Origin of the sequence: Roseitranquillus sediminis (assembly GCF_016918935.1) — a bacterium.
GTDB lineage: Bacteria > Pseudomonadota > Alphaproteobacteria > Rhodobacterales > Rhodobacteraceae > Roseitranquillus > Roseitranquillus sediminis.
Genome location: NZ_JAFFOB010000005.1, coordinates 220823 through 276116, shown reverse-complemented (window position 1 = coordinate 276116; position 55294 = coordinate 220823). Strand labels below are relative to the sequence as shown.

The window sequence follows — 55294 nt, the reverse complement described above, 5'->3', positions numbered from 1 at the left end:
GACGCGCCGCGCCTCCTCCGACGGGTCCGACGCCGGCGGCGGACTGATGAGCGTGATGCGCGGCGGGCGGGTGTTCGAGAAGGTCGGCGTCAACGTCTCGACCGTCTACGGCACGCTCGGCGAGCGGGCGCAGGCGGCGATGGCGGCGCGCAAGGGGCTGCCTGGCATGACCGAGGACCCGCGCTTCTGGGCGTCGGGCATCAGCCTCGTCGCGCACATGGAGAATCCGATGATGCCGGCGGTTCACATGAACACGCGGATGTTCTGGACGCCGCACGCCTGGTGGTTCGGCGGCGGGTCCGACCTCAACCCCTGCATCGAGTTCCCCGACGACACGGCCCACTTCCACGCCACGCTCAAGGCGGCGTGCGATCCGCACGGCACGGACCTCTACCCGCGCTTCAAGGCATGGGCGGACGAGTACTTCTACATCCCCCACCGTGGTCGCGCCCGCGGCGTCGGCGGCATCTTCTACGACGACCTGGACCGCGGCGACTGGGAGGCGGACTTCGCCTTCACCCAGGACGTGGGCCGCGCCTTCCTGCCCGCGGTCCTGCCGATCTGGAACGCCCGCCGCGAAATGGACTGGTCGGAAGAGGATCGCGACCGGCAGCTAATCCACCGCGGGCTCTATGCCGAGTACAACCTCGTCTACGACCGAGGCACCAAGTTCGGCCTCGAGACCGGTCACGACGCCAATGCCGTCCTGATGAGCCTGCCGCCGCTCGCCAAGTGGTTCTGAGGTGTTGCGGGCAGCCGTGGCAGCCGCAGACGCGGAACCTGATGCGTTGAATCCTTCTTGATCGACAGAGCCGGCGTGTCCGGCAGATTGAGAGACCGGAGGAACTGATGGCAGATCCAGGACCCGCGACCGCCCATGACGAACGTGCCCGCAGCACGCCGGGGCTGGTCCAGGACGTGATTTCCCAGATCAGCATGCTCGTGCGCAGCGAAGTCGACCTCGCCCGCGCCGAGATGCAGGAAAACGTGAACAGGGCGGCGACGGCGGTCGGACTTCTCGTCGGCGCGCTGATCCTTTTGCTGACGGCGCTGAACGTGCTCGCGGCGGCGATCGTCGCGGGCCTCGCCGAGCTCGGCCTGGGCGCCGGATGGGCGGCGCTGGTCGTGGGACTGGCTCTGGCGCTCATTGCGGTGATCATGCTGCGCAAGGGGCAGAACGACCTCAAGGCCTCCAGCCTTGCGCCGACGCGGACGGCGAAGAACCTGAAGCGTGACGCCTATGCCGTAAAGGAGGCAACCGATGGCCACTGAGCGATCCTCACGCGATATCGAGCGCGAGCTGGAAGAGGAGCGTGCGGCGCTCCAAAATACGTTGGACGAGATCCTGAACCGACTGACGTTCGAGGAAGCCTGGAACCGGGCGGGCCAGTACATGCGCTCGAACGGCGGCGACTTCGGTCAGACGCTGGGCCGCGCGATTCGCGAGAAGCCGATTGCGGTGGCGCTGATCGGCATCGGCGTGGCGTGGCTGGCGTTCGGTCCGTCGCAGGCGCGGCCGTATGCACCCGCGACGCGTCGCCTGCCGCCACCGGATGGCTACCGCGACACCGCGCGAGGTGCGGTGGACGACGGACGGGGCGGCATCGGCGATACGCGGCGCGACGCCTTCTCGGGCGCGCCGCGGTCAGGCTCGGCCCCGCCGACCCCCGCCACCGGCGCGCCCGGAGCCTCGGGACCGAGCGGGCCGATCCCCGACGTCGGCCGGCCGACTTCCGAGACTGCTCACACGGCCGGAGCGGGCACTGCGGGAAGCGTCCCCCCGCGGAGCACCACGGCCACCGGATCAGGCGCGACCTCCGCACCCGCAAGCAGCACGTCCGGCGACTCGACGTGGAAGCCGGCAGCCGGCGGAAGCGGCACTCGTGACCAGGGAACCCCCGGCGGCGGAACCACTGTCTCCTCCGACACCGGGCCACGGACGCCGGACCCGAAGAACCCCGAGCGCAAGGTCTGAACAAGGCGCGGGCGTCGAGGAGCGGCGCCCGCGTCAGCCGCGCACGGTCTCGATCATCCTCGCCACGTTATCCGGGTCGGCGTCAGGCGTGATGCCATGCCCCAGGTTGAAGATGTGCGGCCCTCCGGCGAAGGCGCGGACGATCCGCCGTGTCGACGCGACCAGTTCCGGTCCGCCGGTCACGAGGAGGCGCGGGTCGAGATTGCCCTGCACGCACACCCGGCTTTTCGATGGGTTCTGCACGTGCGTGGCTGCCCAGTCAGGCTCTACCGCGCTGTCGAGCGCCACGCAGTCCGCCCCGGTCGCCTGAGCAAACCCCTCGTAGCGCGCACCCGCCTCGCGCGGGAAGGCGATGACCGGCACGCCCGGATGGCGCGCGTTGAGCGCAGCAATGATATACCGCGCAGGCTCCAGCGCATAGCGTTCGAAGGCCGCGCCCTGCAGCGACCCCGCCCAGCTGTCGAAGAGCTTGACCACCTCGGCGCCCGCCTCGATCTGGCGGGAGAGGTACTCCACCGTCGCCTCGGTGAGCCGCTCGATCAGCGCCTCGAGGACCTCCGGCTGCTCGGCCATCAGCGCATGGGCCGGACCCTGGTCCGGGGTGCCGCGCCCCGCGATCATGTAGGTCGCCACCGTCCAGGGCGCGCCTGCGAAGCCGATCAGCGCCGTCTCAGGCGGCAGCGTCTCGCGAAGGATCCGCACCGTCTCGTAGATCGGTGACAGCGTTTCGTGCACGTCGCTCGCCGGGCGCAGCCGTGCAAAGTCCTCCGGCCCCGTGACGGTGGAGAGCCGCGGCCCTTCGCCCTGCACGAACCACAGGTCCGCGCCCAGCGCCTGCGGCACCAGCAGGATATCGGCGAAGAGGATGGCAGCGTCGAAGCCATAGCGCCGGATCGGCTGCAGCGTCACCTCGGCCGCGAGTTCGGGGTTGTAGCAGAGCGACAGGAAGTCGCCCGCCTTCGCCCGCGTCGCCCGGTACTCCGGCAGGTAGCGCCCCGCCTGGCGCATCATCCAGACCGGCGGAACCGGCAACGTCTCGCCGGCGAGGGCGCGCAGAAGCAGCTTTGTTTCCATCGGCGGTTGGTCACGCGGGCCGCCCGCCTTGTCAAGTTGTCTCCAGACCTCGGCGAGGCTAGACGGTGGCCATGCAGCCGCTCCCCACCCCCGAAAGACCGTTCCGCATCGGCACCCGCGGCTCGCCGCTGGCGCTGGCGCAGGCGAACGAGACGCGCGAGCGCCTGGCGCTGGCGCACGACCTGCCGTTCGAGGCGTTTTCCATCGTCACGATCAAGACGACGGGCGACCGCGTGATCGACCGCCCGCTCAAGGAGATCGGCGGCAAGGGCCTCTTCACCAAGGAGATCGAGGAGGCGCTGATCGGCGGCGAGATCGACGTGGCGGTCCATTCGATGAAGGACATGCCGGTCGAGCAGCCGAGGGGTCTGACGCTCGGCATCTACCTGCCGCGGGAGGACGTGCGGGACGCCTTCGTCTCGCCCGGCCGCGGCCTGCTGCGCGACCTGCCGCAGGGGGCCGTGGTGGGCACCTCGTCGCTTCGGCGCAAGTCGCAGCTCCTTCACCGCCGGCCGGACGTGACGGTGGTGGAGTTCCGCGGCAATGTGCAGACGCGCCTGAGAAAGCTGCACGACGGTGTCGCGGCGGCCACGTTCCTCGCCATGGCCGGCCTGAACCGGCTCCGCGCCGAGGACGTGCCGCGGACCGAGATCGAGCCGGAGGAGATGCTGCCCGCCATCGCGCAGGGCGCCATCGGCGTCGAGCGGCGCGGCGACGACTCGCGGGCTGCCGGCCTGCTGGAGCCGCTGCACGACGCGGAGACGGGCCTGCGCCTTGCAGCGGAGCGCTCGTTCCTCGCCGCGCTCGACGGGTCGTGCGAGACGCCGATCGCGGGGCTGGCTGAACTCGACGGCGGCCGCCTCAGGCTGCGCGGCGAGATCCTGCGCACGGACGGGTCGGAGGCGCTGGCCGACGAGACTGAGGGGCCCGCCGAGGATGGCGCCGCGATGGGTCGCGCGCTGGCGGCGGAGCTACTGTCCCGCGCCGGCCCCGGCTTCTTCGACTGGCGCTGAGCTTTCGGTTCGGTCGATCAGCTCCAGCACGGACGGCCCCAACGCCTCGACGATCAGCTCCACGCCGGCCGCGTTGGGATGCAGCCCGTCCGGCTGCATGTAGGCCTGCATCGCGGTGTCGCGGTCGCCGGAGGCCTCCAGCGGGGCGAAGAAGCTCTCGACCAGCAGCGTGCCGTACTCTTCCGACAGGTCGACATAGAGTCTGTCGAACGCCGCCTTGTAGTCCGCGCCGTAGTTGCCCGGCGCTTCGACGCCCACCAGCAGTACCTCGACCTCGGCGGCCTCGGCCGCCCCAAGGATGCCGTCGATGTTGTCGCGACTCACCGCCGGGTCGATCCCGCGCAAGATGTCGTTGCCGCCGAGCGCCACGATCATCGCGTCGACCTCGTCCGTCAGCGTCCATTCGACGCGGGAGAGGCCCCCCGCCGTCGTGTCGCCCGAGACGCCCGCATTCAGCACCCGCGCCTCTGCGCCGCGCGCGTCGAGCCATTCCTGCAGTTGCGGCACCAGGCCCTGCTCCTGCGGCAGGCCGTAGCCCTGCGTCAGGCTGTCGCCCAGCGCGGCAATCACCGTCTCGGCCTGTGCCGCGCCGGCGAGCACCGCGACCAATCCGGCGTTGCGGGTGTTGCGTAGGAGACCATATGCCTTGGGAACCTCAGCGGAGCGCCGGATGACCGACACGATCCTTTCCCTCAGCGATGCGCGGCTCAGCCTCGACGGCAACGCGGGCCGCGTCGAGATCCTGCGCGGCATCGACCTTGACGTGGCGCGGGGGGAGACGGTGGCGCTGGTGGGTCCTTCGGGCTCGGGCAAGTCGTCGCTCCTCATGCTCATGGGCGGGCTCGAGCGCGCCACCGGCGGGTCGGTCATGGCGCTGGGGCGCGACCTGACGGCGCTGGGCGAGGACGAGCTGGCCCGGTTCAGACGCAACCATATGGGCATCGTCTTCCAGTCCTTCCACCTGATCCCGACGATGACGGCGCTCGAGAACGTCGCGACTCCGCTGGAGCTGGCGGGGAAGCCGGACGCCTTCGAGCGGGCCGAGGAGGAGCTGAGGCTCATGGGCCTCGCCGATCGGGCGGCGCATTACCCGGCGCAGCTATCGGGGGGCGAGCAGCAGCGCGTCGCGCTCGCCCGCGCCGCGGCGCCGCGGCCCGACATCCTGCTCGCCGACGAGCCGACGGGCAACCTCGACGAGACGACGGGCGAGACGATCATGGACCTGCTCTTCGGCCTGCACGAGCGTGGCGCGACGCTGGTGCTGGTCACGCACGCCCGCGAGCTGGCCGAGCGCTGCGGCCGCGTGGTGCGGATGCGCGACGGCCGCGTCGAACCCGAGCTGGCGCGGGCGGCGGAGTGAGCGTCCTCGACTGCGCCGCGCCGCGACGGCGGGACCTGCGGCTGCCGGTCGCGCTGCGCATCGCCTTGCGCGAGCTGAGGGGCGGGGTGCGCGGCTTCCGCGTGTTTCTCGCCTGCCTCGCGCTGGGCGTGGCCGCCATCGCCGCCGTGGGCACGGTGCGCGAGAGCATCGAACGCGGGCTGGAACGCGAGGCCGCGACGATCCTGGGCGGCGACGCGCAGGTGGAGCTCACCTACCGCTTTGCAGAGCCGCAGGAGCGGCAGTGGCTGGAGGCGCAGGGCGCTGTCTCCGAAGTGGTCGAGTTCCGCTCGATGGCGGTGGCGGGCGAGGACCGGGCGCTGACGCAGGTCAAGGGCGTCGACGCCGCCTACCCTCTGCTGGGCGCGGTCGTGCTCGACCCGCCGATGCCGCTTGCCGAGGCGCTCGACGGGGCCGCGGGTCGGCCCGGCGCCGTTGTTGACCGCGTGCTGGTGGACCGGCTGGGCTTGGACCCCGGCGATACCGTCCGTCTGGGCGAGACGGACTTCTTGCTGAGCGCGGTGCTCGAGCGAGAGCCGGACACCGCGACCCAAGGCTTCAGTCTCGGGCCTACCACCATAGTCCGGACGGAGGCGCTTGCGGACTCGGGCCTCCTGCAGCCCGGCTCGCTCTTCGAGACCGAGTATCGCCTGCGCCTGCCGCCGGAGACCGACCTCGACGCACTCCGGGCCGAAGCCGAAGCGGCGATGAACGAAGGCGCGAGCTGGCGCGACCGGCGGAACGGCGCGCGCGGCATCACCCGCTTCGTCGAGCGGCTGGGCGCGTTCCTTGTCCTCACCGGCCTCGCCGGGCTCGCGGTCGGCGGCGTCGGCGTGTCGGCCGCGGTGCGGGCCTATCTCGACGAGAAGGTGCCGACGATCGCGACGCTGAAGAGCCTCGGGGCGGAGCGGCGCACGATCTTCCTCAGCTATTTCCTGCAGATCGGCGCGCTGACGCTGGTCGGGGTGACGCTGGGCCTAATCCTCGGTGTCGCGCTGCCGCTAGCCTTCGCGCCGCTGATCGAGGCGCGGCTGCCGCTGCCCGCCTCGTTCGCCGTGCATCTCGGCCCGCTCGCAGAAGCGGCGCTCTACGGCATCCTCGCCGCGCTCCTCTTCACGCTCTGGCCGCTTGCGCGGACGGAGGACGTGCGCGCGGCCGCCCTTTTTCGCGACATCGGCCACATGGCCGGTCGTCCGCGCGCGATCTGGATCGCGGCGACAGCGGCGACGCTGGCGCTGCTGGTCGGATTGGCGGCCTTCCTGTCTGGTCTGATGACGCTGACGCTCTGGAGCGCGGCCGGCCTTGTCGGAGCGTTCGCGGTTCTGGTTGCCGCGGCATCGGGCGTGCGCCGGCTCGCGGCACGTCTGGCCCGGGCGCACGCGCTTCGCGGCCGCACAGTGGCGCGGCTGGCGCTGGGCTCGGTCGGCGGGCCGGGGGCCGAGACTGCGTCTGTAGTGCTGTCGCTGGGTCTCGGCCTCTCGGTGCTGGCGGCGGTGGGCCAGATCGACAGCAACCTGCGCTCGGCCATCGAGCGCGACCTGCCGGAGCGTGCGCCGAGCTTCTTCGTCGTCGACATTCAGCCCGACCAGATCGACGGCTTCCTGGAGCGACTGGAGACCGACCCGGCAGTCGAAGACGTGGAGACGGCGCCGATGCTGCGCGGCGTCGTCACGCAGATCAACGGCCGCCCGGCACGCGAGGTTGCCGACCATTGGGTCATCCGTGGCGACCGTGGGGTCACCTACTCGGCCCGCCCGCCGAGCGACGCGGCGCTGACGGCGGGTGCATGGTGGTCCGAGGACTATGACGGCCCGCCTCAGGTCAGCTTCGCGGCAGAGGAGGCCGCGGAGATCGGGCTGGAACTGGGCGACACGATCACGGTCAACATCCTCGGGCGCGAGATCATGGCGGAGATCACCTCATTCCGCGAGGTCGACTTCTCCAGCGCCGGCATCGGCTTCGTCATTTCAATGAATCCCGCCGCCATCGAGGGGGCGCCGCACACCTACATTTCGACAATCTATTCGGGCGAGGAGGCGGAGGCGGCGATCCTGCGCGATCTGTCTACGAGCTATCCGAACATCACGCTGATCTCCGTTCGCGAGGCGATCGACCGGGTGGCCGAGGTTCTGGCGGGCATCGCAGCGGCCGTCACCTATGGCGCCGGCGCCACGCTGCTCACCGGCGGTATCGTCCTGATCGGCGCGGCGGCGGCGGGCGAGCGGGCGCGTACCTACGAGGCGGCGGTGCTCAAGACGCTCGGCGCCTCGCGCGCGGCGATCCTCGCCAACTTCGCGCTGCGCTCGGCCATCCTAGGCGCGGCGGCGGGCCTCGTCGCGATCTTTGCCGGCGGACTGGCGGGTTGGGGGGTCACCACCTTCGTGATGGAGACGGACTACCGGTTTGAGCCGGTGTCGGCACTAGCCATCGTGCTCGGCGGGATCATGGCGACGCTGGTTGCCGGGCTCGCCTTCGCCTGGCGCCCGCTCGCCGCGCGGCCGGCGCAGATCCTCCGGGCGCGGGAGTGACGGCTCAGCGGTCCTTGCGGGTGCCGATCCCTGCCGCACGCGCCTCGTCGTTGAGGCCTTCCCACCAGTCGGCGTAGCGCGTGGTCCAGGGGGCGCGGCCGGTTTCGTCCGGCGCATCGTCGTCCCACCAGACCGGGCCGCGCTCGCCGAGGCGCCGCTTCGCGGCGTCCACCGCCGCCCGTGCCTCATGCTCTGCTTCGGGGTCCTCCGCCTGTCCCACCGCGCGCCGCGCCTGCATCAGCGCCTTGACCGCGGCCCGGCGCTCGCCCTCGTCGAGGCGCGGGTCGGTCCTGCGCCAGAGGCGGCCGCGGGCGACGAAGTAGCGGCCGTCCGGCGTCTCGGGATAGTCCCGCCGCGGCACGGGCGTTCAGCCGATGGAGGTGCTGGCGATCAGCCGGTCCATGGCGTCGTAGCGCGCGATCGTGCGCGAGGTCTCGGCGCCGAACTTGCGCTTGATCCGGTGGCGCCGCATCGCCCGGTGCAGCGCGTCGGCCGGTCCGAAGCCATAGCGGGGATGTCGCTCGAGCCAAGGCAGGGACCCCTCCCGCGTCTTCGGCTTGAATCCCGGATCGAGGCGCGTGAGGCAGGCGAAGTAGGCGTCGTTAAGCCCGCCCACGAACGGGTCGTCCTGGATCACCCAAGGCTTGTTCGGCCCGGTGAAGTGCAGGATGTAGGGGTCGTAGTGCTCGACGATCTCGCGCCGCAGCCAATTCGAACTGTGCCAGTTCCAGAGCGGGCTCAGCGGCACGATAAGGTCGGCGGCCACGGCGTTCAGCGCCGCCTGGTCCCCCAGCCTGTGTTGGTGCAGCACGTCCGCCTGGTTTGTGGCGAATTCGAGGATGCGCCCGCCGAGACCCTGCGCCACATGCTGGGCGGTCTGCATCAGCAGGACACCTGCCTGGAAGTATTCGCCGCCCTGGCCGCCGAGGTTCTCCACCAGCTCTCGCGAGCGGCGGCGGCGGGCCTTGCGCGGCGCCTTGACCGCGACGAAGTCGGGCGCGGCGGCGATGGCGAAATCGCCGGTCGCGCGGTCGAAGAGGCCCTGCAGGCCGGGCCGCCGCAGATGCACGTCGGTGTCGAGGTAGAGCAGCCGCGCATAGTCCTGCGCCAGAAGCTCGGGCAGGACGTGTCGGTAGAAGGTGCCGACGCTGATCCACGCCTTGGGGTGCACGAAGGCCGGCACCCGCGCCACGTCGATCTCGACGAAGCGCACTGGCAGCTCGCGCCAAGCCTCGGGGATCGCCTGCCAGTCGGGCGTGCAGACGCAGAGGTCGAAGCGCCGCTCCACTTCCAGTTCGTCGATCCGCAGCGCCACGCACACGGCGATGGCGAGGTGGTTCGCGTCGCAGGCCAGAACGACGGCATCGGAATGGCGGGCGGGACCGGAGGTGCGCAGGCTCATGCGCTGCGCCTACACCGTCCCGCCGCGCTTGTCAGCCGCAGACGAGCCGCGGCCATGACTTGACGACGTGGGAAAGGTTGATGCGCAGAAAGCGGCAGCGCGAGGTATCGCCCGACGCCCCTCAGGTGTGGCGGGCGGCCCGTTAATGTATCGCCACGGCTTTCCCGATCGAGATCGCTGGCCGGCCCCAGTACGTGCTGCAAATGGAGTGCGCGATGAATGGCCTGCTGCTCGGCGGCGACCTCAAGTGGCGACCGGTGCCGCCCCCGATCACGACGCTGCCGATCCTCGTCTCCGAGCTCTGGCAGGGCTGGGAGAACCGGCGAATCCGTCTGCGCCGAGGCTTCGTGCCGCCTTCGCCGGCGCCGGCGCGGCCAGCGCGGTGCTGGAGACCGCCATCCTCGCGACGCTTCCGCCCGACGCGCTCCGAATCGTCACCTCGCTCGCGATCTTCGTTTGCATCGTGCACCGGCTCGCGCGGCGACACCCGGCGCTGGCTCTCGATGTCGGCCGCCGAGCAGCGCCCGATCGTCCGGGCGCTGCGCCTCTCGGGACGCCAGCCGCTGGCGGCGCCGCGTCCGGTCGAAAGGCGGCTCAATATCCGGGAGATGCGCAACGCAACCTCAACCCCTTCCCTTGCGGGCCGATACGGATATTGCAGGGACATGAGCATAATTCTCATCACCACCATCGTGGCGTCGCTGTTTCTCGTCATCGGGCTGGCCGAGCCGCTGGCAGCGCGGCTCAGGCTGCCCTACTCGGTGATCCTCGCGCTCATGGGCATCACCATTGGCCTCGGCGCCGCATTCTTCCTCAGAACCGAGCTGACCGACGCGCTGAACCCGGTCGCCTCGGCAATCCTGAACCTGCCGATCCGGTCGAACGTCTTCCTCTACGTCTTCCTGCCGACGCTGCTTTTCCAGGTGACCCTGGGCATGAACCTGCGTCGGATGCTGGACGACTGGGTACCGATCCTGGTGCTGGCGGTGGTGGCCGTCTTTGCCGCCACTTTCGTCATCGGCTACGCTCTCTCGTGGGCCAGCGGCCTGCCGCTCGTCGTCTGCCTGCTAGTCGGCGCCATCGTCTCGACCACCGACCCGTCCGCGGTCGTCACCATATTTCGCTCGACTGCGGCGCCGCCGCGCCTCAGCCGGATCATCGAGGGCGAGAGCCTGCTGAATGACGCGGCCGCCATTGCCCTCTTCGGCGTGTTCATGGGCTTCGTCATGGCGGGCGTGCCGGACCCGACGCTGCAGGGGGCGCTGTCGCGATTCCCAGTGCTGATCCTCGGCGGAGCGCTGGTGGGCTGGGCGCTGGGGCGGATCGCGACGGCGCTGATGGCGTTGCTCGGCAGGTACGAGCTGGCGGTGACGTCGATCTCGGTGGCGCTGCCCTACCTCGCCTACGTCGTCTCCGAGCAGAGCCTCGGCGCCTCGGGCGTGATTGCGGTGGTGTCGGCGGGCCTGACGCTGAACCTGGCGGGGCCTGGCCGGCTGCCGCCCGCCGCCTGGTCGCGCCTGCGCGAGGTCTGGGACCTGCTGGCGCATTGGGCGGGAGCGCTGATCTTCGTGCTGGCCGCGCTGCTGATTCCCCGGCTGCTCGACGGGATCACGCTGCGCGACGTGCTCTGGGTCGGCGTCGTGGTGCTGGCGGCCATCGTGGCGCGGGCGATCATCCTCTTCGGGCTCCTGCCGCTTCTGGCGCGGCTCAGGGTGTCGCCAGACGTCGAGCGGCCGTACCGCGTGGCGATCCTCTGGGGCGGCCTACGCGGCGCGGTGACGCTGGCGCTGGCGCTCGCGGTGACCGAGAGCCTGCGCGTGCCGCCGGAGACGCGGCGCCTCGTCGCAATCCTGGCGACGGGCTTCACCCTCTTCACGCTCATCGTGCAGGGCACCTCGCTCAGGTGGGTCATCGCGCGGCTCGGGCTGGACCGCCTGTCGCCGCTCGACGCGGCGCTGGCGAACCAGGTGGTCGCGGTGGCGCTCCAGACCGTGCGCGAGGACGTGGCGCAGGCGACCGAGGACTACAGCCTGCCGCGCGAGACGGTGCGCTCCGAGGCGAAGCTCTTTGCCGAGCGGCTGGACCAGGCGGTGAAGTCGGCCGAGGACAGTACCGAGATCCTCGACCGCGACCGGATCACGCTGGGCCTCCTGGCGCTGGCGGGGGCCGAGCGGGACATCCTGCTGGAGCGGTTTCGCGAACACGAGATTTCGGCACGGCTAGCCGAGCGTGTCATCACCGACGCTGACCGACTGATCGAGGCCACGCGCGCCGGCGGCCGGACCGGCTATCAGCGGACCGCGCGCGCCAGCCTCGACTTCGGGGCCGCGCTCCGGCTGGCGGTCTTCCTGCACAACCGGCTGCGCCTCTCGCGGCCGCTCGCGCGGCTGACGGCGGACCGCTTCGAGGTCCTGCTGTCGCAGCGGCTGATCCTGCGCGACCTCCACCGATTCCTCGACACCCGCATTCGGCGCATCCACGGCCGGCGGGTCGCCGAGCTGCTGCACGAGCTGCTGACGCGCCGGCAGGAATCGGTGGACCAGGCGCTGGAGGGGCTGCGTCTGCAATTTCCCGGCTACGCCGAGGAGTTGGAGCGGCGCTTCATCCGCCGCACGGCGCTGCGGCTGGAGGAGCGGGAATACGTGGCGCTGCACGCCGACGGGCTGATCGCCGACGAGCCCTTCATGTCGCTGATGCATCAGGTGCAGAGACGCCGCGGAATGACCGAACGGCGACCCAAGCTGGACCTTGCGGTGCGCAAGGTGGCGCTGGTGCGTCAGTTCCCCCTCTTCACCGAATTGGACGAGGGTGCGCTGCGGCGACTGAGCCGGGCGCTGGTCACCAGGTACGCCGCGGCGGGCGACGTGATCCTGCGGCGCGACCGCGCGGCGCGTGCGGTATATTTCATCGCGTCGGGCGCGGTGGAGCTGAGGGCCGCGGGGCAGGCGTGGCGACTAGGTCGCGGCGAAATGTTCGGCCAGATGGCGATCCTGATGCACCGCGCTCGGCGGACCGAGGTGCGCGCGATCACGCCCTGCACGCTCCTAGCGCTCGACGAGCCGCGTTTCCTGCGTCTGCTCGGCCGCAGCCGGGCGCTTCAGGAGGCGGTGCAGGAGAGCGCGGCCAAGCGCGGCATCCAGCTCGACCTGCCCGCGAACCTGCGGGAGCGAGCGGAGCGCTAGCCGCCCGCTCCGACGGCGGAATCAGGTGCTCCGCTCGATCTTCAGGTAGCTGCGCATCCGGTGGCTGAGCTCGCCGGAGCCGCGCGGCAGGCGGCGCAGGACGTTGACCGCATGGTGCGGTCCGCGCACGCGGTTGTCGCGCTCCTGCGTGAGGTAGTGAGGCAGTCGGCCGCTCTGCGGCGAGCGGGGGCGGTCGAGGATGTGGCGTTCCATGTCGGCCCTCTTCCATTGGCGTCACTGGTCGACGTAACCTAGGGTAACGGAGGGCTCATGTCAGCCCTGATGTGTCAACCTTGTGGCGTCATCGCCTTGCGTGCGCGGGCACGTTCCAGGCCGAGTTGGCGCTCGCGCCAGATGATGACGACGCCGGCCAGGATCACGATGCCGGCGCCCCCCAGCATCGTGGCAGTCGGCACCTCGTCGAAGACGACATAGCCGATCGCCAGCGCCAGCAGGATGGACGCGTACTCGAAGGGCGCGACGACCGACGCGTCGGCGTGGCGGTAGGACGAGGTGAGGAGGATCTGGCCGACGCCCCCCAGCAACCCCGCCAACACCAGCATCGCCGCCTGCGCCGGCGTTGGCACAACCCAGCCGAACGGCAGCGTGGTCAGCGCGAGGCACGAGGCGGTGATCGAGAACCAGAAGACGATGGACGAGGTCGTCTCGGTATGCACCAGCTTGCGCACGAAGACCTGCGCCAGCGCCGCACAGATCGCCGCGCCCAGCACCAGCACCGCGCCGAGCGCCTCGGTCGCGTCGAGCTCGCCGCCGCCCAGCGCCGTCAGGCGGGGCGAGAGCACCACCAGCACGCCGACGAGGCCCAGTGCGACGGCGGTGAGGCGATAGAGCCGCACCTGCTCGTTCAGGAACATCGAGGCGAAGATCACCACGAGCAGCGGCGCGGCATAGCCGATGGCCTGCACCTCGGAGAGCGGCAGGAAGGCGAGTCCGGCGAATCCGAGCCCCATCGACAGCGACCCCACGAGGCCGCGCCAGAGGTGGCCGAGCGGGTTGTCCGTCGAGAAGCCGGTCGTGAGCTCATGCCGCGCCGCAAGCCATACCACGATCACCGGCAGTGCAAAGATCGAGCGGAAGAACACCGCCTCGCCCGGCGGGACCGCGCCCGAGACCGCCTTGATGAGCGACGACATCGCCACGAACGTGGCGACCGAGGCGAGCTTCATCGCGATGGCGAGGCCGGTATTCATGATGCTGCCCTAGCGCCCGCCACAGGGGAAGGGAAGGGGCGCCGTCAGCGGCCGAGCGTGGCGCGCAGTCGCTGAAATTTCTCTCCCTGCACAGCCACATGCGCGCGAAGCGCCGCGGCGGCGGTCTCGCTTTCGCCCGCCTCCAGAGCGCGGAGGATGGCGCGATGTTCGTCGAGTGACTGGTCCATGCGCCCGCGCAGATGCAGCTGCAGCCGGCGATAGGCCTTCAGCCGCTTCTGCATCCGAAGCGCCTCGGCCTCGAGGTAGCGGTTCGCCGCATGACGGTAGATCAGCTGGTGGAAGCGCTGGTTCTCGCTGAAGTAGGCGTCGGGGTCGCCGGCTTCGGCGGCGCGCGCGCAGGCTTTGCTGGCGTCGCGCAGGCTGGCGAGGCCCGCCGCCGTGATCCGGCTCGCGGCGAGCCGACCGCAGGCGCCCTCCAACTCGGCCATCAGCTCGAACATCTCCATCAGGTCGACCGCGCCCGGCAGGCGCACGAAGACACCGCGGCGGGGCATCTGCTCGACGAGCCCGCTTGTGCCGAGCTTGTGCAGCGCCTCGCGGACCGGCGTGCGCGAAACACCGAAACGCGCGGCGAGCCGCGCCTCGTCCAGCCGCTCGCCATCCTCGAAGCTTCCGGTCAGGATGAGCTGCTCGAGCTCGTCGGCGATGGCGTCCGCCCGCCGCACATCCATGTCGCGCGCTCCCATGTGTGCAATCCCTCGACGTCTGTATACCAGATCGTTGACTCGGCGCGAACCGATCGCGATGCTGCGACTAGGGGTCGCCGGAACCGCGGCGGCCAAGGAGGGAGGACGACATGCGTATCCATCTTCTGGCCACTGCGGCCATCGCCACGGCCGGCGCGGCCGGCGCCGAGGAGCTGCGGCTCTCGCACCAGTGGTCGACCAACGATATCCGGCACCAGGTCGCGCAGATCGTCGCGGACGAGGTCGCCGCGGCCGACGTGGACCTCGAGATCCAGATATTCCCGTCGGAGTCGCTCTTCACCGCCAACGAACAGTACAATCCGCTGAGCCGGGGTCAGCTCGACATGACCGTGCTGCCGCTCAGCTACGCGGGCGGGCAGCAGCCGGCATACAACCTCACGCTGATGCCCGGCCTCGTGAAGAACCACGACCATGCGGCGCGCCTGAACGAGAGCCCGTTCATGGAGGCGATCGAGGAGAAGATGGCCGAGGACGACGTGATGGTCCTGGTCCACGGCTATCTCGCCGGCGGCTTCGCGGGGACCGAGGAGTGCATCACCCGCCCCGAGCATGTCGAGGGCAAGCAGATCCGCGCGGCCGGGAAGGCTTTCGAGCAGATGCTGGCCGAAGCGGGCGCGTCGATCGCGTCGATGGCGTCGTCCGAGATCTACAACGCGATGCAGACCGGCGTCCTCGACGCCGCGAACACCTCGTCCTCGTCCTTCGTAAGTTACCGCCTCTACGAGCAGGTGGCGTGCTATACGCCAGCCGGCGACGTCGCCCTCTGGTTCATGTACCAGCCGCTCCTGATGAACAAGTCGACCTTCGAGGGGCTGAACGAGGAACAGCAGCAGGCCCTCCTCGACGCGGCGGAGAAGGCGGAGGCTTACTACCTCGAGGAGGCCAAGAAGGAGGACGAGGCCTCGGTCCAAGTGTTCCGGGACGCGGGCGTCGAGATTGGCGAGATGACCGAGGAGGACTTCCAGGCCTGGCAGGAGGTCGCTCAGCGGTCCTCCTACGCCGCGTTCATCGAGGAGGTCCCGGACGGGCAGGAGCTGCTCGACATGGCGCTCGCCGTCGAGTGAGCGTGCGGCCGCCGGTTCCGCCCGAGCGGCAGGGGGCGTCGGTCGCCGAGCCGGCGCACCCGGCGCGCACCGGAGGCAATCCGGTGCTGCGCGCCGTCGCCGCGATTTCGACGGTCGCCGGTTGGATCAGCGCCGCGATGATCGTCGTTGCGGTGGGCGTGACCTGCCAGATGATCTGGGTGCGCTTCGTGCTGAACGGCTCGACCATCTGGCAGACCGAGACGGTCGTCTACCTCGTCATCGGCGCGACGCTGGTGGGCCTGCCCTACGTCCAGCGGCTGCGCGGCCACGTCAACGTCGACCTTGTGCCGATGGCCCTGCCGCGCGGCCTGCGCCGAGCGCTGGCGGTGCTGACGCTGGGGCTGTCGATCGCGGTGATCGGGTCGATGCTCTGGTATGGGTGGGAACTCTGGCATATCGCGTGGGAGCGCAACTGGCGCTCCGGAACGGTGTGGGACGTGCAGCTCTGGATCCCCTACCTCGCGATCCCGGTGGGCCTCGGCCTCTTCCTGCTGCAGCTCGTGGCCGACCTTGTCGCGGTGATCCTCGGGATCGACGCGCCCTTCGGGATCGACGACTGATGGACCCGCTCGTTCTGGGCGCCCTCGTGGCAGTGGTGACGATCGTAGTCTTGTTCTCCGGCGTCTCCGTCGCGGTCGGCCTGCTGATCGTGTCGGCGGGCTTCCTGCTCGTGTTCGACGGCGTGCGGTCGCTGGAGCTGATGCCCGAGATCCTCTTCGGGCATCTCGACAGCTTCGCCCTGTTGGCGATCCCGATGTTCATCATCATGGGCGCCTCCATCGCCTCGACGCGGGCGGGCGCCGACCTCTACGAGGCGCTCGAGCGCTGGCTGACGCGGGTGCCGGGCGGCCTCGTGATCTCGAACCTCGGGGCCTGCGCGCTCTTCGCCGCGATGTCGGGCTCGAGCCCCGCCACCTGCGCCGCGATCGGCAAGATGGGCATCCCGGAGATGCGCCGTCGCGGCTATCCGGACGGGGTGGCGGCAGGCTCCATTGCGGCAGGCGGCACGCTGGGCATCCTGATCCCGCCCTCCGTCACCATGATCGTCTATGGCATCGCGACCGAGACCTCGATCGGGCGACTCTTCCTGGCTGGCGTGCTGCCCGGCTTGATGCTGGTCGCGCTCTTCATGGTCTGGTCGCTCTATTCCACCTGGCGCTCCGGCGATGCCAACGTCCTGAGCGCGACGACCTATTCGTGGCGCGAGCGAGTCGAGATCCTGCCCCGCGTGCTGCCGTTCCTGCTGATCATCCTGGGCGTGCTCTACGCCATGTACGGCGGAATTGCGACGCCCAGCGAGACGGCGGCGGTCGGCGCCCTGCTCTGCCTCGTCATCGCGATGGTGATCTACCGCCTCTGGAGCCCGCGCGCGATCTGGGTGGTGCTGCGCGACTCGACGCGTGAGAGCGTGATGATACTCTTCATCATCGCCGCCGCGGGCGTCTTCAGCTACATGCTGAGCTCGCTCTTCATCACCCAGTCGGTGGCGCAGTGGATCGGCACCCTCGAGGTCAACCGTTGGGTGCTGATGGGGATGATCAACGTCTTCCTGCTGATCGCCGGGTTCTTCCTGCCGCCGGTCGCGGTGATCCTGATGGCGGCGCCGATCCTGCTGCCGATCATCACCAGCGCAGGCTTCGACCCGATCTGGTTCGCCGTGATCCTGACGATCAACATGGAGATCGGCTTGATCACGCCGCCCGTCGGGCTCAATCTCTACGTGATCAACGGCATCGCCCCGGACATCAAGCTCAAGACCATCCTCTGGGGGTCGATGCCCTATGTCGGCTGCATGGTGCTGGGGATCGTGCTGCTCTGCGTATTTCCCGGCATTGCAACCTGGCTGCCGAACGTGGTGATGGGGTACTGATGCCGCGCCTGACCGACCTGCTGCCGCCGCTCTTCCAGCGCCGCTACCACGGCGCCACCGGGCGCGATCCCCGGTCGACCGAGGCGCTGTGCCGCGACCTCCTGTCCTCGCACGGCGAGGTGACGGGGGGCGAGATGGCCCGGCACATCCTCGACCGTTACGCCGAGGCGGACGAGGAGACGCGCCGCGCCTTCTTCGAGCTCCTCGCGGAGTTCGACGTCGATGCGGACGCATTGGCCGAAGCGGTCCGCGACTACGCCGAAGATCGCTCGCGCGGCCGATATCAGGTTCTCGCCCGCGCAGCCGAGCCACAGCGGCAGGAGTTGGCGCGGCGGCTCAACCAGGTGCCGGGCGCGACCGTCCGGCTGGTGCGGATGCGCGCGGACCTCCTGCGGTTCGCCCGGGAGCATCCCGACCTCGAGCGGGTGGACGTGGATTTCCGCCACCTCTTTGCCTCGTGGTTCAACCGGGGTTTCCTGGTGCTGCAGCGCATCACCTGGGAAAGCCCGGCCAACGTGCTGGAGAAGATCATCGCCTACGAGGCGGTGCACGCGATCGGCAGCTGGGCCGACCTGCGCCGCCGGCTCGAGCCGCCCGACCGGCGCTGCTACGCCTTCTTTCACCCCGCGATGCCGACGGAGCCGCTGATCTTCGTCGAGGTGGCGCTCACACGCGGCATCCCCGGCTCGGTCCAGTCGCTGCTGGCCGAGGGGCGGACACCGCTGCCGCCTGGACGGGCCGACACGGCGGTCTTCTACTCGATCTCGAATTGCCAGCCGGGCCTCGCCGGGATCTCGTTCGGCAATTCCCTCATAAAGCAGGTGGTCGAGGACATTTCGCGCGAAGTGCCCGAGATCGGCAACTTCGTCACCCTCTCGCCGATCCCGCGCCTGCGCGCTTGGGCGGAGGAGGAGGAGATCGATCTGCCGGAAGACCCGGACGAGCTTCGCCGCGTCGCCGCGCGCTACCTGCTGACCGCCAAGCGCGGCAACGCGCCCTACGACCCCGTCGCCCGCTTCCACCTCGGCAACGGCGCCCGCGTGCACGAGATCCACGCTGGCGCCGACACGTCCGACGCCGGCATCAGGCAGTCGGGCGGCGCGATGGTGAATTACCTCTACGACCCGGGGCGTATCGCCTCGAACCACGAGGCCTTTGCCGGTGAAGGCCGCGTCATCGCCTCGCGCAGCGTCCAGGGACTTGCCCGCGCTGCCGAAAATCGCCGAGCGCGCCAGAAGGAATCCGAGAAGACATGACGAACCCGCTCTACGACACCCTCTTCGGTCGCCATGCCGGAGCCGATACGCCGTTCCTGCACCTGCCCGACGGCTCGGTCCTGACGCACGACGCGTTCCTGCGCATGGCGGCGCGTTTCGCGCACCTGCTGACCGACCGCGGCCTCCAGCCGCGCGACCGGCTGGCCGTGCAGGTGCCGAAGTCGCCGCAGGCACTGGCGCTTTATGCTGCCTGCGTCCAGGCGGGTATCGTGTTCCTGCCGCTCAACACCGCCTACACACCGTCTGAGGTCGAGTACTTTGTGTCGAACTCGGGCGCGAAGCTGGTGGTCGGCGATCCGACCGCCCCCAAGCTTGCCGACATCGCGCACCAGTACGGGGCGCAGCACATGACACTCGGCGCCGACGGAGACGGCAGCATCGCGAACGCTGCGAAGTCCAAGTCCGAGACCTATCCCACGGTGCCGCGCGCGCGGGACGACCTCGCCGCGTTCCTCTACACCTCGGGCACGACGGGCCGTTCCAAGGGTGCGATGCTGACGCAGGGCAATCTCCTGTCGAACGCCGAGACTTTGGTCGAGCACTGGCGCTTCACGGCGGACGACGTGCTGCTCCACGCGCTGCCCATCTTCCACACCCACGGCCTCTTCACCGCGACGAACACGATCCTGGCGGCCGGCGCGTCGATGATCTTCCTGCCGAAGTTCGAGCCCGACGCGGTGATCGCGGCGTTGCCGAAGGCCACGGCGATGATGGGCGTGCCGACGTTCTACACGCGGCTTCTGGACGACCCACGCTTCGACCGCGAGGCGACGCGGAACATGCGCCTCTTCGTCTCGGGCTCCGCGCCCCTGCTGGCCGAGGTGCATCGGCGCTTCGAGGAGCGGACCGGCCACCGGATCCTCGAGCGTTACGGCATGACCGAGACCAACATGAACACCTCGAACCCCTACGACGGCGAGCGGCGCGCGGGCACGGTGGGCTTCCCGTTACCGGGGGTGGAGCTGAGGATCGTCAAGCCCGACACCACCGAGGAGGTGCCGCAGGGCGAGATCGGGGTGATCGAGGTGCGCGGTCCCAACGTCTTCAAGGGATACTGGCAGATGCCCGAGAAGACGGCGGAGGAGCTGCGCAAGGACGGCTGGTTCATCACCGGCGACCTCGGCCAGATCGACCCCGACGGCTACGTCGTGATCGTGGGCCGCAACAAGGACCTCATCATCTCCGGCGGGTACAACATCTACCCCAAGGAGATCGAGCAGGTCCTCGACGAGCAGCCGGGCGTGCTGGAGAGTGCTGTGATCGGCGCGCCGCACCCGGACTTCGGCGAGACCGTCGTGGCCCTGCTGGTGCCAGACGGCGAAGGACCGGACGTCGAGGCGATCAAGGAAACGCTGCGCGAGCGGCTGGCGAACTACAAGCAGCCGCGCCTGATCGAGACGGTAAGCGAGCTGCCGCGCAACACCATGGGCAAGGTGCAGAAGGCGGCGCTGCGCGAGCGCTACGCCAAGACCTTCGCCTGACCGCCTCTGGCCAAGCGCGCCGTCGCGGGCCATGACGGGGTGATGGAGCCGCGCCCCGAGCAGATCGACGTCCTCGCGCCGAACCTGAAGCGACGCCTGTCGGGCGTGACCGCCACGGTGGTCCGCCTCATCCCCGTGCAGAACAAGCGCCTTGGCGTCTGGGCGACGGGGCCGGGCCTGCCGCCCGGGGTGCCGCACGTGCCCCTCGTCCGCGCCGCGACGCTGCCCGGCGGGCCGCGAGTCTGGCACGCGCGGCGCAACACCGAGATGGTGCTGGGTCTAATCCTGCGAAACGTCCTGCGTCGCGACCTGCGGCTTCTTTTCACCTCGGCGGCGCAGCGGCGGCACACGAGGTTCACGCGCTGGCTGATCGAGCGGATGGACGCGGTGGTGGCGACCTCGCCGCAGGCCGCCGCCTATCTTGAGCGGCCGGCCGAGGTGGTCATGCACGGTGTCGACACCGAGGCATTTCGGCCCGCGCCAGACAAGGCCTCCCTGCGTAACGAACTGGAGCTCGAGCCCGGCACCTGGGTCGGCTGCTTCGGCCGCGTTCGGCACCAGAAGGGAACCGACGTGCTGGTCGAGGCGATGCTGCGCCTGATGCCGGACCGGCCCGACCTGCGCTGCCTGATCGTCGGGCGGCCGGACGATACCGCCTTCCGCGAGGAGCTGCAGCGAAAGGTGGCCGCGGCGGGCCTGGCGGGGCGGCTGCGCTGGGTGGCGCACCTGCCATGGGATGCGCTGACGCGGCATTATGCGGCGATGGACGTCTACGCGGCTCCGCAGCGGTGGGAGGGCTTTGGCCTCACTCCGCTCGAGGCGATGGCCTCGGGCGTGCCGGTGGTGGCGACGACGGTGGGCGCGTTCCCCGCCCTGGTCCGGGATGGCGAGACGGGACGGCTGGTCCCGCCCGACGATCCGGAGGCGTTCACCGACGCGATGAGAGCGCTGGTCGACACGCCGGAGGAGCGGCTGCAGATGGCGCGCGCCGCCCGAGCCCATGTCGAGGCGCGCTTCGGGATCGAGCGCGAGGCCGAGGCGCTGATCGCGGTCTATCGGCGGCTTCTCGGCCGCTGACCCTTTCCCTCAGGCGTCCGATCCGTTAGAGGCCGCGCGACCGCTTCCGGAGGATCAGATGGGCTACAAGGTCGTCGTCGCCGGCGCCACGGGCAACGTGGGGCACGAGATGCTGAACATTCTGGCCGAGCGCCAGTTTCCTGTGGACGAGATCGCCGCGCTCGCCTCGCGCCGCTCGCTGGGAACCGAGGTCAGCTTCGGCGACAGGACGCTGGTGACCAAGGACATCGAGCAGTTCGACTTCACCGGATGGGACATCGCGCTCTTCGCCATCGGCTCCGACGCCACGAAGGAGTACGCGCCGCGCGCGGCCAAGGCGGGCTGCATGGTGATCGACAATTCGTCGCTCTACCGCTACGACCGCGACGTGCCGCTGATCGTGCCCGAGGTGAACCCCGAGGCCGTGGCGGGCTGCACCAAGCGCAACATCATCGCCAACCCCAACTGCTCGACCGCGCAAATGGTCGTGGCGCTGAAGCCGCTGCATGACCGGGCGAAGATCAAGCGCGTTGTGGTCTCGACCTACCAGTCGGTCTCGGGCTCGGGCAAGGAGGCGATGGACGAGCTCTGGGACCAGACCAAGGGCATGTATGTCCCCAGTCAGGAGGTCGCGCCCAAGGTCTACCCCAAGCAGATCGCCTTCAACGTGATCCCGCACATCGACGTCTTCCTCGACGACGGCTCGACCAAGGAAGAGTGGAAGATGGTCGCCGAGACCAAGAAGATCATCGATCCCGCGATCAAGATCACGGCGACCTGCGTGCGCGTCCCGGTCTTCGTCGGCCATTCCGAGGCGGTCAATGTCGAGTTCGAGGAGTTCCTCGATGAGGACGAGGCGCGCGACATCCTGCGCGAGGCGCCGGGGATCATGGTCGTCGACAAGCGCGAGGACGGTGGCTATGTCACGCCGGTCGAGTGCGTGGGCGACTTCGCCACCTTCGTCAGCCGCATCCGGCAGGACTCCACCATCGAGAACGGCCTGAACATCTGGGTCGTCAGCGACAACCTGAGGAAGGGCGCGGCGCTGAACGCGGTGCAGATCGCCGAGCTGGTCGGGCGCGAGGTGCTGAAGAAGGGCTGAGCCCGGCTCAGTCCCGGCGCCGGCGGACCCGCCCGATGCGGAAGCCGCCGGGGGGCAGGGCGGGCAGTCTGCTCATGTCGGGCTGCGCCGCCGGTGTCAGCACGCGGTAGTCGAGGCGAGCGGCCAGCAGGTCGGCGAAGATTTCCATCAGCCGGATCGTGATCCACTCCCCCGGGCAGCGGTGGTGCGTCGCGTATTCAGCGCCGCCCTGCGGGATCATCGTGAACGGGTCGCCGGGCCAGCCGCGGAAGCGCTCGGGCCGGAACGCGCCGCCGTCGATCCACGCCTGCGGATGCCGATTTGTGCCCCAGAGGTCGAGCAGCACCCGGCTGCCGGCGAGGATGCGGGCGCCGTCGAGCGGGACGTCGTCCTCGGCGATGGCCGCGAGCAGCGGGAAGAACGGGTAGGTTCTGCGCACCTCCTGCACGAAGGCGTGGCGGTAGGCGGAATCGTCCGCCACCGCGGGCCTGAGCGTCGGGTGCCGGTGCAGCGCGTGGGCGAGGAACACGACCCAGACCGCCACCGCCACGGTGGGCCGCAGGACGCTCAGCAGCTCGGCCGCCGCGATCTCCCGCGGCAACGGCGCACCGTCGAGGCCGGTCCAGCGCGCCACGATGGCGGCCGGGCTGTCGTGCGGCGGGTCGAGCTGCCCCTGACGCACCGCGTCGATGACGCCGCCAATCCAAGCCTGCGTCTCCTTGCGCGACCTGACGCCGAGCAGGTGGGCCGGGCCGACTGTCCCGGCGAAACGGAACTCGTCGTCCAGCTGGTCCGCACGCGTCGCGACTTCCGCTTCTCCAAGCGGCACGCCCGACCACTCGCATGCTGCGGCTGCAAGAAGGGTACGTGTCTCGCGATAGAGGTCGACGTCGTCGGACCAGGCGGGGATGCGCCCGTCGATCCGGTCGAGCACGAGGCGGTCGAGCGCGTCCATCCGCGCTTCGGACATCATCTCGAGGAACATGGCCTTGCGTCGTCGGTGACGCGCGCCGTCGAGCCCCTGCACCACGCCGGTCGGGCCGAAGAGCACCTGCCGCACCGGGGCCGGTATGGCGCCCTGCCGTCGGAGCGCGGGGTGACGGTAGAAGAGAGCGGCCCCCGCCGGTCCGGTGAGGCAGACGGTCCGGCGACCCATCAGGCGCGTGCGGAAGGCGTCGGAGCCAAGCTCGCTCGCCCGGCGCGAGATGTAGCGGTAGGGATCGCGCAGGAGCGGCACCGTCGCGTCGAAGGCGGGATCGCGCGGAAGCTCGAGCATCGGCTCAGACCGGCTCGAAGGCGTGGCTCTTCGGGTCGTGTTGCAAGAGGCGCCCGTCGCCGATGTCGACCCAGAGACCGTGCAGCGACAGGCGCTCTGCCTCCACCGCCTCGCGCACGAACGGGAACGTCATCAGGTTCTCCAGCGAGACCAGCACCGCCTCGTGCTCGAGTTCCGTCTGGCCGCCGCCGCGCTCGCGCACCCGCTCGTAGCCCGGGCGCAGGATGTCCATCCAGCGGCCGACGAAGCTCGACTGTTCCTCGAGCTCCGGCGCCTCGCCCGAGCACATGGCGTGGCATCCGGCGACGCCGCCGCAGTTCGAGTGCCCCAGCACGATCAGGTGCGAGACCTTGAGTGCCGTGACCGCATACTCCACCGCTGCCGAGGTGCCGTGCTGACCGCCACCGGTCTCGAATGGCGGCACGAGGTTGGCGATGTTGCGGTGGATAAAGAACTCGCCCTGGTCCGCGCCGAAGATCGAGGTGACGTGCACCCGGCTGTCGCAGCAGGCGATCACCATGCCCCGGGGTCGCTGTCCTTCCTCCGCGAGGCGACGATACCAGGCCTTGTTTTCGGCATGCGTTGTCGCGCGCCAGCCGTGATAGCGCTGCACGAAGTACTTCGGAAGCGGCCTTGCCCAGTCCATTGAATCTCCTCTCGGTCCCGCGGTCGCCCTTGCGCTCGATTTGCGCGGCATTGGAAGGACATTGCCAATGGGGATCAAGGATTTGTTGAGCCGGCACGAGGATGTTCCGCACCTGGTGAGGTTGAGCGTAACGGGTGATTTGGTGAACAACGTCAAGCAGCTGCAGGTCTTCGAGACGGTCCGCGTGGACCCGACCTGCATCGAGGATCTGGTGGCGCTGGTCGGGGACCGCGAGGCGGCGCGGCGGGTCGGGACGACCTTCGACGACCTCGGCGACACGCTTGCCGCCATGACGGCGGCATGGCGCGCCGGGGATGCGGAGCGGGTGGTAGCCGAGGCGCGCACCCTGATCGCGCCGACCGGACAGATCGGGCTGAAGGCGATCCAGCGGGTGGCGATCGACGTGGTCCATACCGGCGTTTCCGGCGACGGTGCGGCCTTTGCCGCGACCTTCAGCCGTCTCGTTCGGCTGGCGGAGGAGGCGCTGACCGTCGCCTTTCCTGCGGGCGAACGCGTGCCCGATCCGCTCGACCCCGGCGCCTGACGGAAGCGGCTTGCGAACGCTTGCCACGGGGATAGGGTGACGCGGCACGCCAGACGGATGTCCCGCATGAGCCTGACCTTCGCCACACCCGTACCCGATGCCGAAGAGCGCCCGATCGTCTTTCTCACCCCCGACGAGCTGGCGCCCTGGCTCGAGCACCAGCACGAGGCGACGCAACGCTGGGTGCGCGGCAGCGGGTTCAAGGCGGCGGCGGGCAAGGTGCTGGTTATTCCGGGTGCCAGCGGGTCGCCGGCCTGCGCGCTTGTGGGGCGCGGGGATCCTGCGTCGGGGCGGGAGCGCTTTGTCTTCGCTGCCGCCCGCGCGGCTCTGCCGGCGGGGACTTGGCGGCTGGACCCGATCGAAGATCCCGCGGCGCGCGACGAGGCGGCGCTCGGCTGGCTGCTCGCGGGCTATCGATTCGACCGCTACCGCAAGAGCGAAGACGGACCGGCGGCGGAGCTCGTTGCGCCCGATGGCTGCGACGCGAGGCGGCTGGAGGCGATCGCCGCGGGCGAGGCGCTGACGCGCGATCTCGTCAATACGCCCGCCTCCGACATGGGACCGGCCGAGCTGCAGGCGGCGTGCGAGGCGCTGGCGGCGGAGTTCGGCGCGGGCGTGTCGGTGACGGAGGGCGACGCGCTGGCCGAGGGCTTTCCGCTGATCCACACGGTGGGCCGCGCCGCCGCAGCAGCGCCGCGGCTGATCGAGATCACCCACGGGCAGAGCGGCCCGCGGGTGACTCTGGTCGGCAAGGGCGTCTGCTTCGACACCGGCGGGCTCGACATCAAGCCGGCGGCCTCGATGCTCCTGATGAAGAAGGACATGGGCGGCGCTGCGACGGTTCTTGGCCTGGCGAGGATGATCCTGTCGCTGGCGCTGCCGGTGCGGCTGCGCGTGCTGATCCCCGCGGTCGAGAACGCGATCTCGGGCACGGCCTTCCGGCCCGGCGACATCCTGACATCGCGCAAGGGACTGACGGTCGAGATCAACAACACCGACGCCGAGGGGCGGCTGGTGCTGGCGGATGCGCTGGCGCTTGCGGCGGAGGATCCGCCTGACCTCCTCGTCTCGATGGCGACGCTGACAGGGGCCGCGCGCGTCGCGGTGGGACCGGACCTCGCGCCATTCTATACCGACGATGACGCGGCGGCGTCTGCGCTCGCGGCGGCGGCGGCAGAGGTGCGCGACCCGGTCTGGCGGCTGCCCTTTCACACGCCGTACGAGACAATGATCGAGCCGGGCATCGCCGATCTCGACAATGCGCCGAGGGGCGGGTTCGCGGGATCGATCGTCGCGGCGCTCTTCCTGCGCCGCTTTGCCGGACCGGGGCGCTACATGCACTTCGACATCTATGGCTGGCAGCCCGCGGCGGCGCCGGCGCGGGCAAAGGGTGGCGTCGGGCAGGGGGCGCGCGCGCTTCTGCAGGCGCTCCCGGCGCTGGTCCCGCTCGATCGGGAGAGCTGAGGGGCAGTGGGCGACAGGCGGCTGCTCTTCGCGAACGAGCGGGTCGCGGCGGAGGCTCTGGCCGGGCAGGTGGAGTCCGCGCGCCTCGTTCGGCCGGAGCCGCGGCAGGTCGCCGTCTTTGCCACGTTCCTGCACGCGAGGCCGGACGGGGCGCGCGACCGGCAGATCCTGCTCGGCGACCAGGTCGAGGTCATCGAGGAGCGGGAGGGCTGGAGCTTCGCCCGCGTCGCGAAGGACGGCTACGTAGGCTACGTCGCTACCGCCGACCTCGCGCCTAGAACGAGCGCCACCCATGCGGTGACACGGCGGCATACGCACCTCTATCCTGAGCCCGACCTGAAGCTGCCGCCGGTCGCGCGCCTGCCGTTCGGCGGGCGCGTCGCGGTCGAGGCAGTCGAGGGGCGGTGGGCGCGCACGGCAGGCGGCTTTCTCCCGGACGCCCATCTTCGCCGGATCGACGCGCCGATGACGGACCCCTTGAGCGTGGCGGAGATGTTCCTCGGCACGCCCTATCTCTGGGCGGGGAACACCGGCGACGGGATCGACTGCTCGGGCCTGGTGCAGGTCGCCTGCCTCGCCTGCGGCATCGCCTGCCCGGGTGACAGCGACCAGCAGGAGCAGGCGCTGGGCACGCGCCTGCCAGACGGTGCGCCGCTCCGTCGCGGCGACCTGATCTTCTGGCGCGGCCATGTCGGCTGGTTGGCCGACACGAATCGCCTGCTCCACGCCAACGCGCACGCGATGGCGGTGACCTTCGAACCCCTCGCCGAGGCGCTGGCGCGGATCGAGGCGCAGGGAGACGGCCCCGTGACCTCGCTCCGCCGCCTCGCGACGGGAGACGGCGGGCGGAACTAGACAGCCTCAATCGACGGAGCGGATCAGCTTGCGTTCGAGGACGCGCAGCACGGTTCGCAGGTCGTGCCCGCGCTTGAGGATCTGGCCGTCCATCGCGACGACGGCGTACATGCCTTGTCGGTTGCGCAGGCGGGGCCGCTTCTCGATCCGGTAGATCGGATGCTCGGCGGTGCGGCGGAAGACGGAGAAGATCGCGACGTCGCGCAGGAAGGACATGCCGTAGTCCCGCCATTCGCCTGCCGCCACCATGCGGCCGTAGAGGGTCAGGATCGCGCCCAGTTCGGCGCGGTCGAACGCGACCGTCTCGGGCTCGGGGCGGAACGGGATCGGCGGCGTGACCGTCATCGGGGCGAGAGTGGGCGCTCGGCGGGCGGGAATCAAGCGTACTGTCCGCTTCGGGTGCGCTCCCGCCCGTCGGGGCCCGCATCCGCCGAGACGGATGCGACCCCTCCCGTTGGGCCGGGCGCCGCTCCTGCGGAGCGGCGCGGTTGCGCTGGGCCGGCCGATGACCAGAGCGGGGTCAGGCGAAGCGGCCGTGGCAGAACCAGCCGGGCGAGAGGCCGGCGCCGTGGGCGTAGAAGAGCCAGAGCCGGTCGCCCTCTGCGGTGGTCACTCGCCAGTAGTCGCGCACGCCCGAGCGCCAGTCCGGCTCGTCGAGCCACCATTCGGGGGCGATGCGTTCGGGTCCAGTGGTGGCGCCGGTGGCGTGGAGGCGGCCGCGCCAGCGGAAGGCGCCGGGGACGTCGGGGCAGTCGGGGGCCGTCACTGGCTCGGGGCGCCAGAGGGTCAGCGGGCGCGGGACGGGCGGCTCGGGCCAGCGCTCGGCCGGCTCGGACCAGGCGGCGGCGAGGACGGTGGCGGTCTTCTCGGGGATGTGGCTGTCGGCGGGATGCAGGCGGGTGATCGCCTCGAGCCCGATCCGGGCGCCGAGCCGGCCGACGAGGTCGTCCATCGCCGGGCCGGCGCCGCGACTTTGGGCCATCTCACCGCTGACGGCGTGTCCGCCCTTGTGCTGGACGGGATGCACCGGCTCGGTCACGTGGGCCTCGAGACGGATGGCGTCGATGCCGAAGCCCGCGTCGATGTCGGCGAGCTTCATCGCCAGCAGCGGTCGCAGGCGCTCCGGGTCGGCGGAGGGGCGGGCGAGACCGACCTCGACCCTCTCGACCCCGCGGTCGGCGCGGACGCAGTGCAGCCGCACCCGCCGGGCGCCGCGGCCCTTCTCAGCGAGGCGGCGGCAGAGCTGCGGCAACAGGCGGTCGATCGCGGCGCGGAGGTCGTCCTCGAGCCCGATCGGCTCGGGCAGCGTCAGGCGGACCGCGAAGTGCGCGGGCGGCCGGGCGGGCGACACCGGCTCGGGTTCGACCCCCAGCGCCTGGTCGAGGCGGCGCACGAGGCCGGTGCCGAACCGGCGGGCGAGGGCGGCGCGTGGCTGGCCCGAAAGCTCGTCGATCCGCCGGAGGCCGAGGCGGGCAAGTTCGGTCACTGTCTCGTCCGCGAGCCGCAGCGCGGCCACCGGCAACGGCCCGATGGCGGCGCGGGTCTGCCCCGGAGGGGCGATCGCGCCGTGGCCGGAGAAGCCGGCGGCGCCCCGCTCCCACGGCCGCCGGCGGGCGGCGCGCGAGCGGGTGGCGGGCGATTCGCTGTCGATCGCGTCGCCGGTGCGGGCCGCCTGCGGCCTCCGGCCGGCGAAGCGCGCGAGCGCCCAGGCGGCGCCCACCGTGTCGGCGATGCCAGAGCGGACGGTCAGGCCGAGGCCGGCGCAATCCTCCTCGACCTGGGCCAGCAGGGGCGCTTCGCCGCCGAAGAGATGGGCGCAGCCGGTGAGGTCGACGATGAGGCCGTCCTGCGGCTCCTCGGCGATCCAGGGGGAGAACTTGCCGGCCCAGCGCCGCAGCGCGAAGAGGAAGTCGGCCTCGGCCTCCGGGTCGGCGGGGCGGGTGACGAGGCCGGGACACATCGCCTGGGCGTCGCGCACCGGCTGGCCTGGGCGCAGCCCCTCGGCCTCGGCCGCCTGGGTGAGCGAGACGAGGACAGGGACGTTGCCGCGCTCGGCGACCACGGCAAGGGGACCGTCGCCCAGGCCCCGATGGACTCGCAGGACGCGTTCGGCCCCCAGCCGCGGGAACCACAGCGAGAGGATCCGACGGTGGGACATTGGTGTGGCAGCACCTGATGTTCTGTCAATGTTCTAGTTTCGACGTGGAGCCGAGTCGAGGGGGCGCGGCGGTCTCGGGAGGCGCTGCCTCCGTCGACCGCAGTGCGCGCGGTGAGCCCGGCTCCTGGAAGGTGCAGGCGCCTAGTCCGCGCGCCTCCCCGATGCGGCGTTGTCGCTCCACTCGCGCGCTTCCACCCATGCGCGACCGCAGGCGCGCCAGCGCCTGCGCGGCCCAACGGGATGAGGCGCCATCGGCGCCGAAGACGGGCGGGAGCGCTCCGGGGCCGGCCTGTCAGCCCGACCCGATCAGGATCCCCGCCGCCAGCACCAGCGCTCCGCCGGCGACCACCTGGAGGGTCGCGCGCCAGAACGGCGTCTCCATGAAGCGGTTCTGGATCCAGGCGATCGCCCAGAGCTCGACGAAGACCACGATCACGGCGATCGTCGTGGCGGTCCAAAAGTCCGGGATCAGGTAAGGCAGCGCGTGCCCGAGCCCGCCGATCGTGGTCATGGTCCCGGTGGCGAAGCCGCGCTTGATCGGCGAGCCGCGGCCCGAGATCGCGCCGTCGTCCGACGCGGCCTCGGTGAAGCCCATCGAGATGCCGGCGCCGACCGACGCCGCGAGCCCAACGAGGAACGTGTTCCACGTGTCGCCCGTGGCGAAGGCCGCCGCGAAGATCGGCGCGAGCGTCGAGACCGAGCCGTCCATCAGCCCCGCCAGCCCCGGCTGCACCCATGTCAGCACGAACTGCCGGTGGCGCGTCCGCTCCTCGTGGCCGCGCGCCTCGCCGCCCAGATGCTCTGCCGACAGCGCCTCGGCCTGGTCCGAGTGTCCCGCTTCGGCGGCGGCGAGATCGCCCAGGAGGCGCCGCGTCTCGGCGTCCGTCGCCCGCTCGGTCGCCTGACGGTAGAAGCGCTCGGCGTCCCGCTCCATCAGCTCCGCCTCGTCGCGGATTCGCTCGAGCCCCAGGTTCTCCACCAGCCAGACCGGGCGGCGGGCGTAGTAGCCCGAGACGTGCTCGCGCCGGATCAGCGGGATGACATCGCCGAAGCGCTTCGTGTGCAGGTCGATCAGGCGGCGGCGGTGCTCGTCCTCCTCCAGTGCCATGCCGTCGAACATCGCCGCGGTCGCAGGATAGTCGCCTCTGAGACGTTGCGCGTAGGTCCGGTAGATCCGCGCGTCGTCTTCCTCGGAGGAGATAGCCAGCGCCAGGATATCCTGCTCCGAAAGCTCAGAGAAGCGGCGTCGGCTCATGATGCCCGGAATCATCTCGAAGCGACCTTTCGCGCAGCGGCGGCCTCAGCCTAGCCGCGCCCCGCTTCCCCGCAAGCCTTGAAGATCGAAGGTGGCGCCGCTTAATGTGATATGCTCGCCCGGAGGATACGCCAGCATGGATATGATCGTCGCTCAGACGGCCCGGACGGGTCGCAAGTTCGAGCAGGTGGTCGAGGGTGCGCGGGCCGTCTTCATGCGCGACGGGTTCGAGGGCGCGAGCGTCGACGAGATCGCGCGCGTCAGCCGGGTCTCGAAGGCGACGCTCTACAGCTATTTCGCCGACAAGCGCGCGATGTTCTTCGAGGTCGCGCGCGCCGAGTGTCATCGCCAGGCGGACGAATGCGTCAAGATGATCGGCACGGCGCGCAGCGCCCCCGAGGCTCTTCGCTCGGCCGGACACGACCTGCTACGGTTCCTGACGTCGGAATTCGGCCTCAGCGTGTTCCGCATCTGCGTCGCTGAGAGCGACCGGTTCCCCGAGCTTGGGCAGCAGTTCTACCGCTCGGGTCCGGCGATGGTGCGGGACCGGCTGATCGGCTATTTCGAAAGCGCGATGGCGCGGGGAGAGCTCGTCATCGACGATGTCGAGCTCGCTGCCGACCAGTTCGCCGAGCTCTGCAAGGCAGACATCTTTCCTCGCATCCTGTTCTGCGGCGCCTGCCGTCCCGGAGAGGCCGAGATCGGCCGCGTCGTCGACGGCGCCGTGGAAACCTTCATGGCCCGCTACGGCGCCTCGCGCGCCTGATTCGTCAAGCCTCTGCGCCGCTCTACCCCGCGGGTGCCGCCCGCTACTCTGCGGCGGCCCCTTCCCGACTGTTGCGACAGACCGCGGGCCTCGCTCACCCACGCGCACATCGTGCCGCCCTCGCAGTCGAAGTCCGGCTGCGGCCTGTCCAACGTCACGTCCGGGTGCACCACTGCCGCCGGAGTCGGCCCTTCGGGCTCGAGCAGCGGGTCCGCTCCTGCGAAGGTTCCGCACGGGTGTGATTCGTAGAGCCAAGCGTGGTTCATGTGAAAGCGGGGACCCAGCCCGGCTCGCTTCCATCCCGGCGTCCGCGCCGTGCACCCGTTGGATGGCAGGCGCTGCCCGAACTGCAGATCGGCAGGGTTGATGGACGGGTTCTTGAAGTTCAGTACAGGGCGACGGGATTGCCCGGCTGGAAGTTGTAGCCGGACGCACCGGCTTCCGGGTGCTGCGGTCAAGTACTGCCACGTACTCGACCGTGTCCATCTGGTTGCGGAGGCGCAGGAGTTCCTCCTCCGTTACCCGTCCGTCGTCTTCCAGATCCGCTTAGCCGAGCACTGGGGCAGGTTCGGCTTCCGCCGGGTCGCAGACATGTGCATGCCCGAAACGTTCCGTCGAGGACGGTCCGTGCTCGCTCGCCAGCAGTCGGCGCTTACGATGACTGCGCTGTGCGCGAGAGCTGTCCGCATGGGAACTCTCTCTCAGCTGTGCAGCAGGTCAGCGCCACACGGTGCCGATGAAATCCGATCGTTCCGGGTCTACAGCCGCCGTCACGACATCAGTCGACGCGGCGGACCTCGAGCTGGCCGCCCTGCTTGCGGGTCTCGAAGCGCTTGAGATCCTTCACCAGATCCGAAAGCTTGGTCTTGCCATAGGTGCGCACGTCGAAGGCCGGATCGTCGGCTGTGATGTACTGGCCGAGAGGCCCGAGCGGGTACCACTCGTCGTCGGCGCCGATCTTGTCCATCGCCTTGAGGATCAGGGGAATTGCCTCGGTCGGCGGCTGCTTTTTCGAGAGTTGTCGTGGGGCACCGGCGCGGGTCGGCTCTTCCTCGACGATGTTCTCGAGCGTCACGAAGCGGTTGCAGACGTTCTGCAGCGACTTCGGCGTCTTTTCCTCGCCGATGCCGATGACGTCGAGCCCCGACTCCCTGATCCGGCTGGCGAGGCGGGTGAAATCGCTGTCGGACGAGACGAGGACGAATCCGTCGAACCGCCCGGAGTGCAGGATGTCCATGGCGTCGATGACGAGGCCTATGTCGCTGGCGTTCTTGCCCTTGGTATTCGCCGTCTCCTGGTGTGCCACAAGGCCGAGGTCGAGGATCCGGTCGGCCCACGCGTTCAGCCCCTGTCGCGACCAGTCCGCGTAGACCCGCCTCAGCGCCGGCTCGCCGAACGAGGTGATTTCCTTCATGATCGCGCCGGCATACTTCGCCGGGATGTTGTCGGCGTCGATCAGGACGGCATAGAGCGGGCGTTCGCGTCGATCTGCTGGCATGGGCCGCCTATATTCCCTCGCCGCCGCGGGCGCCAGCCTCCTCGGCTGACCCTGCGCGGCCCGAACGCGCATTTCGCCCGCCGCGGCGTCGTGCTAGGCGGACCGTCGTGTGGGCCATCTTCCTGCAGACGCTGCCGTTCTTTGGCCTGATCGGTGCCGGCTACGGCGCGGGTCGCAGTGGGTTCTTCCCCGAGGAGGCGACGGCCTGGCTGACGCGCTTCGTCTTCTACTTCGCGCTGTCGGCGATGCTGTTCCGCTTCTCGGCGAACCTCAGCCTGGCGCAGGTTCTCGACTGGCAACTGGTGCTGGCCTACCTCGCCGGGACTGCGTCGGTCTACCTGCTGGCGACGCTTGTGGCGGCGCTGCGCCGCCGCCCGGTGGCCGAGGCGGCGGTCGAGGCGCAGTGCGCGGTGATCGGCAATGTGGGCTTCCTCGGCATCCCGATGCTGGCGCTCCTGCTGGGCGAGCGGGCGATCGGGCCGCTGATGCTGGTGCTGGCGGTGGATCTCATCGTCTTCGGCAGCCTGATCGTGATCCTCGTCACCGGCTCGCGCGGCGGGCGGTTCAGGCCCGCCATCGTCGGCAACGTGCTGCTGGGGCTCCTGAAGAATCCGATGATCGTCTCGATCGCCGCCGGACTCGCGTGGTCGGCGCTGAGGCTGCCGGTGCCGGGCCCGCTGCAGCAGTTCCTGGTGCTGCTCGGCTCTGCGGCGACGCCCGGCGCGCTCTTTGCCATCGGCGCATCGCTGGCTTCGAAGTCGGCCGAGCGGCTGTCGGTCGCGCTATGGCTCTCGTCGGCGAAGCTGCTCCTGCACCCGGCGGCGGTGGCGATCTCGGCGGTCTGGCTAGCGGTCGAGCCATTCGCCGCGGGGGTGATGGTGGCTTGCGCCGCGTTGCCCGTCGCGGGAAACGTCTACATCCTGGCGCAGCATTACATGGTGGCGCCGCAGCGGGCGTCGGCCGCGATCCTCGTCTCGACCGCGCTCAGCGTGGTGACGGTCGCGGCCTGGATCGCATGGATCGGAACATGAGGGAGAGCGGTATGGAGACGGTGGCGCAGATGAGGTGCTTCGGCGGCATGCAGGGGGTCCATACCCACCGGTCGAAGGTCTGCGGCTGCGACATGACCTTCGGCCTCTTCCTGCCGGAGGAGGCGGAGACGGGCCCGGTCCCGCTGCTCTGGTACCTCTCCGGCCTGACGTGCACGCACGAGAACGCCATGACCAAGGCTGGGGCGCAGGGCTGGGCGGCGGAGCACGGGATCGCGCTCGTCTTTCCCGACACCTCGCCTCGGGGCGCGGACGTGGCGGACGACGATGCCTTCGACCTCGGGCAGGGCGCCGGCTTCTACGTCGATGCCACGCGCGAGCCGTGGGCGCCGCATTTCGCCATGTGGAGCTATCTCACGGAGGAACTGCCGCGCCTCCTCTTGAACGCGTTCCCGCTGGACGAGGAGCGGCAGGCGATCACCGGCCATTCCATGGGCGGGCACGGCGCGCTGATCGTCGCGATGCGGAACCCGGAGCGGTTCCGCAGCGTCAGCGCCTTCGCCCCCATCGCCGAGCCGACGCGCTCCGAGTGGGGCCGCAAGCAGTTCGCGGCCTACCTGGGTGAGGACGAGGCGGCGTGGCAGGCGCACGACGCGACCGCCCTGATGCGCGACCGGGGCTTTCCGGGTCCGGTGCTGATCGACCAGGGGACCGATGACCAGTTCCTCGACCGGCTGCGCCCGGAGGCGCTGGCCCACGCGATGGCCGAGCGGCGCCAGGAAGGCGCATTCCGCCTGCAGCGCGGCTACGACCACAGCTACTTCTTCATGGCGAGCCTGATGGCGGAGCACGTGGCCTTTCACGCGGAGGCGCTTTGGCGATGATCCTGGTCGACGCCGACGCCTGCCCGGTCAAGGCCGAGGTGGAACGGGTCGCGACGCGGCACGGGGTCGAGGTCAAGATGGTCTCGAACGGCGGCCTGCGTCCCTCTGACAACCCGCTTGTCGAGATGGTCTTCGTGGCCGAGGGGCCGGACGAGGCCGACAAGTGGATCGCCGAGCGCGCCGCGCCCGGCACCATTGTCGTCACGGCCGACATCCCGCTCGCGGCGCGGGCGGTCGAGAACGGGGCGCGGGTGCTCAAGCCGGACGGGCAGGAGCTGACGGCGAGGAACATCGGAAACGTGCTGGCGACGCGCGATTTGATGTCGGACCTACGCGCGGCGGACCCGTTCCGGCAGGGCGGCGGGCGGACATTCTCCCGCGCCGACCGTTCGCGATTCCTCGAGGCGCTGGAGCGGCTGGTGAGGGCGGTCTCGTGATCGACGTGGTGGTCTTCGACATCGGCAACGTTCTGGTCGAGTGGCAGCCTGAGCGCTACTACGACGGCCGCATCGGTGCCGAGCGGCGGTCGCGTATGTTCGCCGAGGTCGACCTGCACGGCATGAACGACCGCGTCGATCGAGGCGAGGCCTTTCGCGCGGAGGTGCACGCGCTGGCCGAGGCGCATCCCGAGTGGCGGGAGGAGATCCTGGAGTGGCATGACAACTGGGCCGAGCTCGCCGCGCCGCTGATCCCGCACTCGGTGGCGCTGCTCCGCGCGTTGAGGTCCAAGGGCGTGCCGGTCTGGGCGCTGTCGAACTTCGGCGTCGAGACCTTCGCCATGGCGGAGACGCTCTACCCGGTGCTGGGCGAGTTCGACCGCCGCTTCATCTCCGGCCACCTGAAAATGGCCAAGCCCGACATGGGCATCTTCGAGGAGGTCGAGCGCGAGGGCGGGGTGCCGCCGGAGCGGCTGTTCCTGACCGACGACCGCGAGGACAACATCGCCGTCGCCCGCACGCGCGGCTGGCAGACGCACCGCTTCGATGGGCCGGAGGGGCTGGCCGAGCGGCTCGTCGCCGAAGGCCTGCTGACCGAGGACGAGGCGCGCGCGCCGTGACCCTGGTGGTGCCGGCCGAGGCCGAGGCGCGGCTCGACTGGCTCGACCTCGTGGCGGCTCTGGAGCGGGGGCACGCGCGGCCACGGGCGGCGCTGGCCGACACCTTCCTGCGGCGCGGCGAGGACACGCTGCTGACGCGCTCGGCTATGATCGACGGACTCGGCGCGGCGGCGAAGGTGGCGACGATCTTCCCCGGCAACCCGGCGCGCCGGGCTGGCGAGCGTCAACGGGGCGGTCGCGCTGCTCTCGGACGCGGACGGGACGCTTGAGGCGCTCGTTGACTTCGACCTCGTGACCCGGTGGAAGACGGCAGCCGACAGCCTGCTCGCCGCGCTCCGCCTGGCGCCGCCCCACCCGCGCCGGATTCTGATCGTCGGCGCGGGCAACATCGCCGCCACGCTGCGGCGGGCCTACGCGGCGGGTTTCCCGGATGCGCGGTTCGCGATCTGGAACCGGACGCCCGAGGCGGCGGAGCGGCTGGCGGCGGCGCATCCGGGCACTGAGGTGGCACGCGACCTCGAGGCCGCGGTAGGTGCCGCCGACATCGTCACCTGCGCCACCATGTCCGCCGCGCCGCTGATCCGGGGCGCATGGCTGCGACCGGGCCAGCACCTTGACCTGATCGGCGCGTTCCGAGCCGACATGCGCGAGGCCGACGACGAGGCGCTGCGCCGGGCCCGCATCTTCGTCGACAGCCGCGAGACGGTGCTCGACCATATCGGCGAGCTCCGCGACCCGCTGGCGCGCGGTTTGATCGCCCGAGGTGACATCATCGCCGACTTCTACGACCTGCCCGCGTTCCGCCATGCGCCGGATGACCTGACGCTCCTCAAGAACGGAGGCGGCGCGCATCTCGACCTGATGACGGCACGCTACATCCTCGGCGCCTGGCGGGGCTAGGCGGGCAGGCCGCGCGGCTCCAGCGGGCGCTCGCGCACGGGCAGGTGAACGATGGCCGAGAAGGCGCCGACGCCGACGCCGACCCACCAGACGAGCGTGTAGTCGCCTTGGAGGTCGTAGAGCCAGCCGCCGAGCCATACGCCGAGGAACGAGCCGATCTGGTGGCTGAGGAACACGATGGAATAGAGCGTGCCCATGTAGCGCAGACCGTAGATGTGCGCGACGAGGCCCGAGGTCAGCGGCACCGTCGCCAGCCACAGCGCCCCCATCGCCACCGAAAAGACGATGACGCTGGTCGGCGTGATCGGCATCAGGATGAAGAGCGCGGCGATGATCGTCCGGCCGGCGTAGATGCCGGCAAGCAGGTACTTCCTGGTGAAGCGCTTGCCGAGCCAGCCGGCGGTCAGGGTGCCGGCGATGTTCGCCAGCCCGATCAGCGAGATCGAGAGCGCACCGAGCGCCGACGTCGTTGTCACTCCAAGCGAGGCCAGCGTGCCCGACGGGTCGATTGCGCCGCACATCTCGGTGACGAAGGCCGGGAAGTGCGCGGTGATGAAGCCGAGCTGATAGCCGCACGAGAAAAAGCCGAGGAAGATCATCGTGTAGGACGGATCCCGCAGGGCGCGGCCCAGGATCTCGCCCATGCTCGCCTCCGGCCCCACGGGAACCGGGCGAGCGGGTGCCCGCATCATCGGCAGCATGAGGAGCGAGGCGAGGATCACCCCGGCGAAGACCAGGAACACGGCCTGCCACGACAGGAAGCCCAGCAGCCATTCGGCCGCGGGCGCGCCGACCACCTGCCCGGCGGACCCGGCCGCGGTGGCGATGGCGAGCGCCATGGAGCGGTTGTCGTCGCTCGCCGCCCGGCCGACCACGGCGAGGATGACGCCGAAGCCGGTGCCGGCGACGCCGAAGCCCACCATGATCTCCAGCAGCTGATGCGCCTCGGGCGTCACGGCCATCGAGGACAGGATCAGACCGGCCGCGTAGGTCAGCGCGCCCGCGACGATGGCCTTGCGGTCGCCGAAGCGCTCGGCGAAGGCGGCGAAGATCGGCTGTCCGATGCCCCAGGCGAGATTCTGGATCGCGATCGCCAGGCTGAACTCGGCCCGCGGCCAGCCGAACTCTTCGCCGATGGGGATCTGGAAGACGCCGAACGAGGCGCGGACGGCAAAGCTGAGCAGGATCACGACGCAGCCGGCCAACAGGACGGGCGTGACGAGCGGTGTTCGCGCCATGGGTGCTCTCCTTTGAGCCGGACGTTCTCTCCGGCGCGCGCGCGGCGTCAAGCGAATGTTCGAGCGTTTTGGCATCACGGATCGTCATGGCTGCGGCTTCCGTACAGCCCGAAGAACAAGTAGTCGGAGGCGGATGGGCAGAAGCGTGCACGACCTCTACGACGCGCGGGTGGCGCAGGGCCTGGCCGACGACCCGGCGCAGCGGGCGGTGCTGGACCGGCTGGAGAAGCTGCGCGAGTGGATCGAGACGGCGCCGCCGCGGCGGTCGTGGTTCCGCCGGCCGCCGGACCCGCCGCGCGGCCTCTACCTCTGGGGTGGAGTCGGGCGCGGCAAGTCGATGCTGATGGACCTGCTGCACGAGGCGGCGGGCGGCACGGCGACGCGGCGCGTCCACTTCCACGCCTTCATGCAGGAGGTGCAGGCGGCTCTGCACGAGGCGCGCAAGACCGGCGTCGACGACGCCATCGCGCCCGTCGCCGCCGACATTGCCGAAGGGCTGCGCCTCCTGCTCTTTGACGAGATGCAGATCACCGACATCGCCGACGCGATGATCGTGGGCCGCCTCTTCCAGCGCCTGTTCGACGCCGGTGTCGTCGCGGTCGCGACATCGAACCGGCCGCCGCGGGATCTCTACAAGGACGGGCTCAACCGCCAGCTTTTCGTGCCGTTCATCGAGCTCATCGAGCGGCGGATGGAGGTCGCGCATCTCGCCGCCGCGACGGACTACCGGCAGGGCCGCGGCTCCGGCGAGCGCCGCTACTTCGCGCCCGCGGACGCCGAGGCGCGCGCCGCGCTCGACGCGGTCTGGGAGGAACTGGCCGGCGGCGAGGGCACGCCGCACCGGCTCAGGGTCCATGGCCGTGAGGTCGAGCTGCCGCTCTTCCACGACCGTGTCGCGCGGGCGCCGTTCTGGGCACTCTGTGGCCGCCCGCTTGGCCCGGCGGACTATCTTGCCGTGGCGGAGGCGTGCCGAGCCCTGATCCTCGAGGGGGTGCCGCGCCTCTCGAGCGAGAATTACAACGAAGCGAAGCGTTTCGTGACCCTGATCGACGCACTCTACGAGGCGAAGGTGGTGCTCTACGTCAGTGCGGCGGACACGCCCGACAACCTCTACATCGAGGGCGAGGGCGCGTTCGAGTTCGCGCGCACCGCAAGCCGCCTGCATGAGATGCAGTCCGCAGGTTGGGGCGAGAGGAGATGCTGAGCTGGCTCAACGAGCATTCCGGCGCGCTGCAGGTGATCATGGCGTTGGTCTCGGCACTGATCTGGCTCGTCTACCTGCAGATCTTTCTGCTGAGCTACGTGCGCCAGCGGCGGCCGGAGATGCTCATCAGCATGGGCGCAGGCATAGGCCTCGACGCGCGGTGCTTCATCGCGAATCTCGGCCTCGAGCCGATCTACATCTCGCAGCTCCTGATGCGAGTCTCGACCGAGGACGGCGAGCACGAGGCGGCAACGACTGACCGTCAGGACATGACGGAGGAGCAGATGAAGGATCCGAAGAACGCCACCAACCAAGGTCCGCTTAGTTCCGGCAAGAGCTTCGACGCCGGCAGCTTTCGCGAGCTGACGCGGCAGGTTCTCCGCGCTAACTCGCTTGACGAGGACACGCCGATGGTGCGGCTCGAGCTGACGGTGGTCGCGATGAACGCGTCGAGCGCGATGCTGTTCGCCGCACGGCGCCGCTATGACATGATCGACGTGCGGGGGCAGCAACTCCTCGAGCCGCAGACGCTCTCCACCGAGCAGATCCGCTCGATCTTCCAGCGCCGCCGGCTGCGGCGCCAGCTGCGGCAGAACCTGGCGAAGCGCAGGGGCTGACGTCAGTCGCCGAGGAAATCCTCCGCCGCCGACATCAGCGTCTCCCACGCCGGGTCCAGCGGCATCGGCACGTGGTTGCGGCTGCCCGTGATGACAAGGCGCGCGTCGGGCAGCCCCGCCGCCAGCAGCCGCGCCTGCTCGACCGGATGCACCGCGTCGTCGCGCGCGTGGATCACCAGCGCGGGCGCCCGCACCCGCTCGAGCAGGTCCGACACGTCGAACGCGTCGATCGCCCGGCGCAGGGCGACCGCCATCTCCGGCGTGGCCGAGGCGAGCTGCATCCCGACCATGCTCTCGAGCTCCTCGTGGCTGGCGTCGGGCATGTAGATCGCCGCGAAGCCCACGGCGAAGGCCGCGCCGGATCGTCCCCAGCCGTCGCGGATGATGGTCAGGATCGCCTGCGCGCGCTCGGCATCCTCCGCCGTGCCGCGCCGGCTCCGGCCCTGGACGTAGCCGCCGTAGAGCACGAGCCGCGAGACCCGCTCGGGGTGGAGCGCGGCAAAGGCGACGGCGACTGGAACGCCCTGCGAGGCAGCGAAGATCGGGAAGCGGTCCAGCCCCGCTGCGTCGGCCACAGCCCGGAGGTCCTCGACGAATCGGTCGAGCTCCAGCGGCGACGCGGACGCACCGGAGAGCCCGGTGCCGCGCTGGTCGTAGCGCGTGACGGAAAAGCGGGCGCCGAGCCGGTCGAGAAGCGGCCGCCAGACCGGGCTTCGCCAGTCGGCCTCCAGATGGGTCAGGAAATGGCCGGCCCGGAGCAACGGCGCGCCGCTGCCGGTCGTGGCGTAGGCGATGGCGGTGCCGTCGCGCGAGCGGGCCATCCGCACGTGTTGCCGCGAAACGGCGCCCGACTGGCGCGCATTCGTCGCCCGGACCTCAGGCAGGAAGCGGAACCCGCGGCGGGGCACGGTGCGCAGGATCTCCTGCCGCCGTCCGTCGTCGCCGAGGGCATGGCGCAGTTCGCTCACGCGCGAGGCTATCGCCGAGTCCGAGACGATGCGCCCGCCCCAGACCTCGGCCAGCATCTCGTCATGGGTGACGAGTTCGCCCGGCCGACGCACAAAGAGGGCCAGGAGGTCGAACACCTGCGGCTCGATGGCGACGGGCGCTCCCTCGCGGCGCAGTTCGTGCCGCGAGAGGTCCAGCTCGAACATGCCGAAGCGGTAGATCATCGCCCAAGCGTAGCGACGGCGGCAGCGGGCCGGCAAGCGCGAGCGCGCCGTCTGGACGCGTGACAAGGGTTCAGCGAGGGTTTCCGAAGATCTCCCGGAAGCGCGGCGCCACGCTTCACGGCATCCTGCATGGAATTCGAGGACAGGAGCCGAGACGATGCGACAGCCCCACGACGAGATCAGGCGCCGCCCGGACGGGTCGATAGACACCGCCCATTACAGCATGATCGGCCGGCGGCGCAGGGCGGACCAGGCGCGGTGGCTCTTTCGCCAGGTCACGCTGCGGTGCGACCAGCGCCGCTGAGACGCAGCCTGCTCCTGCTATCCATTCTCGCGCAGGACGTATCCAGCAAGGTAGAGGGAGCCGCAGATCAGGATGCGCGCGTCGGGTTCGGCCGCGACGATGGCGGCAAGCGCGGCTGCGACCTGGGGCGCGGTGGTGGCGCCGATGCCGCAGGCGGTGGCGGCGGCGGCGGTCTGGTCGGGCAACAGGGTGGCGTCGCTGTCCGGCACCGCGACGGCGTGCAGCGTGGCGACGTGCGGCGCGAGGGGGCGGAGGTAGCCCGCGACGTCCTTGGTGTTGAGCATCCCACAGATCAGGTGCCACCCGTTGCCGCCCATCCCGGCCAGCGTCGCCGCCAGCGCCTCCCCGGCCGCCGGATTGTGCCCGCCATCGAGCCAGAGCCGCGCCTGCCCCGCCGCCTGGACGAGCGGGCCCGTCGTCAGCCTCTGCATCCGCGCCGGCCAGTCGGCATCAACCGCTGCCTCGCAGGCGGCCTCATCTGCGCCGAGGTGGCGCAGCGCCGCGAGCGCGGTGCCGGCATTGATTACCTGATGCGGCCCCTTGAGCCGCGGCATCGGCAAGTCCAGGAGGCCGTGCTCGTCCGGGAAAAGCAGACGGCTCCGCTCCTCCCACACATGCCAGTGCTGGCCGTGCGCGATGAGGGGCGCGCCCAGCCGGGCCGCGGCCGCCTCGATCGCCTCCAGCGCCGCATCCTCCTGCGGGGCGACGACGCAGGGCACCTGCCGCTTGAGGATGCCTGCCTTCTCGCTCGCGATCTCGGCCAGCGTCTCGCCCAGGTATTGCTGGTGGTCGAGCGCGACCGGCGTGATCACCGAGAGGCGCGGCACGACCACGTTCGTCGCGTCGAGCCGGCCGCCGAGGCCGACCTCGAGCAGCGTCCAGTCCGCCGGCGTCCGGGCCATCGCCAAGAGCGCGGCGCAGGTGGTGATCTCGAAGTAGGTGATCGGCTCGCCGCCGTTCGCCGCCTCGACCTCGTCGAGCAGCGCCGTCAGGTCGGGCTCGGAAATGAGGTCGCCGGCCAGGCGGATGCGCTCGTGGAAGCGGGCGAGATGGGGCGACGTGTAGGCGTGGCACCGCTCGCCCCGCGCTTCCAACCCCGCCCGGATCATCGCCAGGGTGGAGCCCTTGCCGTTGGTCCCGGCGATGTGGATCACCGGCGGCAGGCGGTCCTGCGGATTGCCCAGGCGCTCGAGCAGGCGCCAGACCCGGTCGAGCGTCAGGTCGATGATCTTCGGGTGCAGCGACATCATCCTCTGCAGGATGACGTCGGAGCCTTCGGTCACGCGCCGCTTTCCTGCGCGGCGACCTTCTTCGCTGCGGCGTCCGGCTGCGGTGCCGCCTCGGGGCCCTCCGCCGGGGGCGGCAGTTCGCCCTTCACCGCGGGCGGCATGTGCTGGAGGATGCGCAGGATCACGATCAGCTCGTCGCGCATCCGCCTGCGGTCCGTCACCCGGTCGAGCATGCCATGCTCGAGCAGGTACTCGGCGCGCTGGAAGCCCTCGGGCAGCTTTTCGCGGATGGTCTGCTCGATCACCCGCGGACCCGCGAAGCAGATCAGCGCCCCGGGCTCGGCGATCTGGATATCGCCCAGCATCGCGTAGCTCGCCGTGACGCCGCCGGTGGTCGGGTGGGTCAGGACCACGATGTAGGGCAGCCGCGCCTCGCGCAGCATCTCGATCGCGACCGTCGTGCGGGGCATCTGCATCAGGCTGAGGATGCCCTCCTGCATACGCGCGCCGCCCGCCGCCGAGAACAGGATCAGCGGCCGCCGCGAGGCCACCGCCCGCTCGGCCGCGGCGATGATGGCGTTGCCCACATACATTCCCATCGAGCCCGCCATGAACGAGAAGTCCTGTGCCGCGGCCACCACGGGCGTGCGGCCGATTTCGCCCTCGGCCACCAGCATCGCCTCCTTCTCGCCGGTCGCCTTCTGCGCGGTGCGGAGGCGCTGGGGATAGGGCTTCTGGTCGCGGAAGTGCAGCGGGTCCTGCACCGGCGCCGGCACGTCGATCTCGGCATACGCGCCGTTGTCGAACAGCGCCTCGAACCGAAGTCGCGGCGAGATCTGCATGTGGTGGTCGCAGCTCGTGCAGACGTTGAGGTTCTCGCGCAGCTCGCGGTGGAAGAGCATCGTCCCGCACTCGTCGCACTTGGTCCAGAGGTTCTCGGGCACCTCGCGGCGGGTAAAGAGCGAGTTGATCCTCGGCCGAACGTAGTTCGTGATCCAGTTCATGGGCTTCTCCTCGCGCCGGCCGACAGGTAATCCGCCGCCGCGACGAATGCAAATCAGCGCCTCAGCACGGTCCGACAGAGCGCCCACGCAAGCACGATCAGCGCGAGGTCCGCCACCAGCAGCCAGACCACAGGCCCGCCCGTGTCGATGCCGTAGGGCGTCGTGTAGAGCGAGAGGCCGGTGATCGTTCCCTCCGTCGCGAGGAGCGCGATCGCGACGAAATTGTTGGCGAAGTGGAAGCCCCACGCCGCGCCGAGGCTGCCGGTGACGGCGGTGAGGTCCGCCGCAGCGAGGCCGAAAAGCGTGGCGCCGCCGATCAGGATGAGCGCGGTCGCGCCACTCACCGTCGGGTCGTAGTGCGCCACGCCGAAGAGGAGCGCGGGGAGCAGCATCCAGGCGAGCGGAGTGCGAAAGCGTGCCGCCAGCTGCTGGGTCAGGTAGCCGCGGAAGATCAGCTCCTCGGCGCCCGTCTGCACGATGAGCCCCAGCACGGTCAGCGGCAGGAGCGCAAGCCAGCGCTCCGGCGCAAGGTTGGGCCGCGCGTCGTGCAGCAGCGCCCAAAGCCCGATCATCAGCCCGTAAAAGGCGAAGACGACGGCGGCGGCGCCAACGAAGTCGCGCAGTACGCGGGGCGCGCGGCCGAAGAGCGTGCCAGCGCCCCGGCCATGCAGCACCCGCGCCACGACCACGGGCGCCGCCGCCATCCCTGCAAAGGTGGCCAGCAGCAGGAGCGCCAGCGCCGGCGCATCGGGCTCGACGAGACGACTCGCGAGCTCCAGCGCCCGCTCGCGTCCGTGCAGGAACGCCAGACCGCCGAAGAACCCGGCGAGCGAGAGTGCATAGACGGCCAGCATCGCCACGAAGCCGAGGAGAAGCCGCCAGAGCTGTGGCTGCCGGCGCGCAGGCGCCACGAAGGCCTCGAAGGCGGGTCGGTGCACGATCGTCTCTCCGATGGGCGCCGCACGGGTGCGGCAAGTCACCCGACCATGAAGTCGGCCGCGGCACGGGATGCAAGGCCGGGGCGCGACGCTTGTCTCGCCATCTCGGCTCGCCTATGCCGGAGCGCGAACGGGACCGGAGGATGGGGCAGGGCCATGCTGAAGCGCAAGTTCGACAAGTCGCGGCTGCCGAGCCGCCACGTGACGGAGGGGCCGTCGCGGGCGCCACACCGCAGCTACTACTACGCGATGGGCCTCAGCGAGGAGGAGATCCACCAGCCCTTCGTGGGCGTCGCCACCTGCTGGAACGAGGCCGCGCCCTGCAACATCGCGCTGAGCCGCCAAGCGCAGGCGGTGAAGTTGGGCGTCAAGGCGGCCTCTGGCACGCCGCGCGAGTTCACCACCATCACCGTGACCGACGGCATCGCGATGGGGCACGAGGGCATGCGCTCGTCGCTCGCCAGCCGAGAGGCCATTGCCGACACGGTGGAGCTGACGATGCGCGGGCACTGCTACGATGCCATCGTGGGCCTCGCTGGTTGCGACAAGTCGCTGCCGGGCATGATGATGGCGATGGTGCGGCTCAACGTGCCGTCGGTCTTCCTCTATGGCGGCTCGATCCTGCCGGGTCGCCTCGACGGGCGCGACGTCACCGTGCAGGACGTGTTCGAGGCCGTCGGCCGGCACCAGGCCGGCGACTATTCCGACGCCGAGCTGGCGATCCTCGAGCGCGTCGCCTGTCCCTCTGCCGGCGCCTGCGGCGGCCAGTTCACCGCAAACACGATGGCCTGCGTCAGCGAGGCGATCGGGCTCGCGCTGCCGATGTCCTCGGGCGCGCCCGCGCCCTACGAGAGCCGCGACCAGTACGCAGAGGCCTCCGGCGCGGCGGTGATGAACCTGCTGGAGAAGAACATCCGGGCGCGGGACATCGTCTCCCGGCAGAGCCTGGAGAACGCGGCACGCGTGGTGGCCTGTACCGGCGGCTCCACCAATGCAGGGCTGCACCTGCCCGCCATCGCGCACGAGGCGGGGATCGACTTCGACCTCTTCGCGGTCTGCGACATCTTCCACGACACGCCCTACTTCGTCGATCTCAAGCCCGGCGGGCAGTTCGTCGCCAAGGACCTATACGAGGCGGGCGGCGTGCCGGTGGTGATGAAGGAGCTGCGCAAGGCCAAGCTGTTGCACGAGGATTGCATGACGGCGACCGGCCGCTCGCTCGGCGAGGAACTCGACCGCATCGACCGCGAGGCGGACGGCCGGGTGATCCACCCGGTCTCGGCACCGCTCTCGAAGACCGGTGGCGTCGTCGGGCTGAAGGGCAACCTCGCGCCCGAGGGGGCCATCGTGAAGGTGGCCGGGATGAAGGTGGAGGAGCAGGTCTTCACCGGGCCTGCCCGCGTCTTCGAGTGCGAGGAGGACGCCTTCGAGGCGGTGCAGAAGCGCGCCTACGAGGAGGGCGAGGTCATCGTCATCCGCAACGAGGGACCGGCGGGCGGGCCAGGGATGCGCGAGATGCTGTCGACCACTGCCGCCCTTTCGGGGCAGGGAATGGGCAAGAAGGTGGCGCTCATCACCGACGGCCGGTTCTCGGGTGCGACGCGCGGCTTCTGCGTCGGCCACGTCGGGCCGGAGGCGGCGCACGGCGGGACGATCGCCCTAGTGCGCAACGGCGACGTGATCACCATCGACGCGATCCGGGGTGAGCTCAGCGTTGATCTGCCTGACGAAGAATTGGCTGCGCGCCGGTCGGCGTGGACCGGTCCTCGCGAGACGCTTTATGCCAGCGGCGCCCTCTGGAAGTACGCGCAGCAGGTCGGGGCCACGGTCAAGGGCGCGGTCACTCATCCCGGCGGCAAGGCGGAGCGCCACGTCTACATGGACCTCTAAGGGGCGCGGGCACGAGGGAGCATCGAACCCCCCTCGCGCCCGGCGCGGTTTGCGCCGGCGCGTTCATGAATTGCGGCGGGCGAGTTCGGCCTCACGATCCGCAAGGATCGTGGCGGCCGGCGGGGGATCGATGCCTCGTCGGCCGCGCCCCCTCACCGCATGACGCGGGGTCGGTGGTGACGTGAGGTTCTGGCCGCGGCAGGTTGCCCGCAGGGAGGAGCGCTTGAGCCTTTACCCACACCTTCTCGCCCCGCTCGACCTTGGTCACGTCACCCTGCCGAACCGGGTGCTGATGGGCTCGATGCACACCGGGCTCGAGGAAACGCGGGACTGGAACCGCGTCGCCGCCTTCTATGCCGAGCGGGCGCGCGGCGGCGTCGGACTGATGGTGACGGGCGGAATGGCGCCGAACCGCGAGGGGGGCGTGTTCCCCGGCGCGGCGGGGCTCTTCACGCCGGAGGACGTTGCGAACCACCGCCTGGTGACGGACCGGGTGCATGCCGACGGCGGGCGCATCGCGATGCAGATCCTCCATGCCGGGCGCTATGCCTACGGTCCCGATTGCGTGGCGCCGAGCGCGCTGAAGTCGCCGATCTCGCCGTTCCCGCCGCGCGATCTGGACGAGGCGGGAATCGAAAAGCAGATCTCGAACATCGCCACCGCAGCCGCGCGCGCCCGCGAGGCCGGCTACGACGGGGTCGAGGTGATGGGGTCGGAGGGCTACTTCCTAAACCAGTTCCTCGTCGCGCGCACCAACCGGCGGACCGACCGCTGGGGCGGCAGCTACGAAAACCGCATGCGCCTGCCGCTGGAGGTGGTGCGGCGGGTGCGAGAGGCGGTCGGGCGCGACTTCATCGTGATCTACCGGCTCAGCATGATCGACCTCGTCCCCGACGGCTCGACCTGGGACGAGGTGGTGACGCTGGCGAAGGCGGTGGAGGCGGCGGGCGCGTCGATCCTCAACACCGGCATCGGCTGGCACGAGGCGCGCGTCCCGACCATCGCGACCAGCGTCCCCCGCGCCGCCTTCACCTGGGTCACGCGCAAGCTGATGGGTGAGGTCGCGGTCCCCGTCGTGACTTCGAACCGGATCAACACGCCCGAGGTCGCCGAGCGGGTGCTGGCGGAAGGCTGCGCCGACATGGTCTCGATGGCGCGGCCCTTCCTGACCGACGCGGACTTCGTGCGCAAGGCGGCCGAGGGGCGGGCGGAGGAGATCGCGCCGTGCATCGCCTGCAACCAGGCCTGCCTCGACCACACCTTCGCGGGACGCATCAGCACCTGCCTCGTCAATCCGCGCGCCTGCCACGAAACCGAGCTCCAGGTACGCCAGGCCCCCTCCGCGCGGCGGATCGCGGTGGTCGGGGCGGGGCCGGCGGGGCTGTCTGCGGCGATGACGGCGGCGGAGCGGGGGCATCGCGTCACGCTCTTCGAGCGGGCGGAGCGGATCGGCGGACAGCTGAACCTCGCGCGGGTGATCCCGGGCAAGGAAGAGTTCCACGGCCTCGTCGGCTGGTACGAGACGATCGTGCGGCGGCTGGGGCTGGAGCTTCGGCTGGGCCATGAGGCGACGCCGGACGACCTCGCGGACTTCGACGACGTCATCGTGGCGACCGGGGTGCGGGCGCGCGATCCGGGCATCCCGGGGCAGGACGGGCCGAACGTCGTGGGCTACGCGGACGTGCTGCGCGGCGTGCCGGTGGGGCGCCAGGTCGCGGTGGTGGGCGCGGGCGGCATCGGCTTCGACGTCAGCGACTTCCTGGTGGAGGAGGGGCAGAGCCCGACCGAGGATCTGGAGGCGTGGCTCAGGACCTGGGGCGTCGCCGACCCGGCCGCGGCGCGCGGCGGGCTGGCGCCAGAGGGGCCGCGGCCGCATCCGCCGGCGCGGCAGGTGACGCTGCTGCAGCGCAAGGCGGAGCGGCCGGGCAAGCGGCTCGGCAAGACCACAGGCTGGATCCACCGCGCCGGACTGAAGATGCGGGGCGTGCAGATGCTGAGCGGCGTGACCTACGAGCGGATCGACGCAAGGGGTCTGCACATCACGCGGAACGGTGCGGCGGAGCTGATCAAGGCGGACACGGTGGTGCTCTGCGCCGGGCAGGAGAGCGAGCGGTCGCTGGCCGACGCGCTGGCCGGGCGCGGGATCGCCGCGCACGTCATCGGCGGGGCGGACGTGGCCGCTGAGCTCGACGCCAAGCGGGCGATTGATCAGGGTGTGCGCCTCGCCGCGCGGCTCTGAAGCGACGCATTCCGCTAAAATTCCGCTGTTTCGCGGCCGGGCACGGTCTCGCGGCCGGTCCGAGCATTGTCGCGGTGCGGGCACGATCTCGCCACACTCCCGTGCGACCACGCGCGCCGTAGCTGGCGAGGGACGGCAGATGGACCGACTGACGGAGATGGAAGCGTTCGCGACGGTCGTCGACCAGGGCGGCTTCACCGACGCGGCGCGCAAGATGGGGATCTCGAAGTCCGCCGTCTCCAAGCACGTCTCGTCGCTCGAGGCGCGGCTCGGGGCGCGACTGCTGAACCGCACCACCCGGCGGGTCAGCCCGACCGAGATCGGGCTTGCCTACTACGACCGGGCGCGGCGGGTGCTGAACGACGCGGGCGAGGCCGATGCGCTGGTCACCTCGATGCAGGCGGCGCCGACGGGAATGCTGCGGATCTCGGTCGCCACCGACTTCGGCACCAACCACCTGTCGCCGGTGCTGGGCGACTTCCTGCGAAGCTACCCCGACATCACCGTCAACATGGTCATGAGCAACCGCTACGTCGAGCTGATCTCGGAGGGGTTCGACATCGCGATCCGCGTTGGCGACCTCGAGGACAGCAGCCTGCGCGCGCGCAAGCTGGCCGAGACCAAGAAGCGGATGGTGGGCGCCCCCAGCTATTTCGCCGCCTTCGGCCGGCCGGCGCGGATCGACGACCTGAACGCGCACAAGCTCTTGCACTACTCGAATCAGAGCGCGGGATGCGTCTGGCGGCTGACGGCCCCCTCGGGCGAGGCGCGGCAGGTGCGCAGCGCCGGCTGGCTCACCGTTAACGACGGACAGACGCTGCTCAACGCGGCGATCGGCGGTCTCGGGATCGCCTACCTGCCGAACTATCTCTACGCTCGCGCGATGCGCGAGGGGCTGGTGGAGGAGGCCATCCCCGACCTGCCGGTCGAGCCGCTCGGCATTCATGCCGTATACCCGCCGGGACGCTTCACGCAGCCGAAGGTGCGGGCCTTCATCGATTATCTGGTCGACGTGTTCCGCGACCGCGGCGTCGACGGCTGGTAACGCGTCAGCGCGCCATCCCGTAGTACTCGCGGTTCGGCTGCATCGCGGTGGCCGAGGCGACGCGGTTCGACATCGCGAACATCCCGGCAACCGAGGCGATGTCCCAGATGTCGCGGTCGGAGAAGCCCGCGTCGCGCAGCGCCTGGCGGTCGCCTACGTTGATCTCTGCGCTCGCCTTCGTCACCTTCTCGGCAAAGGCCAGCATCGCCCGCCGGCGCGGGTCGAGGTCTGCAACGCGCCAGTTCGTCACCAGCTGCTCGCCCAGCACCGGGTCGCCCGACAGCGCCCGTACCGCCGCGCCATGGGCGACGAGGCAGTAGTGGCAGCGGTTCACCGCCGAGACTACGACCGCGATCATCTCGCGCTCGAGCTTCGACAGGCCGCTTTCGCCCAGCATCATCTCGTTGTAGAGCGCGGTGAAGGCGTCGAGCTTGGCGATGTCGAAGGCGTGGGCGCGCAGCACGTTCGGCACGAGGCCAAGCTTTTCCTCGCAGATGTCGAAGTAGCGCTGCGTCGCCTCCGGCAGCGGATCGACCGGCGGCAGGTCGAGAGCGGTCACGCGTTCGGTCATGGGGCCTCCCTGATGCGGTAGTGGTAGCCGGCCGTCTCTACCAGGCCCGCTTGCTCGTAGAGCGCGTTCGCAGCGACGTTGGCGCGGGTGACGGCGAGCGCGATCCAGCGAGCGTCATGTCTCAGCGCCCAGTTCGCGGCGAGGTGCAGGAGGCGAAGGCCGACGCCGGCGCGGCGGGCGTCGGGAAGCACCTCGATCGCGTGGAGCATCGCGACGCCCTCGGCGACCGACGCGAAGGCAGCGCCGGCGGGCCGCTCGCCGAGGCGGGCCAGCATCCACGCCCGAGGATCCGCCGCGCGGTCCATGACGGCCCAGCGGGCGGGCGAGAGGCCGCCGGTGCGCCATATCTCCTCCATCGCGCCAATGCGGTGGCTCGCGGTCCAGCCGGTGGCGGGCTTGATCCGCGCTGCGAGCGCGCGCGCCTCGCCCACCATCATCCGCGTCGGGTCCTTCACTGCGTAGCCTGCCGCCGCAAGCGCCGTGTCGAGCGCCTCCTCGCCCGGGCGCACCATCACGAGGGGCGGACTGTCGGGCCGGACCTCCACCGCGCCATCTGCGGTGGCCGACGAGACGCGACCGCCACCGCCGCCCCCGTCGCGGCGGGTCCAGCCGCCGTCGTGCCAGGTGCGGACCGGCGGCCACGTCGCCGCCGTCACGCGCATCAGCGTCGCGAAATCCGGCGGCGTCACCCGTCGACGACCATCGCCGATAGACGGTTCATCGCCTCGTCGAGCCGCGCCGGGTCGGTGCCGCGCACGACGAGGTGCGTGCCCTGCATTCCGTCGCGCAGGAAGGGGTAGCTGCCGATCGAGAGGTCCGGAAACGCCTGCGCCAGTTCCCGCAGCGGCTTGGCCACGTCACCCTCACCGCGCTCCACCCGGAGCGACTGGCTCAGCATCGGCGCACCACCGGTGAGCGTCGGCAGCACAGAGGCCACCATCGCGCGGAAGATCTCGGGCACACCCGCCATCACGTGGACGTTGCCGATGGTGAAGCCCGGCGCGGCCGAGATCGGATTGGCGATCAGCGTCGCGCCCTCCGGCACCCGCGCCATCCGCAGCCGCGCTTCGTTCAGCTCCCGGCCCGAACGCTCGTAGTGCGCCTCGAGCAGGGCGCGGGCGTCGTCGCGTACGTCGATGCCTGCGCCCATGGCCTCGGCCACGCAGTCGGAGGTGATGTCGTCGTGCGTGGGGCCGATCCCGCCGGAGGTGAAGACGTGGTCGTAGGTGCCCGAGAGGTCGCGGACAGCCTGGACGATCGCCTGCGGCACGTCCTTGACGATCCGCACCTCCCGCAGGTCGATCCCGACCGCGACGAGCTCCTGCGCCAGGTGGTGCATGTTGGCGTCGCGAGTGCGGCCGGACAGGATCTCGTCGCCGATCACCAGCATCGCGGCGGTGGGATTGGGCACGCGGTCCCTCCTTGTCCTGGGCTCGTCAGGCGGTATAGGCCCGGCGCGATGCGCTTTCCATCCCCTCTCGTGCCCGGCCGGCTGATCCGGCGCTACAAGCGTTTCCTCGCGGACGTGCGGCTGGACGACGGGCGCGAGGTGACGGCGCACTGCCCGAACCCCGGCAGCATGATCGGGCTGGCGGAGCCCGGCCTGCGGATCTGGGTCGAGCCGGGCCTGCCGGGGCGCAAGCTGCCCTACGCGTGGCGGCTGGCCGAGCTGTCCGGCGGGCATTGGGCCGGCATCGACACGGCGGTGCCGAACCGCGTGGTGGGCGAGGCCCTGCGCGCCGGACAGCTGCCCGAGCTCGCCGCCTATCGCACCGTCCTGCCCGAGCAGCGCTACGGCCGGGCGAGCCGCGTCGACTTCCTGCTGCGAGAGCCGGGCCTGCCCGACGCCTATGTCGAGGTGAAGAACGTGCATCTGCGGCGCGAGGGCGATCTGGCGGAGTTTCCCGACTGCGTGACGGCGCGCGGCGCCCGGCACCTCGCCGAGCTTGCGGAAGTCGCACGGGCGGGCCAGCGAGCCGTGATGCTCTATCTCGTGCAGCGGACCGACTGCGCGCGGATGCGCCTCGCGGCCGATCTCGATCCGGCCTACGCGGCCGCCGCCCTGGCAGCGGAGCGTGCCGGAGTGGAGTTCCTGTCCTACGGGACAAGCATCGACCGTGCGGGTGTGACGCTCGGTCTCGCGCTGCCGATCGAGCCGGGGGTGGCAGAAAAGCCGGAACGGAACTATCTTCGGGCATCGATCGAGCTCAGGTGACGGTATGGACGATCTCAAGAGCAGCCGGCTGACCAGGGACGGCATCCGCATGCACGAGTCCGGCGACTTTGCGGGGATGCGTCGCGCCGGCAGCCTGGCGGCAGGGATCCTTGACCAGGTCGCGCCGCGGATCGCGCCTGGCGTCACGACGGGCGAGATCGACGACTTCATCACGCGGCGGGTGGAAGAGGCCGGGGCGATCTCGGCCACGATCGGCTACAAGGGCTACCAGCACGCGAGCTGCATCAGCGTGAACCACGTCGTCTGCCACGGCATTCCCGGAGCCAAGGTGCTCAAGGACGGCGACATCCTGAACGTCGACATCACGGTGATCGTCGACGGCTGGTACGGCGACTCGAGCCGGATGTTCGTGGCGGGCAAGCTGGGCCGCAAGGCGGAGCGGCTGATCCAGGTCACGCACGACGCGCTGATGGTCGGGATCGGTGCCGTCCGGCCGGGCAACACGTTCGGCGACATAGGCCACGCGATCCAGACCTACGTCGAGGCGCAGCGGATGAGCGTCGTGCGCGACTTCTGCGGCCACGGGCTTGGCCGGGTATTCCATGCGCCACCGAACGTGCTGCACTACGGCCGTGCCGGCACTGGGCCGCGGCTGGAGCCGGGCATGTTCTTCACGATCGAGCCGATGGTGAACCTGGGCCGGCCGGAGACCAAGGTGCTCTCCGACGACTGGACGGCGGTGACGCGCGACAAGTCGCTCTCGGCGCAGTTCGAGCATTCGGTCGGCGTGACCGAAAACGGGTGCGAGATCTTCACGCTCTCGCCCGCCGGCCGCTTCCATCCCACCTGGGCGTGAACCTCCTCAGGCGCGCGCCAGCATCGTCACCGTCGTGTCGCCCCAGCGCCGTGCCGTCACCAGGACGAAGCCCGGCGGAGGCGCCTGCTCCTCACGCTCCTCCCAGACCATGAGCGCTTCGGCGGCGATCCAGCCGCCGTCGAGCGCACTCTGCAGCGCCCGCGCGCCCATGCCGCGGCCGTAGGGCGGGTCGAGGAAGACGAGGTCGCAGGGCGCGTCGACCGTCGGCGGCAGGCGCGTCGCGTCTGTGGACAGAACGCGCGCCGCCGCATCCGCCCGGAGGCGGGCGATGTTGGCGCGGATCAGGTTCTGTGCCTTGCGCCCGTCGTCGACGAAGACGGCGTGGCTGGCGCCGCGGCTCAGCGCTTCGAGTCCCAGTGCGCCGGTGCCGGCGAAGAGGTCAAGCACCCGCGCGTCCGTGACCGGGTTGCCGCGCGAAGCCAGCATGTTGAAGAGGCTCTCCCGCACCCGGTCGGCGGTCGGCCGCAGGCGCGCCTTGTCGTCGCCTCGTCCGAGCGGCGTGAGCGCGGTGCCGCGCCAGCGTCCGCCCACGATCCTCAGAGTGGCGGCTCCAGGCGCCCGAGAGCTTCGCGCCCCGCCTTCCTCATGACGTCGCCGCCCATCCCTCTCCCCTTGTGGCCGCCGCCCGGCTGTCGCCTATATGCGGTCTGACATCGGGAACATGCAAACGGGAGACGGCATGACGATAGCGGAAGGGGACAGGCTGCCGGGGGCGCATCTGCTGCGGCTGGGCGAAGACGGACCCGAACAGGTGGACCTGAGCGAGCGCTTGGCCGGGCGCAGAGTCGCGATCTTCGGCTTTCCGGGGGCCTTCACGCCCACCTGCGACTCCGCGCACATGCCGAGCCTCGTCCGGACGAGCCGCCAGATGCGCGACAGGGGTGTGGACGAGGTGATGTGCATCGCCGTGAATGATCCGTTCGTTCTCGATGTCTGGAGCAAGACCGCGGGGGCCGCGGAGGCCGGGATCACGGTGCTTGCCGACGCCGAATGCGCCTTTACCGAGGCGATCGGGATGCGCTTCGACGCGCCGCCGCGGGGCCTCATCGCGCGCTCCCAGCGCTACTCGATGCTGGTCGAGGATGGCGTCGTTCGGTACCTTCAGGTCGAGCAGGGCCGCGGCGTGTGCGAACTGACGACCGGCGAATCGATGCTCGAAGTGCTCTAGGGCTCGTACTGGATCAGAGGCTTCAGCTTGCGGCCTGAGCGTGGCTCTGTTGCAGAGATCGGCTGATTGCCGGCGTTCCTCTTTCCCGGACAGGCTGATTGGCTAGCTTCGTTGACGGGATCAGGAGACGATCGGGACCTGGAGTTCGGCCATCGGCGCCTACAGCGTTCGCAACATCATGCTGGTGGCGGGCGTCTGACTGTTGCATGACTAAGGACGAATTTCCGCTGGCGCTGGGATCGCTCTGTAAGAGCAACTTGCGCCGCGTCTCGTGAACCTCGCAGGGGACGATTGCATCTTTTTCCGCAGCACCGTTTCGGTCGTGTTGTCGCGACCATCGTCCCCTCGAGAACCCGGCAACTGGTGTGGCGGGCGCTGCGGCGCAGGTCGTCAATGGCCGAAGGGGCAGCGGCGTCACGTCGACGCCCTGTGCGAGGCACGGCGCTTCGACCGCGAGGAAAAGCGGCGCTTGGTCCAACGGCTCGACAAGACCTTCCGCGAACGCATCGACGTAAGCCCGGAACGTGTGCACCCGACATGACGAATGACTGGAGGAGACGCCTGTGAGCGAGCAATTGCGCGCCATCGCGCCCGGGGAGGCCCTTCGCGCGGCGATCAACCTGGGCAACCGAGCGCTGGCGCGTGAGGAGGATGGCGAGCTGCGTGGCATCACGCCCGCGCTTGCGAAGCGGCTCGCCGACGAGATCGGCAAACCCGTGGAATTCGTAGTTTATGGCGGTGCCGGCAAGACCTTCGACGACGCAGGCGAGGACCGCTGGGATGTCGGTTTCCTGGCGATCGACCCCGAGCGTGCCAAGACCGTCGCCTTCACCCGCCCCTACAAGGAGATCGTAGCCACGTATGCGGTGCGCGACGACAGCCCGGTCCGGTCGGTGGAGGATGCCGACAAGCCCGACACGCGGATCCTGGTCGCCCTCAACTCGGCCTACGACCTCTATCTGACGAAGGCGCTGCAGCATGCCGATCTG

The 55294-nt window shown here is 70.3% G+C and carries 54 protein-coding genes and 1 pseudogene (2 of these 55 cut by a window edge); 33 read left to right on the top strand and 22 right to left on the bottom strand.

The window, feature by feature from the left end; translation table 11 throughout:
* The 3 genes from hemF to JM664_RS01840 all read left to right on the top strand — a co-directional run.
* A protein-coding gene (gene hemF / locus JM664_RS01850) for an oxygen-dependent coproporphyrinogen oxidase (RefSeq protein ID WP_227418190.1) crosses the window boundary here: on the top strand, positions 1 to 742 show its 3' portion. It extends 137 nt beyond the left edge of the window; the window shows 742 of its 879 coding nt (coding positions 138-879); its start codon lies off the left edge, out of view; it ends in the stop codon at positions 740 to 742.
* A gap of 107 nt (positions 743 to 849) precedes the next feature.
* Positions 850 to 1272: a phage holin family protein gene (locus JM664_RS01845; RefSeq protein ID WP_227418189.1), complete on the top strand. Its 423-nt coding sequence runs from the start codon at positions 850 to 852 to the stop codon at positions 1270 to 1272.
* Entirely contained in the window at positions 1262 to 1975 is a 714-nt protein-coding gene (locus JM664_RS01840; protein ID WP_227418188.1) for a hypothetical protein, read from the top strand. The genes JM664_RS01845 and JM664_RS01840 overlap by 11 nt, the downstream gene beginning before the upstream one ends.
* Positions 1976 to 2008: 33 nt before the next feature.
* On the opposite strand, the gene hemE is transcribed toward JM664_RS01840, so the two are convergent.
* Positions 2009 to 3049: a uroporphyrinogen decarboxylase gene (gene hemE / locus JM664_RS01835; protein ID WP_227418187.1), complete on the bottom strand. Its 1041-nt coding sequence runs from the start codon at positions 3047 to 3049 to the stop codon at positions 2009 to 2011.
* Between the two features lie 71 nt (positions 3050 to 3120).
* Between hemE and hemC the strand changes: the two genes are divergently transcribed.
* Positions 3121 to 4062, top strand: a complete 942-nt coding sequence (hemC, locus tag JM664_RS01830) for a hydroxymethylbilane synthase (protein WP_227418186.1) — start codon at positions 3121 to 3123, stop codon at positions 4060 to 4062.
* Here hemC and JM664_RS01825 read toward each other — a convergent pair.
* The gene (locus JM664_RS01825) at positions 4021 to 4734 is read right to left on the bottom strand and encodes an arylesterase (protein WP_406675756.1); all 714 of its coding nucleotides are present in this window, start codon (positions 4732 to 4734) and stop codon (positions 4021 to 4023) included. The genes hemC and JM664_RS01825 overlap by 42 nt on opposite strands.
* Here JM664_RS01825 and JM664_RS01820 point away from each other — a divergent pair.
* Positions 4733 to 5422, top strand: coding sequence for an ABC transporter ATP-binding protein (locus tag JM664_RS01820; protein ID WP_227418185.1), 690 nt, complete (start codon positions 4733 to 4735; stop codon positions 5420 to 5422). The two genes, JM664_RS01825 and JM664_RS01820, sit on opposite strands and share 2 nt — an antisense overlap.
* 35 nt (positions 5423 to 5457) lie before the next feature.
* The gene (locus tag JM664_RS01815) at positions 5458 to 7968 is read left to right on the top strand and encodes an ABC transporter permease (RefSeq protein WP_406675755.1); all 2511 of its coding nucleotides are present in this window, start codon (positions 5458 to 5460) and stop codon (positions 7966 to 7968) included.
* 4 nt (positions 7969 to 7972) lie between these two features.
* On the opposite strand, the gene JM664_RS01810 is transcribed toward JM664_RS01815, so the two are convergent.
* Positions 7973 to 8329: a hypothetical protein gene (locus JM664_RS01810; RefSeq protein WP_227418184.1), complete on the bottom strand. Its 357-nt coding sequence runs from the start codon at positions 8327 to 8329 to the stop codon at positions 7973 to 7975.
* 6 nt (positions 8330 to 8335) lie between these two features.
* Positions 8336 to 9370 carry a glycosyltransferase family 8 protein gene (locus JM664_RS01805; protein ID WP_227418183.1) on the bottom strand — a complete coding sequence of 345 codons (1035 nt, stop codon included), beginning with the start codon at positions 9368 to 9370 and terminating at the stop codon, positions 8336 to 8338.
* A gap of 665 nt (positions 9371 to 10035) precedes the next feature.
* On the opposite strand from JM664_RS01805, the gene JM664_RS01800 reads away from it, so the two are divergent.
* Entirely contained in the window at positions 10036 to 12552 is a 2517-nt protein-coding gene (locus tag JM664_RS01800) for a cation:proton antiporter (protein ID WP_227418182.1), read from the top strand.
* Between the two features lie 21 nt (positions 12553 to 12573).
* Here the strand turns inward: JM664_RS01800 and JM664_RS01795 are convergent, their stop codons facing one another.
* The 3 genes from JM664_RS01795 to JM664_RS01785 form a co-directional block, all read right to left on the bottom strand.
* A complete protein-coding gene (locus JM664_RS01795; RefSeq protein WP_227418181.1) occupies positions 12574 to 12765 on the bottom strand; it encodes a hypothetical protein in 192 nt (63 codons plus the stop codon).
* A gap of 74 nt (positions 12766 to 12839) precedes the next feature.
* Positions 12840 to 13763, bottom strand: a complete 924-nt coding sequence (locus tag JM664_RS01790) for a DMT family transporter (RefSeq protein WP_227418180.1) — start codon at positions 13761 to 13763, stop codon at positions 12840 to 12842.
* Between the two features lie 44 nt (positions 13764 to 13807).
* The gene (locus tag JM664_RS01785; RefSeq protein ID WP_227418348.1) at positions 13808 to 14455 is read right to left on the bottom strand and encodes a GntR family transcriptional regulator; all 648 of its coding nucleotides are present in this window, start codon (positions 14453 to 14455) and stop codon (positions 13808 to 13810) included.
* Positions 14456 to 14580: 125 nt separating this feature from the next.
* Between JM664_RS01785 and dctP the strand changes: the two genes are divergently transcribed.
* The 7 genes from dctP to JM664_RS01750 are packed head-to-tail and all read left to right on the top strand — an operon-like array spanning position 14581 to position 22362.
* Positions 14581 to 15555, top strand: coding sequence for a TRAP transporter substrate-binding protein DctP (dctP, locus tag JM664_RS01780; protein WP_227418179.1), 975 nt, complete (start codon positions 14581 to 14583; stop codon positions 15553 to 15555).
* 2 nt (positions 15556 to 15557) lie between these two features.
* The gene (locus JM664_RS01775; RefSeq protein WP_227418347.1) at positions 15558 to 16136 is read left to right on the top strand and encodes a TRAP transporter small permease; all 579 of its coding nucleotides are present in this window, start codon (positions 15558 to 15560) and stop codon (positions 16134 to 16136) included.
* Positions 16136 to 17446, top strand: a complete 1311-nt coding sequence (locus JM664_RS01770) for a TRAP transporter large permease (RefSeq protein WP_227418178.1) — start codon at positions 16136 to 16138, stop codon at positions 17444 to 17446. Before JM664_RS01775 ends, JM664_RS01770 begins: the two co-directional genes overlap by 1 nt.
* On the top strand, positions 17446 to 18702 hold the full coding sequence (locus tag JM664_RS01765) for a malonyl-CoA decarboxylase (protein WP_227418177.1): 1257 nt from the start codon (positions 17446 to 17448) through the stop codon (positions 18700 to 18702). Before JM664_RS01770 ends, JM664_RS01765 begins: the two co-directional genes overlap by 1 nt.
* Positions 18699 to 20204: a malonate--CoA ligase gene (locus tag JM664_RS01760; protein WP_227418176.1), complete on the top strand. Its 1506-nt coding sequence runs from the start codon at positions 18699 to 18701 to the stop codon at positions 20202 to 20204. The genes JM664_RS01765 and JM664_RS01760 overlap by 4 nt, the downstream gene beginning before the upstream one ends.
* 42 nt (positions 20205 to 20246) lie before the next feature.
* On the top strand, positions 20247 to 21281 hold the full coding sequence (locus JM664_RS01755; RefSeq protein WP_227418175.1) for a glycosyltransferase family 4 protein: 1035 nt from the start codon (positions 20247 to 20249) through the stop codon (positions 21279 to 21281).
* Positions 21282 to 21339: 58 nt separating this feature from the next.
* The gene (locus tag JM664_RS01750; RefSeq protein WP_227418174.1) at positions 21340 to 22362 is read left to right on the top strand and encodes an aspartate-semialdehyde dehydrogenase; all 1023 of its coding nucleotides are present in this window, start codon (positions 21340 to 21342) and stop codon (positions 22360 to 22362) included.
* Between the two features lie 7 nt (positions 22363 to 22369).
* Here the strand turns inward: JM664_RS01750 and JM664_RS01745 are convergent, their stop codons facing one another.
* Both JM664_RS01745 and JM664_RS01740 read right to left on the bottom strand, forming a co-directional pair.
* Positions 22370 to 23617, bottom strand: a complete 1248-nt coding sequence (locus tag JM664_RS01745; RefSeq protein ID WP_227418173.1) for a cytochrome P450 — start codon at positions 23615 to 23617, stop codon at positions 22370 to 22372.
* Positions 23618 to 23621: 4 nt separating this feature from the next.
* Positions 23622 to 24263 carry a carbonic anhydrase gene (locus JM664_RS01740; RefSeq protein WP_227418172.1) on the bottom strand — a complete coding sequence of 214 codons (642 nt, stop codon included), beginning with the start codon at positions 24261 to 24263 and terminating at the stop codon, positions 23622 to 23624.
* Positions 24264 to 24330: 67 nt separating this feature from the next.
* Between JM664_RS01740 and JM664_RS01735 the strand changes: the two genes are divergently transcribed.
* The 3 genes from JM664_RS01735 (at position 24331) to JM664_RS01725 (ending at position 27126) form a co-directional block, all read left to right on the top strand.
* Positions 24331 to 24807, top strand: coding sequence for a hypothetical protein (locus JM664_RS01735; RefSeq protein ID WP_227418171.1), 477 nt, complete (start codon positions 24331 to 24333; stop codon positions 24805 to 24807).
* Between the two features lie 66 nt (positions 24808 to 24873).
* Positions 24874 to 26271 carry a leucyl aminopeptidase family protein gene (locus tag JM664_RS01730; RefSeq protein ID WP_227418170.1) on the top strand — a complete coding sequence of 466 codons (1398 nt, stop codon included), beginning with the start codon at positions 24874 to 24876 and terminating at the stop codon, positions 26269 to 26271.
* Positions 26272 to 26277: 6 nt separating this feature from the next.
* Positions 26278 to 27126, top strand: a complete 849-nt coding sequence (locus tag JM664_RS01725; RefSeq protein WP_227418169.1) for a C40 family peptidase — start codon at positions 26278 to 26280, stop codon at positions 27124 to 27126.
* A 6-nt stretch (positions 27127 to 27132) separates the two neighbouring features.
* On the opposite strand, the gene JM664_RS01720 is transcribed toward JM664_RS01725, so the two are convergent.
* The 3 genes from JM664_RS01720 to mbfA form a co-directional block, all read right to left on the bottom strand.
* Positions 27133 to 27471, bottom strand: a complete 339-nt coding sequence (locus JM664_RS01720) for a DUF2794 domain-containing protein (RefSeq protein WP_227418168.1) — start codon at positions 27469 to 27471, stop codon at positions 27133 to 27135.
* 175 nt (positions 27472 to 27646) lie between these two features.
* On the bottom strand, positions 27647 to 29284 hold the full coding sequence (locus JM664_RS01715; protein WP_227418167.1) for a Y-family DNA polymerase: 1638 nt from the start codon (positions 29282 to 29284) through the stop codon (positions 27647 to 27649).
* 292 nt (positions 29285 to 29576) lie between these two features.
* Positions 29577 to 30554 (bottom strand): iron exporter MbfA, encoded by a 978-nt coding sequence (mbfA, locus tag JM664_RS01710; RefSeq protein ID WP_227418166.1) that lies wholly within the window; start codon positions 30552 to 30554, stop codon positions 29577 to 29579.
* Between the two features lie 127 nt (positions 30555 to 30681).
* Here mbfA and JM664_RS01705 point away from each other — a divergent pair, with 127 nt between their 5' ends.
* A complete protein-coding gene (locus JM664_RS01705; RefSeq protein ID WP_227418346.1) occupies positions 30682 to 31305 on the top strand; it encodes a TetR/AcrR family transcriptional regulator in 624 nt (207 codons plus the stop codon).
* 778 nt (positions 31306 to 32083) lie between these two features.
* On the opposite strand, the gene JM664_RS01700 is transcribed toward JM664_RS01705, so the two are convergent.
* Positions 32084 to 32803, bottom strand: coding sequence for an NYN domain-containing protein (locus tag JM664_RS01700; RefSeq protein ID WP_227418165.1), 720 nt, complete (start codon positions 32801 to 32803; stop codon positions 32084 to 32086).
* Between the two features lie 107 nt (positions 32804 to 32910).
* On the opposite strand from JM664_RS01700, the gene JM664_RS01695 reads away from it, so the two are divergent.
* The 5 genes and pseudogenes from JM664_RS01695 (at position 32911) to JM664_RS01675 (ending at position 36633) form a co-directional block, all read left to right on the top strand.
* The gene (locus JM664_RS01695; protein WP_227418164.1) at positions 32911 to 33834 is read left to right on the top strand and encodes an AEC family transporter; all 924 of its coding nucleotides are present in this window, start codon (positions 32911 to 32913) and stop codon (positions 33832 to 33834) included.
* Positions 33835 to 33845: 11 nt separating this feature from the next.
* The gene (fghA, locus tag JM664_RS01690) at positions 33846 to 34676 is read left to right on the top strand and encodes an S-formylglutathione hydrolase (RefSeq protein ID WP_227418345.1); all 831 of its coding nucleotides are present in this window, start codon (positions 33846 to 33848) and stop codon (positions 34674 to 34676) included.
* Positions 34673 to 35113 carry a YaiI/YqxD family protein gene (locus JM664_RS01685; protein ID WP_227418163.1) on the top strand — a complete coding sequence of 147 codons (441 nt, stop codon included), beginning with the start codon at positions 34673 to 34675 and terminating at the stop codon, positions 35111 to 35113. Before fghA ends, JM664_RS01685 begins: the two co-directional genes overlap by 4 nt.
* Complete coding sequence (locus JM664_RS01680; protein WP_227418162.1) at positions 35110 to 35733, top strand: HAD family hydrolase; 624 nt, start codon at positions 35110 to 35112, stop codon at positions 35731 to 35733. Before JM664_RS01685 ends, JM664_RS01680 begins: the two co-directional genes overlap by 4 nt.
* Positions 35730 to 36633 (top strand): annotated as a pseudogene (locus JM664_RS01675) (ornithine cyclodeaminase family protein). Before JM664_RS01680 ends, JM664_RS01675 begins: the two are co-directional and overlap by 4 nt.
* Here JM664_RS01675 and JM664_RS01670 read toward each other — a convergent pair.
* Entirely contained in the window at positions 36630 to 37871 is a 1242-nt protein-coding gene (locus JM664_RS01670; protein ID WP_227418161.1) for an MFS transporter, read from the bottom strand. The pseudogene JM664_RS01675 and the gene JM664_RS01670 sit on opposite strands and share 4 nt — an antisense overlap.
* 133 nt (positions 37872 to 38004) lie before the next feature.
* On the opposite strand from JM664_RS01670, the gene zapE reads away from it, so the two are divergent.
* Together zapE and JM664_RS01660 are read left to right on the top strand one after the other, a co-directional pair.
* Entirely contained in the window at positions 38005 to 39075 is a 1071-nt protein-coding gene (gene zapE / locus JM664_RS01665; RefSeq protein ID WP_227418160.1) for a cell division protein ZapE, read from the top strand.
* Positions 39069 to 39692, top strand: a complete 624-nt coding sequence (locus tag JM664_RS01660) for a hypothetical protein (RefSeq protein ID WP_227418159.1) — start codon at positions 39069 to 39071, stop codon at positions 39690 to 39692. The genes zapE and JM664_RS01660 overlap by 7 nt, the downstream gene beginning before the upstream one ends.
* Before the next feature lie 2 nt (positions 39693 to 39694).
* Here JM664_RS01660 and JM664_RS01655 read toward each other — a convergent pair whose 3' ends face one another.
* A complete protein-coding gene (locus JM664_RS01655) occupies positions 39695 to 40864 on the bottom strand; it encodes an alpha/beta fold hydrolase (protein WP_227418158.1) in 1170 nt (389 codons plus the stop codon).
* 157 nt (positions 40865 to 41021) lie between these two features.
* On the opposite strand from JM664_RS01655, the gene JM664_RS01650 reads away from it, so the two are divergent.
* Positions 41022 to 41168: a hypothetical protein gene (locus tag JM664_RS01650; RefSeq protein ID WP_227418157.1), complete on the top strand. Its 147-nt coding sequence runs from the start codon at positions 41022 to 41024 to the stop codon at positions 41166 to 41168.
* Positions 41169 to 41185: 17 nt separating this feature from the next.
* Here JM664_RS01650 and JM664_RS01645 read toward each other — a convergent pair whose 3' ends face one another.
* The 3 genes from JM664_RS01645 to JM664_RS18840 are packed head-to-tail and all read right to left on the bottom strand — an operon-like array spanning position 41186 to position 44339.
* Positions 41186 to 42451, bottom strand: a complete 1266-nt coding sequence (locus JM664_RS01645) for a bifunctional folylpolyglutamate synthase/dihydrofolate synthase (protein WP_227418156.1) — start codon at positions 42449 to 42451, stop codon at positions 41186 to 41188.
* The gene (accD, locus tag JM664_RS01640; RefSeq protein ID WP_227418155.1) at positions 42448 to 43401 is read right to left on the bottom strand and encodes an acetyl-CoA carboxylase, carboxyltransferase subunit beta; all 954 of its coding nucleotides are present in this window, start codon (positions 43399 to 43401) and stop codon (positions 42448 to 42450) included. The genes JM664_RS01645 and accD overlap by 4 nt, the downstream gene beginning before the upstream one ends.
* 53 nt (positions 43402 to 43454) lie before the next feature.
* Complete coding sequence (locus JM664_RS18840) at positions 43455 to 44339, bottom strand: CPBP family intramembrane glutamic endopeptidase (protein ID WP_227418154.1); 885 nt, start codon at positions 44337 to 44339, stop codon at positions 43455 to 43457.
* A gap of 156 nt (positions 44340 to 44495) precedes the next feature.
* Between JM664_RS18840 and ilvD the strand changes: the two genes are divergently transcribed.
* The 3 genes from ilvD to JM664_RS01620 all read left to right on the top strand — a co-directional run bounded on the left by ilvD (position 44496) and on the right by JM664_RS01620 (position 49513).
* Positions 44496 to 46229: a dihydroxy-acid dehydratase gene (gene ilvD, locus JM664_RS01630; RefSeq protein ID WP_227418153.1), complete on the top strand. Its 1734-nt coding sequence runs from the start codon at positions 44496 to 44498 to the stop codon at positions 46227 to 46229.
* Positions 46230 to 46452: 223 nt separating this feature from the next.
* Positions 46453 to 48468: an NADPH-dependent 2,4-dienoyl-CoA reductase gene (locus JM664_RS01625; RefSeq protein WP_227418152.1), complete on the top strand. Its 2016-nt coding sequence runs from the start codon at positions 46453 to 46455 to the stop codon at positions 48466 to 48468.
* A gap of 139 nt (positions 48469 to 48607) precedes the next feature.
* Positions 48608 to 49513: a LysR family transcriptional regulator gene (locus tag JM664_RS01620; protein ID WP_227418151.1), complete on the top strand. Its 906-nt coding sequence runs from the start codon at positions 48608 to 48610 to the stop codon at positions 49511 to 49513.
* 4 nt (positions 49514 to 49517) lie between these two features.
* On the opposite strand, the gene JM664_RS01615 is transcribed toward JM664_RS01620, so the two are convergent.
* Genes JM664_RS01615 through JM664_RS01605 form a run of 3 tightly spaced genes read right to left on the bottom strand, consistent with a single transcriptional unit; the run spans position 49518 to position 51495 of the window.
* Positions 49518 to 50084, bottom strand: coding sequence for a peroxidase-related enzyme (locus JM664_RS01615; RefSeq protein WP_227418150.1), 567 nt, complete (start codon positions 50082 to 50084; stop codon positions 49518 to 49520).
* The gene (locus tag JM664_RS18835) at positions 50081 to 50773 is read right to left on the bottom strand and encodes a GNAT family N-acetyltransferase (RefSeq protein ID WP_227418149.1); all 693 of its coding nucleotides are present in this window, start codon (positions 50771 to 50773) and stop codon (positions 50081 to 50083) included. Before JM664_RS18835 ends, JM664_RS01615 begins: the two co-directional genes overlap by 4 nt.
* Positions 50770 to 51495 (bottom strand): competence/damage-inducible protein A, encoded by a 726-nt coding sequence (locus tag JM664_RS01605; protein WP_227418148.1) that lies wholly within the window; start codon positions 51493 to 51495, stop codon positions 50770 to 50772. Before JM664_RS01605 ends, JM664_RS18835 begins: the two co-directional genes overlap by 4 nt.
* A 48-nt stretch (positions 51496 to 51543) precedes the next feature.
* On the opposite strand from JM664_RS01605, the gene sfsA reads away from it, so the two are divergent.
* Together sfsA and map are read left to right on the top strand one after the other, a co-directional pair.
* Positions 51544 to 52299, top strand: coding sequence for a DNA/RNA nuclease SfsA (gene sfsA / locus JM664_RS01600; protein WP_227418147.1), 756 nt, complete (start codon positions 51544 to 51546; stop codon positions 52297 to 52299).
* A 4-nt stretch (positions 52300 to 52303) separates the two neighbouring features.
* Complete coding sequence (map, locus tag JM664_RS01595) at positions 52304 to 53116, top strand: type I methionyl aminopeptidase (protein WP_227418146.1); 813 nt, start codon at positions 52304 to 52306, stop codon at positions 53114 to 53116.
* Positions 53117 to 53122: 6 nt separating this feature from the next.
* Here map and rsmD read toward each other — a convergent pair whose 3' ends face one another.
* Positions 53123 to 53677, bottom strand: coding sequence for a 16S rRNA (guanine(966)-N(2))-methyltransferase RsmD (gene rsmD / locus JM664_RS01590; protein ID WP_227418344.1), 555 nt, complete (start codon positions 53675 to 53677; stop codon positions 53123 to 53125).
* Between the two features lie 139 nt (positions 53678 to 53816).
* Here rsmD and JM664_RS01585 point away from each other — a divergent pair, with 139 nt between their 5' ends.
* A complete protein-coding gene (locus JM664_RS01585) occupies positions 53817 to 54305 on the top strand; it encodes a peroxiredoxin (RefSeq protein WP_227418145.1) in 489 nt (162 codons plus the stop codon).
* 563 nt (positions 54306 to 54868) lie between these two features.
* Positions 54869 to 55294, top strand: the 5' portion of a protein-coding gene (locus JM664_RS01580) for a transporter substrate-binding domain-containing protein (protein WP_227418144.1). It continues 249 nt past the right edge of the window; the window shows 426 of its 675 coding nt (coding positions 1-426); its start codon is at positions 54869 to 54871; the stop codon falls past the right edge of the window.

Coding starts and splice junctions, on each gene's coding strand:
- JM664_RS01670 (WP_227418161.1), bottom strand. CDS start 37,871: ATGGCGCGAACACCGCTCGTCACGCCCGTCCTGTTGGCCGGCTGCGTC.
- JM664_RS01745 (WP_227418173.1), bottom strand. CDS start 23,617: ATGCTCGAGCTTCCGCGCGATCCCGCCTTCGACGCGACGGTGCCGCTC.
- JM664_RS01790 (WP_227418180.1), bottom strand. CDS start 13,763: ATGAATACCGGCCTCGCCATCGCGATGAAGCTCGCCTCGGTCGCCACG.
- JM664_RS01655 (WP_227418158.1), bottom strand. CDS start 40,864: ATGATCTACCGCTTCGGCATGTTCGAGCTGGACCTCTCGCGGCACGAA.
- ilvD (WP_227418153.1), top strand. CDS start 44,496: ATGCTGAAGCGCAAGTTCGACAAGTCGCGGCTGCCGAGCCGCCACGTG.
- JM664_RS01760 (WP_227418176.1), top strand. CDS start 18,699: ATGACGAACCCGCTCTACGACACCCTCTTCGGTCGCCATGCCGGAGCC.
- JM664_RS01720 (WP_227418168.1), bottom strand. CDS start 27,471: ATGACGGTCACGCCGCCGATCCCGTTCCGCCCCGAGCCCGAGACGGTC.
- JM664_RS01750 (WP_227418174.1), top strand. CDS start 21,340: ATGGGCTACAAGGTCGTCGTCGCCGGCGCCACGGGCAACGTGGGGCAC.
- sfsA (WP_227418147.1), top strand. CDS start 51,544: ATGCGCTTTCCATCCCCTCTCGTGCCCGGCCGGCTGATCCGGCGCTAC.
- JM664_RS01650 (WP_227418157.1), top strand. CDS start 41,022: ATGCGACAGCCCCACGACGAGATCAGGCGCCGCCCGGACGGGTCGATA.
- JM664_RS01620 (WP_227418151.1), top strand. CDS start 48,608: ATGGACCGACTGACGGAGATGGAAGCGTTCGCGACGGTCGTCGACCAG.
- JM664_RS01705 (WP_227418346.1), top strand. CDS start 30,682: ATGATCGTCGCTCAGACGGCCCGGACGGGTCGCAAGTTCGAGCAGGTG.
- zapE (WP_227418160.1), top strand. CDS start 38,005: ATGGGCAGAAGCGTGCACGACCTCTACGACGCGCGGGTGGCGCAGGGC.
- JM664_RS01740 (WP_227418172.1), bottom strand. CDS start 24,263: ATGGACTGGGCAAGGCCGCTTCCGAAGTACTTCGTGCAGCGCTATCAC.
- JM664_RS01840 (WP_227418188.1), top strand. CDS start 1,262: ATGGCCACTGAGCGATCCTCACGCGATATCGAGCGCGAGCTGGAAGAG.
- JM664_RS01685 (WP_227418163.1), top strand. CDS start 34,673: ATGATCCTGGTCGACGCCGACGCCTGCCCGGTCAAGGCCGAGGTGGAA.
- JM664_RS01735 (WP_227418171.1), top strand. CDS start 24,331: ATGGGGATCAAGGATTTGTTGAGCCGGCACGAGGATGTTCCGCACCTG.
- JM664_RS01585 (WP_227418145.1), top strand. CDS start 53,817: ATGACGATAGCGGAAGGGGACAGGCTGCCGGGGGCGCATCTGCTGCGG.
- JM664_RS01800 (WP_227418182.1), top strand. CDS start 10,036: ATGAGCATAATTCTCATCACCACCATCGTGGCGTCGCTGTTTCTCGTC.
- hemE (WP_227418187.1), bottom strand. CDS start 3,049: ATGGAAACAAAGCTGCTTCTGCGCGCCCTCGCCGGCGAGACGTTGCCG.
- JM664_RS01770 (WP_227418178.1), top strand. CDS start 16,136: ATGGACCCGCTCGTTCTGGGCGCCCTCGTGGCAGTGGTGACGATCGTA.
- mbfA (WP_227418166.1), bottom strand. CDS start 30,554: ATGATTCCGGGCATCATGAGCCGACGCCGCTTCTCTGAGCTTTCGGAG.
- JM664_RS01820 (WP_227418185.1), top strand. CDS start 4,733: ATGACCGACACGATCCTTTCCCTCAGCGATGCGCGGCTCAGCCTCGAC.
- dctP (WP_227418179.1), top strand. CDS start 14,581: ATGCGTATCCATCTTCTGGCCACTGCGGCCATCGCCACGGCCGGCGCG.
- JM664_RS01615 (WP_227418150.1), bottom strand. CDS start 50,084: ATGACCGAACGCGTGACCGCTCTCGACCTGCCGCCGGTCGATCCGCTG.
- JM664_RS01765 (WP_227418177.1), top strand. CDS start 17,446: ATGCCGCGCCTGACCGACCTGCTGCCGCCGCTCTTCCAGCGCCGCTAC.
- JM664_RS01845 (WP_227418189.1), top strand. CDS start 850: ATGGCAGATCCAGGACCCGCGACCGCCCATGACGAACGTGCCCGCAGC.
- JM664_RS01755 (WP_227418175.1), top strand. CDS start 20,247: ATGGAGCCGCGCCCCGAGCAGATCGACGTCCTCGCGCCGAACCTGAAG.
- JM664_RS01660 (WP_227418159.1), top strand. CDS start 39,069: ATGCTGAGCTGGCTCAACGAGCATTCCGGCGCGCTGCAGGTGATCATG.
- JM664_RS01730 (WP_227418170.1), top strand. CDS start 24,874: ATGAGCCTGACCTTCGCCACACCCGTACCCGATGCCGAAGAGCGCCCG.
- JM664_RS01805 (WP_227418183.1), bottom strand. CDS start 9,370: ATGAGCCTGCGCACCTCCGGTCCCGCCCGCCATTCCGATGCCGTCGTT.
- hemC (WP_227418186.1), top strand. CDS start 3,121: ATGCAGCCGCTCCCCACCCCCGAAAGACCGTTCCGCATCGGCACCCGC.
- map (WP_227418146.1), top strand. CDS start 52,304: ATGGACGATCTCAAGAGCAGCCGGCTGACCAGGGACGGCATCCGCATG.
- fghA (WP_227418345.1), top strand. CDS start 33,846: ATGGAGACGGTGGCGCAGATGAGGTGCTTCGGCGGCATGCAGGGGGTC.
- JM664_RS01795 (WP_227418181.1), bottom strand. CDS start 12,765: ATGGAACGCCACATCCTCGACCGCCCCCGCTCGCCGCAGAGCGGCCGA.
- JM664_RS01785 (WP_227418348.1), bottom strand. CDS start 14,455: ATGGATGTGCGGCGGGCGGACGCCATCGCCGACGAGCTCGAGCAGCTC.
- JM664_RS01700 (WP_227418165.1), bottom strand. CDS start 32,803: ATGCCAGCAGATCGACGCGAACGCCCGCTCTATGCCGTCCTGATCGAC.
- accD (WP_227418155.1), bottom strand. CDS start 43,401: ATGAACTGGATCACGAACTACGTTCGGCCGAGGATCAACTCGCTCTTT.
- JM664_RS01715 (WP_227418167.1), bottom strand. CDS start 29,284: ATGTCCCACCGTCGGATCCTCTCGCTGTGGTTCCCGCGGCTGGGGGCC.